Origin of the sequence: Shewanella sp. SM101, from assembly GCF_025654465.1 — a bacterium.
Lineage (GTDB): Bacteria > Pseudomonadota > Gammaproteobacteria > Enterobacterales > Shewanellaceae > Shewanella > Shewanella oncorhynchi.
Window position 1 is genome coordinate 1 of sequence record NZ_JAKKRH010000040.1, and the last position, 40,691, is coordinate 40,691.

The 40,691-nt window shown below is 47.6% G+C and carries 29 protein-coding genes; 13 read left to right on the forward strand and 16 right to left on the reverse strand.

What is annotated here, in order from left to right; all coding sequences use genetic code 11:
• The 7 genes from L5M38_RS18605 to L5M38_RS18635 all read right to left on the reverse strand — a co-directional run.
• Positions 1 to 186: helix-turn-helix domain-containing protein (locus L5M38_RS18605; RefSeq protein WP_263177942.1), on the reverse strand; the 186-nt coding region annotated here is incomplete at its 3' end.
• 49 nt (positions 187 to 235) lie between these two features.
• Positions 236 to 1,021, reverse strand: a complete 786-nt coding sequence (locus L5M38_RS18610) for a KAP family NTPase (protein WP_263179955.1) — start codon at positions 1,019 to 1,021, stop codon at positions 236 to 238.
• Positions 1,022 to 1,399: 378 nt separating this feature from the next.
• Positions 1,400 to 3,046, reverse strand: a complete 1,647-nt coding sequence (pfaD, locus tag L5M38_RS18615; RefSeq protein WP_263179975.1) for an eicosapentaenoate synthase subunit PfaD — start codon at positions 3,044 to 3,046, stop codon at positions 1,400 to 1,402.
• Between the two features lie 110 nt (positions 3,047 to 3,156).
• Complete coding sequence (locus tag L5M38_RS18620) at positions 3,157 to 9,090, reverse strand: beta-ketoacyl synthase N-terminal-like domain-containing protein (RefSeq protein ID WP_411569313.1); 5,934 nt, start codon at positions 9,088 to 9,090, stop codon at positions 3,157 to 3,159.
• Positions 9,087 to 11,381, reverse strand: coding sequence for a PfaB family protein (locus tag L5M38_RS18625; RefSeq protein WP_263179956.1), 2,295 nt, complete (start codon positions 11,379 to 11,381; stop codon positions 9,087 to 9,089). Before L5M38_RS18625 ends, L5M38_RS18620 begins: the two co-directional genes overlap by 4 nt.
• Entirely contained in the window at positions 11,378 to 19,468 is an 8,091-nt protein-coding gene (locus L5M38_RS18630) for a type I polyketide synthase (RefSeq protein WP_263179958.1), read from the reverse strand. Before L5M38_RS18630 ends, L5M38_RS18625 begins: the two co-directional genes overlap by 4 nt.
• A complete protein-coding gene (locus L5M38_RS18635) occupies positions 19,465 to 20,334 on the reverse strand; it encodes a transcriptional regulator (RefSeq protein ID WP_263179959.1) in 870 nt (289 codons plus the stop codon). The genes L5M38_RS18630 and L5M38_RS18635 overlap by 4 nt, the downstream gene beginning before the upstream one ends.
• 647 nt (positions 20,335 to 20,981) lie before the next feature.
• Between L5M38_RS18635 and L5M38_RS18640 the strand changes: the two genes are divergently transcribed.
• Both L5M38_RS18640 and L5M38_RS18645 read left to right on the forward strand, forming a co-directional pair.
• Entirely contained in the window at positions 20,982 to 21,851 is an 870-nt protein-coding gene (locus L5M38_RS18640; RefSeq protein WP_317630253.1) for a 4'-phosphopantetheinyl transferase family protein, read from the forward strand.
• A gap of 88 nt (positions 21,852 to 21,939) precedes the next feature.
• Positions 21,940 to 22,485, forward strand: coding sequence for a hypothetical protein (locus L5M38_RS18645; protein WP_263179961.1), 546 nt, complete (start codon positions 21,940 to 21,942; stop codon positions 22,483 to 22,485).
• Between the two features lie 173 nt (positions 22,486 to 22,658).
• Here L5M38_RS18645 and L5M38_RS18650 read toward each other — a convergent pair whose 3' ends face one another.
• Positions 22,659 to 24,647 (reverse strand): alkyl/aryl-sulfatase, encoded by a 1,989-nt coding sequence (locus L5M38_RS18650; protein WP_263179962.1) that lies wholly within the window; start codon positions 24,645 to 24,647, stop codon positions 22,659 to 22,661.
• 123 nt (positions 24,648 to 24,770) lie between these two features.
• Between L5M38_RS18650 and L5M38_RS18655 the strand changes: the two genes are divergently transcribed.
• Positions 24,771 to 25,712: a LysR family transcriptional regulator gene (locus L5M38_RS18655; RefSeq protein ID WP_263179963.1), complete on the forward strand. Its 942-nt coding sequence runs from the start codon at positions 24,771 to 24,773 to the stop codon at positions 25,710 to 25,712.
• 82 nt (positions 25,713 to 25,794) lie between these two features.
• Here L5M38_RS18655 and queF read toward each other — a convergent pair whose 3' ends face one another.
• A complete protein-coding gene (gene queF / locus L5M38_RS18660) occupies positions 25,795 to 26,652 on the reverse strand; it encodes an NADPH-dependent 7-cyano-7-deazaguanine reductase QueF (RefSeq protein WP_105249734.1) in 858 nt (285 codons plus the stop codon).
• Between the two features lie 59 nt (positions 26,653 to 26,711).
• Between queF and syd the strand changes: the two genes are divergently transcribed.
• Positions 26,712 to 27,362, forward strand: coding sequence for a SecY-interacting protein (gene syd, locus L5M38_RS18665; RefSeq protein ID WP_028760624.1), 651 nt, complete (start codon positions 26,712 to 26,714; stop codon positions 27,360 to 27,362).
• Between the two features lie 95 nt (positions 27,363 to 27,457).
• Here the strand turns inward: syd and L5M38_RS18670 are convergent, their stop codons facing one another.
• Positions 27,458 to 28,231 (reverse strand): Zn-ribbon-containing protein, encoded by a 774-nt coding sequence (locus L5M38_RS18670; RefSeq protein WP_263179966.1) that lies wholly within the window; start codon positions 28,229 to 28,231, stop codon positions 27,458 to 27,460.
• Entirely contained in the window at positions 28,231 to 28,614 is a 384-nt protein-coding gene (locus L5M38_RS18675; RefSeq protein ID WP_263179968.1) for a hypothetical protein, read from the reverse strand. The genes L5M38_RS18670 and L5M38_RS18675 overlap by 1 nt, the downstream gene beginning before the upstream one ends.
• A gap of 164 nt (positions 28,615 to 28,778) precedes the next feature.
• Here L5M38_RS18675 and L5M38_RS18680 point away from each other — a divergent pair, with 164 nt between their 5' ends.
• Complete coding sequence (locus L5M38_RS18680; RefSeq protein WP_028760621.1) at positions 28,779 to 29,186, forward strand: DUF3192 domain-containing protein; 408 nt, start codon at positions 28,779 to 28,781, stop codon at positions 29,184 to 29,186.
• An 11-nt stretch (positions 29,187 to 29,197) separates the two neighbouring features.
• Here L5M38_RS18680 and L5M38_RS18685 read toward each other — a convergent pair whose 3' ends face one another.
• A complete protein-coding gene (locus L5M38_RS18685; RefSeq protein WP_028760620.1) occupies positions 29,198 to 29,431 on the reverse strand; it encodes a DUF2789 domain-containing protein in 234 nt (77 codons plus the stop codon).
• Positions 29,432 to 29,581: 150 nt separating this feature from the next.
• On the opposite strand from L5M38_RS18685, the gene L5M38_RS18690 reads away from it, so the two are divergent.
• Both L5M38_RS18690 and L5M38_RS18695 read left to right on the forward strand, forming a co-directional pair.
• A complete protein-coding gene (locus tag L5M38_RS18690; protein ID WP_263179969.1) occupies positions 29,582 to 30,220 on the forward strand; it encodes a GNAT family N-acetyltransferase in 639 nt (212 codons plus the stop codon).
• Positions 30,213 to 30,518 (forward strand): DUF962 domain-containing protein, encoded by a 306-nt coding sequence (locus L5M38_RS18695; protein WP_105249730.1) that lies wholly within the window; start codon positions 30,213 to 30,215, stop codon positions 30,516 to 30,518. Before L5M38_RS18690 ends, L5M38_RS18695 begins: the two co-directional genes overlap by 8 nt.
• Before the next feature lie 1,743 nt (positions 30,519 to 32,261).
• Here L5M38_RS18695 and L5M38_RS18700 read toward each other — a convergent pair.
• Together L5M38_RS18700 and L5M38_RS18705 are read right to left on the reverse strand one after the other, a co-directional pair.
• Positions 32,262 to 32,648, reverse strand: coding sequence for a DUF3301 domain-containing protein (locus L5M38_RS18700; protein WP_006080967.1), 387 nt, complete (start codon positions 32,646 to 32,648; stop codon positions 32,262 to 32,264).
• A complete protein-coding gene (locus L5M38_RS18705; RefSeq protein WP_263179970.1) occupies positions 32,645 to 33,658 on the reverse strand; it encodes a DUF3549 family protein in 1,014 nt (337 codons plus the stop codon). Before L5M38_RS18705 ends, L5M38_RS18700 begins: the two co-directional genes overlap by 4 nt.
• Positions 33,659 to 33,821: 163 nt before the next feature.
• Here L5M38_RS18705 and L5M38_RS18710 point away from each other — a divergent pair, with 163 nt between their 5' ends.
• Together L5M38_RS18710 and truC are read left to right on the forward strand one after the other, a co-directional pair.
• Positions 33,822 to 34,142, forward strand: a complete 321-nt coding sequence (locus tag L5M38_RS18710; RefSeq protein WP_173245855.1) for a YqcC family protein — start codon at positions 33,822 to 33,824, stop codon at positions 34,140 to 34,142.
• Positions 34,129 to 34,974, forward strand: a complete 846-nt coding sequence (gene truC / locus L5M38_RS18715; protein WP_263179971.1) for a tRNA pseudouridine(65) synthase TruC — start codon at positions 34,129 to 34,131, stop codon at positions 34,972 to 34,974. The genes L5M38_RS18710 and truC overlap by 14 nt, the downstream gene beginning before the upstream one ends.
• A gap of 121 nt (positions 34,975 to 35,095) precedes the next feature.
• On the opposite strand, the gene L5M38_RS18720 is transcribed toward truC, so the two are convergent.
• Positions 35,096 to 35,290, reverse strand: coding sequence for a hypothetical protein (locus tag L5M38_RS18720; protein ID WP_105249725.1), 195 nt, complete (start codon positions 35,288 to 35,290; stop codon positions 35,096 to 35,098).
• A 121-nt stretch (positions 35,291 to 35,411) separates the two neighbouring features.
• Here L5M38_RS18720 and L5M38_RS18725 point away from each other — a divergent pair, with 121 nt between their 5' ends.
• The 4 genes from L5M38_RS18725 to L5M38_RS18740 all read left to right on the forward strand — a co-directional run bounded on the left by L5M38_RS18725 (position 35,412) and on the right by L5M38_RS18740 (position 40,460).
• A complete protein-coding gene (locus L5M38_RS18725; protein WP_212600026.1) occupies positions 35,412 to 35,876 on the forward strand; it encodes a flavodoxin in 465 nt (154 codons plus the stop codon).
• Positions 35,828 to 37,309, forward strand: coding sequence for a PTS transporter subunit EIIC (locus tag L5M38_RS18730; RefSeq protein ID WP_263179972.1), 1,482 nt, complete (start codon positions 35,828 to 35,830; stop codon positions 37,307 to 37,309). The genes L5M38_RS18725 and L5M38_RS18730 overlap by 49 nt, the downstream gene beginning before the upstream one ends.
• Positions 37,310 to 37,474: 165 nt before the next feature.
• Complete coding sequence (purU, locus tag L5M38_RS18735) at positions 37,475 to 38,341, forward strand: formyltetrahydrofolate deformylase (protein WP_113938988.1); 867 nt, start codon at positions 37,475 to 37,477, stop codon at positions 38,339 to 38,341.
• Positions 38,342 to 38,513: 172 nt separating this feature from the next.
• The gene (locus L5M38_RS18740) at positions 38,514 to 40,460 is read left to right on the forward strand and encodes an HD domain-containing phosphohydrolase (protein WP_263179973.1); all 1,947 of its coding nucleotides are present in this window, start codon (positions 38,514 to 38,516) and stop codon (positions 40,458 to 40,460) included.
• Here the strand turns inward: L5M38_RS18740 and L5M38_RS18745 are convergent.
• The coding region (locus tag L5M38_RS18745; protein ID WP_263179974.1) for a transposase at positions 40,452 to 40,691 on the reverse strand (240 nt) is incomplete at its 5' end. The genes L5M38_RS18740 and L5M38_RS18745 overlap by 9 nt on opposite strands.

Sequence of the window (40,691 nt, forward strand, 5' to 3'; positions counted from 1 at the left end):
GTAATCGGCAAGGTGATTACGTACAGTGCTTTCATGAATGCGTAATGCTTGAGAAATCATTGCCGGGGTCCAGCCTTCGGATGCAAGCAGTACTGCTTTGATGCGGTCACGAATACGCCCGTCACGCGTTTGAGCATGCTGGGTCTCTAGGACTTGTTTTTGTTCAGGAGTAAGGAGTAGTTTCATAATCGTTAGCTTGATCCTCATTTCACTGAAAATCAAGCATCTTCATTGATCACGGGTATATATTGCCCGTATTTCGTAGTTGCGCGTGTTCGAGCTTAAAGCTGGCTTCCAACTGTGCAGGGTCGATGGCAATAATGAAAATACAGTTTTCTAAGTTGAGATGAACCTTAATTCCCTCCAACAGTTTTTTGGCTGTTGCCGCATCACAGCGATCAAGATCATCGATAAAAATAATACATTTTCTATCTGTGTCACCTATCTCAACTTTGTCTGTCAGTAAGTGGTCTATGGCGGTGCGGAGGGCATTGTTGATCTGATCGGTCGAGAGTTGGCTGAGTAAATTGTCTCTTTCGTACTTTTCGCCGATGGATGGGATCTTATCTAGTCCAGAAACCATTCCTACACTGAGAGTCTTGATCACGCCATCAAACACGCTAAGGCCTGCGACCATGCTGACGTTTGCAATTTTTCCAACCTTGTCAAATAGTTGCCTTTTTTGGCTAAAGGACTGACGCATAGTATGCATAAGGGCGATAATGGGCTGGGGCTCATGTTGATAGCGCCATGCTTCGAACCATACGCCATGGTAATGCGGGGTAGCATCGTTAGAGGTAGGAACCGCTTCACCCTTTATCGAAGGTGGGTTCTCACCGAATAACTGTGCGTATAACTGCGCTAAAACGCTGGTCTTGCCGCTGCCCCAATACCCTGTGATAGCGATGGTTTTAGGTGCCTTACTCTGACGTATCTCTTCAGCGATACCTTCTACAAAAGTAGTGTAAAGGCCGAAGTCGTCGGTTAAGACGGGCAAGTCGTTTAAGCTTTGATGAGCCATGCGGTATCCATATCCTAGCAGTACATACAATTCGATTAACGAATCGGTATCTTACGGTGTTTTCCCTTTAGATTCTATTGGCTTGTTAGTCAGGCTTGACCGTATGCGGATGGTCACAGTGAATGCCATAAGTTGCAGGCGAGCATTGTCGCGGCAGTGGCCATCGGAAAAAGGGACTTTTCCGTTGAGCCCCCAGGGATGGGTTTACGGCGTGCCACTAGAGCGACAGTGCTTAGCGGCATTGGCACAAACAAAGCCTATAACTCAAGGGATTAGATTGGCAATAACGTAGGCGCTTCGATTTAACGAGGTAGAGAAGAAAACTGCATCAAGCAGGGAGTTGAGTCCCTACTTGATGTATCTATTGTCCAGTAGGGGCTAAAAACGATTTAATGGTTTCCAGCGTTGCAGGCTAACTGGAATGCTCGCGCCTTGGGATAACAGCAGGTTAATGCGGGATTGATATGCTGCGCCCACCATTAAATGTTTGGCTAAATCCACCGCATTACGGGCCTTATAGTCATCTAAATAACTGCCTTTGGCCCAAGCATTAAATGCACCCAGTGCTGGGCCTGCCCAGATTTGGTAATCCATTTCGCGGCCGACTTCACCTGTGTTTGACCAGCGGCTAGACAGACCCAAATACCAGCGGAAAATCAGCGCCATCTTACGTTTGGGGTTATCCAGTGCGCGCTCGATTTGTTTAGGATCGCGCTCGTTAAAGTGGGCGACTGTGCCAGCCCAAATGTCATCGAGTGATGAGCGGAACACTTGCTCTTCGAGTTTTTTACGCTCGTCCGCAGGGATGGCATCAATCGAATCGTAACGGGTGTAGATTTCATACAGCTTATTGGCGCGCATCGGGAATAGAGTACCGCGCTTAACCACTTGTAATTTCACGCCCATTTCGAACATATCGGCGGCAGGCGCCATAGTCACATCGGCCATTTCTGTGGTGGCGAGTAACTTACGTGTGTGTTCACTCGCGCCCGCTTCGACACACGCTTGGTTGATTGAACCTGTGACGATAAAGGCCGCGCCCATGTTGAAGGTGGCTAATGCTGCATCGGGTGTACCGACGCCGCCGCCAGCACCCACGCGGATAGGCGTTTTGTATTGATACTTAGCTTGGATTTCATCTTTAAGCGCCAAAATCGTCGGCAATAGCGTGACGAGTGGACGATTGTCGGTATGGCCGCCGGAGTCGGCTTCGGCTGTGATGTCGTCTGCCATGGGCACCAGTAATGCCATCGCCATTTGGTCTTGGCTGATAAGGCCGTCACTCACTAATTGCTGGAGGATTTTGGCCGGCGCCGGCTCCATAAACTTAGTCGCGACTTCGGTGCGGCTGATTTTGGCTATGACTTTGTTGCCAATGACTATCTCGCCATGTTCGTCGCGGCTCAAACCCGCTGCGCGGTAATAGACGATTTGCGGCGTTAAGCCTAAAAATGCCGAGGCTTCGACCGTGCGCACTTTATGTTTTAAAAACAGCTCAACGCTGCCGCGCTCTAATGCGGGCTCACTTGGGCTGTGAATTAAGTTAAAAGCGTAAGGACCATTAGGCAGCGCCGCTTGAATGCGGGTAATGGCCGCTTCAACGCGGGATGGAATTAACCCCGCCGCGCCAAATGAGCACAAAATGCCCGCTTGGCCCAGCGCGATAACCAGTTCTTCTGAGGCAATACCGTTAGCCATAGCGCCAGCGTAGTAAGCGTATTTAACCCCGTGTACGCGGCGAAAATTACTGTCGCCTAAACTTTGGGTGCCAAGGGCAGGGGCAAAGGCGCTGACAGGGTGTGAGCCCAATGGCGCTTGGCTGTCACTGGTGGTCACTTCTGCCGTTTGCGCTATGCCTAAGCCTTTTTCACTGTGATTCACTAAGTAACAGGCTTGGCTTAAATCTTTGAGTTTTTTGCCTAATGCGTCGATATCAAAGCACAGCTCTGCATCGTTGACTTGCCACGGCCAAGGGCTGAGTTTTTCGTTATTGCTATTGAATTGATCTAGAGTATGGCTAGTCATAGGTGTTCTCATGTTATCAGTGCCGCCCTGTGCGATGTGGATAGCCAAGGCGGCGCAACTATTTGTTATTTGTTATTCGAGATTAGCGTCTTTCTAATAGCGTAAACTCATTAGGCTTCTTCAATACAGATGGCGATATCTTTAACTTCATAAATCCGCAGGCCATCTTTACTCAAGTTGGCATCGCCCATAATGATGCGTTTGCCATTGTCGTCTGTCACGCTGGTAATGTGTACATCTAGCGACATCTGCTTGTTTAATGGGTTAATTTGACCGCGATATTTCCATTTGATATCCGATAAAATCTGCCCAAATTTAGGACTCTTAAAACCCGCACCAAGGTCTTGGTTAATCGCATAGGTTTGCATCAGCTCGATAATGGCTTCAACCCCTAATGAGCCTGGCATCACAGGATCTTGATGGAAATGGAATTGGAAGAACCAATCACTCGGGTCAATCGTGCGCTCGGCGTATAAATAGCCAAGGCCCGCCTTACCGCCGGCTTTCACGATTTCAGCCTTGTCGATAAAGTTAAGTTGACCGCCCGCTAAACGGTAATGTGGTTGACCTTTTGGTGCATTAAAGCTGCGATGTTGTTTATCTAACAGATTGATTTGGCTATCGGCTACTATGCCATTTTGCACATGCCAAGGCTGAGTGATCTTGCCGTTGTCTATGCCAAGTTGGTTTTTCAGCGCATCGCCCTTGAAGTAACCAAATACCGCTTTACCTTGGTAGAAAGGCTCGCCATCGCAGCTTAACTCGAAGCTGAAATTCTGAATGATGTTGCTGCCGGCAATCACAGTCGATAACAGACGTGAGTCGTTCACTATGGTTTTGCCGCGTAAATCCACATGGCGCAGCAGCTTACCGCTACCGTCTAAGTTGCGGAAAAACAGCTCTTGGCCGGGGAAGCCCAAGGTAGTGCCCATATAGCCTGAGATAAAGCCGTTTGGCTGCAGTGATATTTCCATTAGCACTGAATAGGGCATCACGGCGTGATGGCTGTTTTTGTCATAATACCAAGCGTTTGCGGGCACTTCGTATTCAGCGATACACGAAGAGGGCTTTTTCAGCTCGCCGCGTTTGCCGTCAATCGCAATGACGCGAGTCGTGAGCTGCAAATCACCGCAAGGCGTGCGCGGTGGAATTAGGCCGCGATAGATACTGAAATCGGGGCCGAAGCAGTTTTCGATGTCGCCAGTGGCAAATTCGAACATGTGGTACGGCGTGAACGGCAGGGTATCGGGCACGCGGTTAGCATACTTTGAATCCGCTGGCGCAATCGGTGCAGGTACATGTTGCAGAGGCACTACGCCTTTATTGGTTGGTGCAGTTAAATCAGCCAACTGCGCCATCAACGGCGCGGCGAACGATACGGGTGCTGTTGAAACCAGCGGCGCAGCCGAAGCAGCATTTTTAGCTACATGGTTAACTGTGCTGTTGGCATTATCCGCGAGGTAACGGGTGCATTCGGCTTCTTCTTTGATCATCACCCCAAGGTTTTGGAAGTCCACGACCACTTTGCCATTGAGCAAAATATCGATATTCGCCTTAGCATACGGGCGCGGGCTCATACCGATTTCGGTGATTTCCATGCGATAGGTGAGCAGGCCAGATTGCGGCAAGACTTGACCGCGACAGCGTACTTTTTGTGACGCATTTTCGAGCGGTTGGAAACGACCATCTTTAACACCGAGGTGCATTCCAATGTGCAGCATAAAGAATTGCAGTAATTGACCACAGCCTTCGGCCATTAACGAGCCCGCCATCACTTGGTCGCCCTTGAAATGACATGGGAAATACCAATGATCGGCTTCGAGCTGCTTATGGCCTTGAACTGAACCTAAGCCCCACGCGCCGCCATGCACCTCAAGATTGCTGACCTGTTCAATCATCAGGAATTTTTCAGATGCAAAACATAAAGAGGGCTGCAAACCATATTGGGCTTGATGCGCCGCATGGGCACCGCCAAAACAGCCACCGATATCCGCGCCGAGCAGTTTATGGATTTGGCTGTAATCAAATTGGTTTTGCGCGCAGTTCAGTAACGGATTAAAGCGCGGCTTATTCGGATTGTTCAAGGCAAGGTTGCGCGCTTTGATTTCGGCTTCGGTGTGAATAACGCCTTTGCCGTCGGCCAGTTCTTTATCGGTGAAGAAGCCGGCACAGCCGCCATCCATTTTCAGGATCAGCTTGTCGCCCACGAAACATTCGTAGGAGAAGAAGAACAACAAGGTATCGCCATTGCGGGCAAAGTGATTGATGGAAATGTCGTAGCGCAGGGTGTCGCCACCGCGCGGTAAGTCGCCAAGGAAGGTCAGGGTGCAATCGAGCAGGCGATACACGCGCTCGCCTTTATTTTCAAAATCGATACCTAAGTAGCTGATCAGCATCAAGTCGCATTGACCCGATTCGACCGCCACGGCCCAAGGGATTTGGCCATCGACCAAATACGGCGCGTCCACAGGAATGTCGTATTCCGTGGTCATAGTGCAAGGCTGATATTGGTTCATCTGGGCGTTTAATTTCGTTACCCGAGATACCAGCAAATAGTCAGTCGTTGGCAGGCGTACACGACGCGAATAGCTGTCGATAATGGCGTAATCTGGGCCAAATACTTTAGCAATATCACCTTCGGCGTACTCGACTAAATCCGCATAATCCCAAATGCAAGGCTTGCTTATCGGTGTTGGCGGCGTGTACTCAGGCACTTTTGCATGATTGGGATAATGCACTGGATGTGGAAGAACCGCTGTCGCAGATGCCTGAACAATGGCTTGCTGTTGTACTGGCGCAGCTTGGCCATTGATGGCTAACTCGCTGGCAAGCTGGGCTTTCATCAAGGCATCGGCTAGTTTCAAGCCTTCAGCACGGCTTTGTAAAAAGGCTAAATGGGCTTCACGGGCGAGTTGCTGATTGCTTAAAAATGCCGCGTCTTTTAGCTCTGCTTGAGTGGCGTTTTTATTGGTGCTTAGGGCATTAATTGGCATGCTGCTTAATGTCTCTTTTTGTTGAGCCGTGGTTGGGCTGCTTGTTGCAAAGCTATTCGTGTCTTTGCTCGCTATTTGGGCCAAATGTTTGCGTTGGCTGCGCGCTGGCAGTGCTGTCATGGCTTGGGCTTTTTGTTGTATAGCATCAAGGCCTGCGAGCGGGGTATCTAGGATATGCTGATAGATATCGCGGCCACCGAGCGTTACTTGTTTTATTAAGTGTTTTTGCTCAGAAAGCGTTAAATCTTGTTCAAGCCTTTGCTGCAAATTGTATGCTTGCGTGGCACTTTGGCTGAGCAGTAACTGCGAGCATTTACCTTGGCTAAACGTGGCAACGAGCGCGTGCTGCTGAGCTTGAGAAGAATGCTTGTTAAGTTGCACTTGATTTTTAAGCTGCAACAGCGCGCTCAAAATACTCGCCATACCCGCAGCGGCAAAGTTGTGGCCTAGGGTATCAGCGGCTTGGCTGCGCTGGTTCACACTCTGCAGCAGCGTATTGAGTACCAGCTCTGAATCGGCAAGTTGCTCAACCGCAATACTGGTTTCAATCAAGTTAATCTGGCTGCTATTCACCTTGGCTTGGGTTAGCAAGTCATCGCAAATACGCGCAGTGTTGCTATTACCTTGTATGTCACAAATCGCGCCAAATACTTGGCCGCTGATGTGACCATAACTGTCGCCATAGCTGCTATTGGCATTAGCATTGTCAGCGGCATTACTTGGCTGGGCTGCACTTGATTGCGCTGTTGTGAGCACTAACGCGCCAGCACCTTCACCGACTTTCCAGCCTGTGTCAGTGGCAGTAAATGCCACTGGCGATACGGCGTTTTTAAGGATCACTTGCTCTAAACTGCCACTTAAATCGACTGCGGCGATCACTACGGCATCTAAGGATTCTTGGGACAACAGATTTTCGGCCACATCGATACAGCGGGCGACCGATTGCTCCGCCGCCGAAATGGTAAAGGCAGGGCCGTTAAAGTCCCAAAGGGATGCGATACGTGACGCCATGATGTTGCCAATAAAACTGGTGTATTGGTTCAGTTTGGCGGCATCGAGCACACTGTCCATGGCGATCTTTTCAAGGGCGAGATACTCGGCTTGTGTGAGTGTTATCCCTTGTTTTTTAAGACTGTCTGCCAGTTGAGTGTGCAGATTTACGCGGCCACGGAACTGGTGTAATTCCAGTTCGGTTTCCATCGCTACTAATACAGCAACCTTGCCACCGGGTTTTAAGTTGGCATCACGGATCGCTTCATCGGCCACTTTGATCAGCAGCAGTTGCTGGGAGATCAGGCGATCATCCTCATTGGGCGGCACTTTAAAGCGCAGGAAGTCAAAATCGAACTGGTCGATATACGCGCCTTGCGGTACAGCAGGCAAACCAAAGTTAGCTAAGATCTCAGGGTGTTTATCTAAGCCTTTCCAGCGTTTAGCGGGCAGCGGGATAAAGGCATGTTGCCGAGCATGAATCGTGTTATCCAGTGCATTAATGGAGGTTAAAGGCCCAAAGTGCGATGCTAAGCCAATGATATTTAATGGCGTGTGCTGGTAACTTACTGCGGCTGCGGCTTGTTCATTCTTCTTGTTTGTATTGGCAACATAGGATTCCAGCAATAAATGCGCGTTACAGCCGCCAAAACCGAACACGGAAACACCCGCGTGGCGGCGGTCATTGCCGGCTTTATCTGGCCAAGCATGCAATTCTGTTGGCAGATTTTTAGCGCTAAATAAGCCCTTAGGCGAGGATATCGGCGCTGATAAGTTAATACTTGGCGGCAGTCGACCCGAGCGCATGGCAAAAATCATCTTCATGATCCCCGGCATGCCCGCGGCTGTGAGTAAATGGCCTAAGTTGGATTTTGCCGAACCGATCAGCGGCACCGCAGAGCCCGCGAGTTTGTCCTCGAAGAAGCGCTCCATCGAGGCGAGTTCGACCTTATCACCGAGCGGCGTGCCGGTGGCGTGGCATTCAATCACTTCGATATTGGCAGGCTGAGTGTTTGCCGCGCTATAGGCGCGCTCGAAAGCTTGCACTTGGCCCTTGCTGTTGGGGCTTAATACAAACTGGCCTTTACCGTCGTTCGACAAACCAATGCCGCTGACGACGGCGTAGATGTTATCGCCATCGCGCTCGGCATCTTCTAAGCGTTTTAAGACTAAAACCCCAGCGCCTTCTCCGGCGAATAAGCCCTTGCTGTTGCTATCAAAGGGCGCCGAAATACCGTGATCTGGGTAGGCGTGGAAAATCGAGAATCCCATGTTGATAAAGAAGGGATCGGCGCCCGATACTGCGCCCGCAAGCATCATATCGGCCTTGCCAGTTGTTAGGTAATCGCAGGCGAGTTTGAGTGCATAAACCGAGCTGGCGCAGGCGGCGTCCAGACTCAACTGAGTGCCACCCAAACCGAGCGCATCGCTGACCAGCTTTGAGGCTGTGTGGGCAACCGCGCCATTGGCGACGTTTAATGCTTGGTTATTGGCATTGAGAGCGTTAACTGAGTTGCCAAAATCAGCCAACTGAAATGCGCTTTGGTTAAGTTTGTTTTGTAGCGCCTTTTCAACGGTTTGATGATACAGAGGCAAAAATAATTCGTTGGAGCGGGCCGTGGGGAACGACAAGGTTCCCATTACGATACCTGTGCGCGCCAGTACGGCATCGCTTGGTGCAATCCCTGCGTCTTGAAGGGCTTTACGACTGCAATCGAGTGCCCATAAAAAGCTTTCATCTAAACCGTCAAAGGCAGACTCAGGCAGTTGATAGCCCTTGGCATCAAACTCAAAGTGCTGGATGTAGCCGCCCTTATCACAGTAAAAACGGTCAGACTGACCCTGCACACCTTGGTAATCGGCGGGATTGGCATTGAGCTTTTCGCGACTGATTTGGGTGCGAGAGTCTTTTTTATCCAACAGATTTTGCCAGAAGGTTTGGGGATTATCGGCGTCAGGATACTGAGTCGCAAGACCGACAATCGCAATTTTTGACGCGCTTTTTGACAAAATCATAGGAACGGTAGTTTTATCAATAGTAGGGGAATGCTGAGAACTCACTGGGGTTCTCCTTGTGGTGATACTGCTGATGATAAAGGGGCTGCGTTAGTACTTAATGGCTTAATGAGCGGCACGAGCGACAGCGGCACTCTGTGGCTTATCAGCTGAGCTAAGCACTTGAGTAAGCTGGTAATCGCATCGGCACCCTTGGCATTGCAAGCAATGGCGACTGTTGCCTCGTGCACCGTGCTTTGGCCTGCATGGGCATGGCTGATTTTATCGATAAGTGTGCTGGTTTGCCTATCGGCGCCCACTTCGACAAACAGTCTTGCACCTTGCTCAGTGGCATTTTGAATGAGCGCACTAAAGTCGAGTGGCGAACAAAAGGTATCGGCAATCGCGCGGCCAATGCTGTGGCTATCCACGGTGACTGGCGCAGTTTGCGCAGCACTGATAAAGCGAATAGACGAGCCATGTGCTGCCGCTTCCAGCGCCTTAGGTTTCAGTGCCTCAGGTTTCACTGCTTGAGTATAGAAATCTTGTACTTGCCCATGGACTAACATGGCTGGCGCGGTATGCATTGCCGTGACGCGATTGGCGGCAATCCCACGCTTACCTAACTTTGCAAGTAGGGCTTTACAGCTTGTTTCGCAGCCGGCAATAACGCAAGTATCACCTTGAATGATGGCTAAATAAGCGCGAGGAAACTCTGGCAGTAATGCTTTGATTTCGTTGCTATCGGCGCGCACCACAAAGCTGTTCCACACTATGGATTCATTATCCTTAAGCTGCCATGCTCGGCGTACTGCGGTTAGCTCGCCAGAAATGGCATGGTTGAAAATATCGCTATTTTCGGTGGCCTTGATCATAGCATGGGGCGTTTGCCACACATCAAGGCTGGCCCACATGGCCGCTTCGCCCATAGAGTAACCGAGCGCCATTTTAGGCTTAATATTAAAGACTTGGGTCAACAGTTTAGTGAATAGGTAGCTGGCGCCCACGCCACTAATCGCTTGCTGACTTAAGCTCATGCCCGCTGCGGTTTTTACATCTGCCGCATAAATCTGCGGTGATTGCAGCATGGCGCTTAAGTCGCCTTCACGTTCTAGCTGGTGATATAGCGCGGGGAAATACTCATGCAAGTTATTGAACATATTAGCATAAACTGTGCCAACACCGGGATATACAAAGGTCAGCCCCGCATCCCCTAGCGGCTTAGCGGTAAAGCAGCTACCCGCTGGCGTCTTAAAGTGTTGACCGTGATGACGCACCGCATCATTTTCAAGCGCCGTAAGCATGGCCTTAGCTTCAAGTTTGAGATCATCAATCGATGCCGCCATCAAGACTAATGCCAGAGGTGCGTTGGCATCATAGCGTTCAAACCAAGGTTTGAGTTGCTCAGCGCGAAAGTCTGCGTGAAAGCCTACGCCATTTTCCAGAGTGTTAACTAGTTGCAATACTTGCGCGATGAGTGAATCAATATTGTCAGCACTTATCGGCACAAACAGCCGGTTTTCATCAACAAGAGCTTTGGGCGCGATAACTTGTGTGCCTTGGGTCAGTACTAGGCTTTGGCAAATATCTTGGCCTGAATCCAGCAAGGTATCTGCTGGGTTTGATCTTGTTGCCGCTAGATTCTTTGCTACAAGATTTAGACATAAAACCCGCGCTTGATGTTGGTCGCTAAACCAATAGCCAGTTTGATGATTGGTGTCGTTTGTCTGTTTTATATCAGTAGTGCCTTTAAGCGGCGCTTGTGTTCGCGCAGCGAGGGCGGTTACGCCTTGGCGCAGCGCAACAAAGGCCTCGTTGAGAGTGTTGGCGACAGTCTGATGTTGAACGGTTTGAGCTGGATTACGCTTTGCCGCCGCTAATGCAGCATTAGCAACCGCCGCTGCATTAGCAACACCTGCATTTACAACACCAGTAGTTTCATTACCAGCGGCAAAGCCAGCAATAAACGCGTGGGCGTGAAGACGCAGTTTGGCGGCGCGTAAACCATCAAGCAAATACAGGGACTGAGTCAAAGCCTGGGGCAGATTGCCATCATTGAATTTAAGTTCAACGAGCTTGCCTTGCTCAATGGCTGTTGTTGCTTGGCCTAACAACGCAGTGAGCGACTTTTGCTCATGCACTGACGGTTCATGAGCTGTCGATTGGTTGGCATCGGCAGCGCAAATCTGAACTCTTTCACGTTCAGTAAACGTCCCTAATACTTGGGCTGAGTGAGAGTCAAGGTTGACGGCATCGCCAAGCAACACTGCAATACGCAGTGGCTTAGCGCTTTTGTCAGCTATCGACGTTTCAGCTTGGCCGTTATGGGTCGTTGCTAAAGGGGGGGCTAAGTTCACTCGACTTTTGCCTCCACGCTTTCAATGCTTTTATTAACAACTTTATTGGCAACTTTATTTGCTAAAAACGCACCGTTAAGGTTTTTGCTGATGGTGACTTTGGCGTTGTTCATCTCGCAGCTTAAGCGGCCATCTTGATGATACAGTGCAATATTGGCTTCAAGGGCACGGCCAGAGTGTTTTACCACCTCGAGCACTAGATACCCTTTATCGCCAAAGGCAAACGGCGCATGGGAAATAAACTCACCAATGCTTGATGGCAAACTCGCCGCGCCATATTTGAGTCTCGCCCATACCAGCATCGCCTGCAGCAACAAATCTTCCGCAAAGGCTTGTGAGCCTTTAGGGGCCAGATTGGGCACAAAACTCCCGCAGTCCGCTAACGCAACATGGGGAAGGCTTACCTTGGCGACTAAGCTCGCATCGTCAAACTTCACCACAGACTCAATACCTTGCAGTCTTGGGCCGTGGAAAAGCGTGCCGTCGCTGTAAAGGCTGCTCGCGGTTGTGATGGCAGAAAGCCCTGCCAAGCTATGCGCGTCAAAGGCAGTTGCTTTGCTGTTAGTGGCTAAGTAATCACTCGCCGCGTCATCAATCACTAAGATGGCTTGATATTGCGGACGACCTTCAAAGCTGATTAAGGCACTGAATTGTTCACTCAAGCACTCGTCAGTATCTTTCGCGGCTTTATCCGTTAACGCAATCGGTGCAAGTTCAAGTTCCAGCGTGATGGGGGCTGCACTTTCTAACACTCCATTTTGTAACACGGCAGTGTCGAAAATAATGCCCTTCAACAGCTTGTAGCTTTGCACTTTGACAGGCTGCTTGAGCACATCAAAGGCGGCTTCACGCATCCACTGAATCGCGCACACAGTCGGTAATACGGGATTACCATTAATGCAGTGATCTTCAATAAAGATCATTGCCTTAGGGTCCAGTGTGCGCTTTAGTTTTACAGCTTTAGGCAAAGCATGCGGATCCGACGCGTCAGTGGTCAGATCCGCTTCAGGCTTTTTTAGATTGCTACCTTGAGTTGATTGCTCGTCACTTGGAACTGTGCCTTGCATATCAGTACCGACCAGCAATTGTGCGCCTGTGTTGCTCAGTAATTGGCTCGCAAATAACTCAGCGCCTGCCTTTAGCGGGATCACATAAACACCGCGATCGATAAACATCTTTTTCAGCGCAGGATTCACCATGCCGCCGTCCCACGGACCCCAATCGAAGCTCATCACTTTGGCATTTGGCAGTTGCTGCGCCAGTTGCAGTGCGGCTTTGTTGAGTATGTCGTTGGACATAGCGTAATCGCTTTGGCCAGTATTGCCGTAAAAACCCGCCGCCGAAGAGAATAGGGCAATCAGTTTTAATTTATCTAAATCCAGTGCAGCAAGTAGATTGCTTATACCTGTGACCTTAGTGCCATACACCCGTGCTAACTCATCTAAGGTTTTGTCTTGGATGTGTTTATCGGCGAGTACGCCCGCACCATGGATGATGCCAGTAATAGGCGACAACTCGGTGATCGGCACTATCGTGCTGGCGATCGCATCGGGATTGTTAACATCGAGACTTAAGTACTCGGCGCTCGCGCCCACAGCGGTAAAGGCTTGCAGTGCGGCTGCAATTTCTAGGCTGCTTTGAACTGGCCATACTAAGGCATCCACTTGTTTTGGCGTGGGTTTCTCGCCCAAGCTTTGAATGTGGGCAATAGCTGCGGCTTTAAGTTCACTGTTATTCTTACCCTGTGCCCAAGCGGGAATGGCTTGTTGGCTGCTTCTGCCAGCAAGGATAAAGTGCGCCTTGCTGCGTTTTGCCAGACTCAAGGCACATTCAAAGGTCACGCCTTTTGCGCCGCCGGTCACCAGTATTTTATCTGCACTCGTCAAGTTTGCCGCGCTGTGGCGGGTATCAGCCTTGCCAGCAACTAAGGTTACACGCTCAAGTGCTTGGGCTGCGCCTTGGCTAACACCGACTTCCAATACGTTATCGGTTGCAAAGAGCTCAGCGATCACTGCATTGGCCAGTTGCTTGGCATCAAGTGCTGGCGCGATATCTAAGGCGCGGCAATGCACGCTTGGCCACTCGTGACTCAAGGTTTTCGTTAGACCTGCCAATGCTGCTTGGTTTAACTCGCTGCGGGCAATTTGGCTGTGGTTAAGATAACCAAAACCACCGTCGATACGACTGACGCTGATAAAACTACTACCAGTATTGGCGGTCGCTGCTGTTGTTAAAAACGGTTGTAAGTGCTTGGCGAACAAGAATGCTTGCTCGACCGACGCTTTGGCGGCACTGGACAACACTAAACCTTTAGTATCTGCTGAGGTTTTATGTTGTGGTTGCAGATGAATAAAGCCTGCAACTGTACCTAAGCTTTTGATCTCATTAATCACTGCGCTGATGCTGGCATCGTCAATCGCCGCCAATGTGAAGCTGGCAATGTGGCTATTGAGCGGTGATGCACTGGCTACAAGGCTTTCTGGCGAGCGCACAACCGCAACCGTTAGACCTTGAGCATGCAATTTCTCGGCAAGTACGCCAGCATTGTGACCATCATCGCTAATGATAATGCAGGCATCTTTAGCAAAAACGCGTGGCAGAGCTTTTTGCGCTGATTGCTTTGACGATTGCTGTGGCGATAGTTGCGTTAGCTCAGCCGCCGCTGGCAACTTTTTTAGCACTACCTCACTGTGTGGCGGTAAATCGATAGTAGGTTCAGGCTGAACGACTGCGCTAACTGGCGCGGCATTCTGGCTTACCGCGTTTTGGCCTAGCTTGCTTTGCATATAGCTAACGATTTCACCTAAGGTGCGACACTCGGCCAGATCTTCAGGATTGAGTTCAGGCAAACCCGGTAGTTCGTCTTGTACTGTGCCTAAGATTTCAACGCGCTTGATGGAATCTATGCCTAAATCGGCTTCCATATCCATGCTCAGTTCTAGCATTTCAGTGGGGTAGCCTGTCTTGTCGGCCACCACTGACATCATGGTTTGTTGGACTTTTTCAGCGCTTAAACCGTTATTCGCTGGAACTTGTGCTGGCGTTGCTTCAACGTTTGCCGCTGGTGCAACTGCTACCGCGCTAACTACTGGCAATTTGCTGTTCATGTAGTCAACGATTTCGCCTAAGGTGCGACACTCGGCCAGATCTTCAGGATTCAGCTCAGGTAAGCCCGGTAGCTCATCTTGCACTGTGCCTAAGATTTCAACGCGCTTGATAGAATCGATACCTAGATCGGCTTCCATATCCATGCTGAGTTCCAGCATTTCAGTGGGGTAGCCTGTCTTGTCGGCCACCACTGCCATCATAGTTTGTTGCACTAACGCAGCGCTTAAACCGCTGGCGGCAGGCGCGGCAGTTGTCACATGAGTTGCTACGATAACTGATCCTACAGCTGGCAGTTTGCTGTTCATGTAGTTAACGATTTCACCCAAGGTGCGACACTCGGCCAAATCTTCTGGGCTGAGCTCAGGTAAACCCGGCAGCTCGTCTTGCACTGTACCTAAGATTTCAACGCGCTTAATTGAATCGATACCGAGATCGGCTTCCATATCCATGCTGAGCTCCAGCATTTCAGTGGGGTAGCCTGTCTTGTCGGCAACCACAGCCATCATGGTTTGTTGAACAAGTGCAGCGCTTAAACCATTAGCGGTAGGAGCTGTTGGCGCTGTTGTAGAAACTACAACTTGGCCAGCCGCTGGCAGTTTGCTGTTCATGTAGTCAACGATTTCACCTAAGGTACGGCACTCAGCCAAATCTTCTGGGCTGAGCTCTGGTAAACCCGGCAGTTCGTCTTGTACTGTACCTAAAATTTCAACGCGCTTAATGGAATCGATACCTAGATCGGCTTCCATATCCATGCTGAGCTCCAGCATTTCAGTCGGATAGCCTGTCTTGTCAGCCACCACAGCCATCATGGTTTGTTGTACTAACGCAGCGCTTAAACCGTTGGCGGCAGGAGCTGTTGGCGCTGTTGTAGAAACTACAACTTGGCCAGCCGCAGGCAGTTTGCTGTTCATGTAGTCAACGATTTCACCTAAGGTACGGCACTCGGCCAGATCTTCTGGGCTGAGTTCAGGTAAGCCCGGCAGTTCGTCTTGTACTGTGCCTAAAATTTCAACGCGCTTAATCGAATCGATACCTAGATCGGCTTCCATATCCATGCCAAGTTCCAGCATTTCAGTGGGGTAGCCTGTCTTGTCGGCCACCACAGCCATCATGGTTTGTTGTACTAACGCAGTGCTTAAACCGCTCGTTGCTGGTGCCACAGGTGTCACTTCTGGCATCACTACAGCAGGCATGACTAATGCAGGACCTGCTGGCGCAACTTGTACTGTCGCAGCAGGCGCATGAGCAACAGGCGCGGTTTGCACAACAGGTGCAACAGGTGTGTTAATTGCTGGTCTCGTCGCAACAGCCTGAGCCGCTACTGGTGCGGCATTGTGCGCAACTGTCGATGCAGCAAAAGGTGCTGGAGCCGGCGCAGTTGCTCGTGGCTGACTTGCAACTGCTGGAGTAAAGTTAATCGGTGCATTGTTTAACATGGCCAAGGCCGCTTGGCTGCTACTGCTTTGCAGTTGCATAAATTCGGCGTGGCTTTGCAGGGTTTGCGCTTGATGCTGGTGGAACATTTCCATCGAGCGTTGCAGGCTTTCTGGGATTGCAATGCCAAGGCTTGCCATCTTGGCTTGTTCAGTCATCAGTGTCGTGAAGGTATCGCCGTATTGCTGCGGGATAGCTAAAAACTGTTGATGCAACTGCGCCGCTTGAGATTGTGCGCTGAAAAATGCCGTTAATGCATCGCTGCTGACGTTAGGTGTGCTTGGGTTTAACTGCGCCGTCGCTTGCTGCTGATTGCTTAAGCCTTGCGTCACGCTTGGGGATCTTTGTTTCATTTCAACAGTTGCCACTTGATTCGCTTCCACTTCTATTATTTTTTCAACAACTTTTTCGACGATGACTTCTTTCTCAACGATTTTTTCGACTTCTCTTTCGACAACCGTTTCAACGATGCGATCCACATATTGCACTTGGCTAGTCACGCTGCCTGTGGCGAGGGATTTAGCCATCTTAGCTTTGGTTGCAGCACTAATATGGTTAGTGGCAGTGAGTTTGATGTTCATCGCTGATGGCGCTTCACGTTCGGCAATTTCTTGTGACGTGACGGCTTGATAGGGGTCAACCTCAGTTAACGCCACGCCGGCTACGGCTAATTGCACTGCGGCTAAGCGTAATTGACTGTCACTGTCGCCCTTAGGATTCGGGTTCATGCTGACAAGGCAAAGCTCATTTAAGTGTTCACCTAAGGTATTTTCAACTAACTTTTGCAGTATGTTCTTAGGGCCAAACTCAACAAACACACGGGCGCCAGCGTCATACATGGCCTGCAGTTGTTCGCTAAAGCGAACCGATTGCAGCATGTGTTGTTTGAATTCTGCTTTAATGGCTTTGCCATCGCTTGGGTGCAATTGACCCGTACCGTTGGCATAAAGTGCGACTGAAGGCGCGCTGAATTTAGCTTTATCAATGGCTTTGGCAAATGGCTTTTGTGCGTGTCCAACCAATGGGGTATGGAACGCGCCTGAGACAGGCAGGGCAATCGCTTTAAAGCCCAGTTCACTAATGGCTTTCGCGGCCAGCTGAGTTTGCTCTGTGCCACCTGCGATGACTAATTGCGTCGGCGCGTTGTAGTTGGCAATTTTAACGTCATCAAACTGGGCTAAACAGCTATTGATCGCATCGATATCATTCTTTTGTTTAAGAATGATGGCGAACATTGTCCCTAAGTCAGTTTGAGTTCCAGTGTCTGCGGCTTTACTCGCGGTATCGCTCGGCACTTGCGCCATGGCGTGCCCACGGGCGAAGGCCAGTTCGACGTAATCTTCATTGGAAATCACGCCTGCCGCGCAAAGGGCTGACAGTTCACCAAAGCTGTGACCTGCCACCATATCGGGTGCAAAACCCGCTTGCGTTAATAGCGAATATTGCGCCATTGAAACCGCGCCTATGGCGCTTTGAGCGAACAGGGTATTGGTCAGCGCCGCTTCTTGGGCTTTCACCGCATCGGCATCGAATGCTGGAATAGGGTAGAGGATGTTCGATAACGGTGTTTGACCGTGGTGAGCAAATACTTTATCGCTGGCCGTCACTTGTTGGCGCATTTCCGGGAAATGGCAGGCAAGTTCGCGGCCCATGTTCAGGTACTGTGAACCTTGACCGGCAAACAGGGCGGCCACTTTATTGGAGTCATTCTTGGCCACTAAGGCATGAGAGCGGTAGCTGATACCGGAAGGTAATTGCCACACTTCAATTGCATTGGTTTCTAGGTGCCCGCTTTCTAAATGCGCACTGCTTTCTAGATGAGAGATGGCTTGATTTAACTGAGCTTGCAGCTGAGCGATATCCTTAGCCACAAAACCTAAACGGGCATCTGTGTCTGCCAGCGGGCGCAGCGGATATTGCTGAGCGATAGCGTTCAGGCTCGCAGCGCTGCTCTTATTCGCGTTTGCGCTTGTGTTCACGCTTTGGCTCAGCGCAGCTTTTAACTCGCTAAGCAGCGCGGCTTTATTGGCTGCGGCAAACAATAGTGTCTGCGGCACACTGCGCTGACGATATTGCTCATCGCGGCTGTGCTCAGGTTTGTATTCTTCTAATACGAGATGGAAGTTCGTGCCGCCAAAACCAAAGGAGCTTACACCTGCACGGCGCGGCGTTGCATCGGCGCGCTGGAACCATGGGCGAGTTTCGGTATTTAAATAGAATGGTGAGCTTTCGATATTCAGTTTTGGATTAGGCTTGCTAACGTTAATGGTCGCAGGCAATACCTTGTGGTGCAGCGCTAGCGCGGCTTTGATCACCCCAGCAGTGCCTGCTGTGGATTTAGTGTGGCCCACTTGGGATTTCACTGAACCTAACGCGATATGTTGATTTGTGTCGTTACCTTGGGCAAATACTGATTTTAAGCCATTAAATTCAGCCACATCACCTGCGGCAGTACCCGTGCCATGGGCTTCAACTAAGCCAATGCTGTGCGGGGCAAAACCTGCATCGTCGTAAGCGCGTTCGAGAGCTTTAGCTTGGCCCTCAGGGCGCGGCGCATAAATACTCTTAAACTTACCGTCCGATGAGGCACCAACACCTTTGATGACGGCATAAATTCGGTCGCCATCGCGCTCGGCATCTTCAAGGCGTTTAAGCGCGACCATGCCGATACCTTCGCCGATCATCATGCCTTTTGAATCGATATCAAAGGGTTGAATGGTTTCATTGGTGGTGAAGGCAGGCGTTTTTGAGAAGCTCATGTACATGGACGGCGAGTTGTCGGTACAGACACCGCCGGTTAACATCATGTCGCTGCGACCTTCGGTCAGTTCAGTCAACGCCATACGCATAGCGGCAAGCGAGCCCGCACAGGCTGCATCGACTACGCAGTTCATGCCGCCAAAATCAAACCGGTTGGCGATACGGCCTGCAATCACGTTGCCTAAGGACCCTGGGAAAGAGTTTTCTTCCCAGTGGATATATTGGTCTTGGAACTTTTTGATCAGCATTTCGCTGTCTTCATCGCTCAGGCCGCTGCTTTTGAATACTTTTTTAAGCACTGGATATTGCAGGCGCGAGTTCAAGCTCTGACTGATTTTTTGACCACCGCCCACGCCTAGCGTGATGCCAATACGATCGCGATCATAATCGGTGGGCAGATTGGCGTCGGCAAGCACTTCTTTGGCGACAATCAGCGACAGCAGTTGCGAGGTATCTGTCAGCTCAAGAATATTGGGCGGCAGACCGAATTCCATAGGATTGAAGTCGACTTCTGGTAAAAAACCACCGCGTTTACAGTAGCTTTTATCGGCTTTGCTTTTGTCGGCATCGTAGTAATCTTCGGCGCGCCAATGGGTGTCTGGGATGTCAGTAATGGCATCGATTTTTTCGCTGATCAAATCCCAAAATTTATTTAAATAACGCGAGTTAGCGAAGATGCTGGCCATGCCGACGATGGCAACGGGCATATCTTTTAAACGTTTGTTGAGTCGTTTATCTTTTTTTGACTCAGTCGCAGAATTAGGTACAGAAGGGGTATGGCTCATAAAGAGTCTCCACGGGTCGACCTGGATACGGTGACCTTGTTTTGGGATCCAGCCGCGCTTGTCTTTGGCGTGCCATGGGCACCGGGAAAACGGGCTAAGAAGGTGTGATAGTTGCGAACGAGCAACTTTCGTAAATGAAACGGCCCATGTCTGAGGACATAGGCGATATATCTATTGGTCGCTTGGGTATTGCTGTCTTGATAAATATCGAGGTAAATCCAATCACTTGCTGTGTCTACGCCTAATAGTACTGAGCTTGGCGCTTGCTCAGTGAGCTGCGGCGGTATGGTGAGTGACACTACTTGCACCACAGTATTGCCGTCGGTACTCGGCAATGCGAGGGCTTTGGCCAAGGTTTCTGGATTGACCGTATAGGTTTGGATATCGCTGCCTTGCGTCACAGGCAATTGATTAAAATAGCGTTCGGGGACTTGCGGTGCTTCAAATTCATCGAGCCGCGATATGCCGTAGCGCTTTAAGCAACGGGCAAGGCCGGAGCGCGACACATTGGGATTAATAAAGGTTTGGGTAACCTGAAGTAATCTATCTAAGGTGAGTTTGAGTTGATAGCGTAATCCCACCACCACATATTCTTCCATCGGGGTGAGCGTGGTATTGAGGTGATGGGGCGTGTTCGAACTGTTACTAATGGACTCACGCTTCCGCCATTTACGCACCGTTGCCTCGGTGATATTTAAAATTTTTGCCAGCTGGCTGACGCTCAGATCCGATTGCTGGATAAAGAGTCGCATTTCAGGCGTGGTGGTGGCGTTGCGATGCCGAGGTGCGCTGTCTTTTTTCGCCGCTTGAGTCGTGCTCTTGGGGGCGTAAGACGGCGCTTTAGATTGAGAGTCGCGAGCTGCCATTAATAATAATTATCATCCGACATAATCTATTGGGACTGAGAAGCCATTTTGGCTGAGTCAGCTGTGGCACTCTTGAAGAACATAGTGACACTCATCGTAAAACCTGTGCTTATCATCTGTGTCACTTAATGGGGATGCAGATTACCTGAGGTTTCGGGTCGATACAATCATCTGGGACTGGAATTTATTGGCTTTCGTTGAGTAATGGTATTTTCTGTGCGTTATGTTGGGTTTTCGCTGACCGCTTGGGCTTTTTAATACTTTGATAGTGGAAGAATTAAATTTTTAGGGGCGATAAAGACCGCTTTTTTGAGTTCGCGGGGTAAAATAGCCCAATATTGGCTTAAGCCTCCTCTGCAAGGAATCAGACTGTGCGGCTAAACCTGTTAATTTGGGCGCAAAACCTTGGCGCAATTGCAGCAAAAATTTGCGCTTAGGATGGCGTTCAGAGTCGTTCTAAGAATTGCTCTAATTAGAGTGCTGCTAAGAATTGAAATAGGGCTTAGTTGAAACTATTTAAGATGCATAATGAACTCAGATAACGATGAACCTAGACAATACCGAGATAAGAATGTTGCTAAGTGCTCTCCAAAAAGCCAGACAATGATAACCATCAGCCGCAAGGCTTTGTCCTGCAAGGCCCTCAAATGACCGACTCCAGAACATCTAGCAAAAACGGCGTGAATGTGGATCTATTTTTTATTCCACTGAGTGATATTTCATTGCCGCAAACATCACTCGCTCAGTCTTGGTTAAGTGATGATGAACTCGCTAAGGTCGCGCGTTATCGCGATCCCAAGGCGCAAATGAAGGGATTACAGGTCAGGGCTGCGTTGCGTGCCGTGTTATCTCGCTATGCGGATTTATCGCCACACGAGTGGTGTTTTGAATATGGCGCTAAGGGTAAGCCGAGTTTAACGGCAAAATTGCAACAGCAAACGGGGCTTGAGTTTAACCTAAGCCATAGCGGCGATTGGTTATTGATTGGTGTGACTCAGTTTCATGGTGTTGAGTCTGGTTTATTTGGGGTCGATATTGAAAGATCGCGGCCGAAGACGGATATCTATCCAATCCTAAATCATTATTTTTCCGCCCAAGAAACTGCGGCTTTGTTGACCCTTGTCGATGAAGCGAGTCAGCGGCAGCGCTTTTTCGATTTATGGGCGTTAAAGGAATCCTATATTAAGGCGACTGGCCTAGGTTTAGCGCAGTCGCTTAAATCCTTCGGCTTTGATCTAAAGCCATTAGAGCAATTGGTGGCCGGATCGGTTGAGCTTAGATGCCAAGATGCAGCGTTGATGCCGTTCTATGGTGTGGCGCCTTTGCTGAGTGTCTATCCTAATATCCCGCTGCAAACCATTGATGCAAGTTCATTGTATTGGCAAACCTATTTTGGGCGTTTGACCGAGGAGTACCGTTTTGCCGTGAGCTTAGGGCATGCTGGTAACACCGAGATTTCCATAATGCTAACGTCGCAACTGAGCAACATAGAAGCCTTACTTGCCGATTATGGTTAACTTGTCTTATTCATCTTCGGTTAAACATTGCTGGGTATAGTCACGCCCATAATATTTTGAATTTGAATGAAATAAATGAGGTTTAACAATGAAACGGATTAAGTGCCTAATACCTACCACTATGATGGTGTTGCTATCTGGTTGTGGTTATTTTGGTGGCGATGAAAAGCAGCAATTGGAGCAGGCTTGGTTAGCCCAAGATCCACAGTTGCAGCAAGTGGTTGAGCAAATTCGTGCCAATGGCTTAGATGTTGTGGCTCAAAGCGCGGCAGCAGGCACAGTTTCGGCCTGTGTGGCTGGAAAACTCAGCCAAGATCCGTTGGGTAAGTTAGTCAATGTTGAAGGTTCGCTGGTGGAGTCGGCTAAAGTGGCAGAACTGCTGGGTGACTTACAGAAAGTAATGGAGCAAGACATCAGTTTTGATCAGGTCGCGAGCTTGCTACAAAAGGGCGCCGATGCGGCGGCTTATGCTAAAAGTCTTATCGAGCAACAAGGTTTAGATCAAGCCTTACAAAGCCTTAAGCAAATGGTGACCGCGAGTGAGCAATTTGCCCAGCAAGACTTAGGCGCGCATTTTCAGCAGTTATTGCTTGAGTGCAAAACTTCAGTCCCAACGCCAGAGTCTGCGAATTAATTATCTTACTTTAATCTGGCCTTTAAGGAGTGCGCGAGAGAGAACATGTCGTGAAAATGGCTATCCGTACTTCACTCTTTTGCTTACAGAACTCGACTCGCCAAGTGTCAGAATGGTTAGTGCTAGTGTAATTTTTCCATAAAACGCCCTGAAGATTCAGGGCGTTGATTTGGTTATTTCGCGCTTGGTAGTGGGACGATTTCAAAGCTTTCATCGAACTTTACTAAGGTCGACGCTATCTTACCGAAGGCATCTTTATCACCCTCTAACTTGGCAGTACCCTTAGCCAGTAACTCTTTAAGTGTGACTTTTCCGAGTAAAATCCCCGTAATATAGCGTTTATCAATATAAAGATTGGCATCGGCCTCCATCGGTTTATCAACCTTAATATTGCTTAAATTACCGTTACTTAGTTCAACATAGAGCGTTTCTTGGGTGTCGGGGTTAATCACATTAAGCCTGATTAGCCCAAGTTCAGCTGCTTTGAGGCTATCGACTTTTACGGCAAGGAAGTCAAACAGGGTCGATATGTCCATTTCTCCTAAAATATCTGCTGAGGCCGATTTAGGCGCGCCGGGTTGAATGCCTACGCGTAACTCTTGGGCGCCAGTGAGGTAAATGTTGCGCCAGCCAGCCCCTTCGGCCTGATAACCCAGTTGCTCATAGGTATCGGCAAGTAATTGTCTTGCCTCTTTATTATTAGGTTCTGCCATCACGACCTTATTGAGTGCGGTGGCCACAAAACGGTACTCGCCTTGGGCATAGTCGGCTTTGGCGTGTTTCACTACGGCTTTGGCACCGCCCATATACTCCACAAATTTCGTCGCTTCATCTTTTGTCGGTAGTGGGTTTAAGTTGGCGGGATTCATATCGAAATAGCCAAGGTACATGTTGTACACGGCTTTGGCATTATGGCTGTAGGTACCGTGGTAACCATTGGTGTACCAAGTATCGCGCACAGCCTTAGGGATAGTGGTTTGAATCGCATCGCCAATATCTTGAATACCCACGCCATTATTAGCTAAACGCAGGGTTTGATTATGCACTAGGCCATAGTTATCCCTTTGCATTCTTAAGTATTGGTTTACATCAGTATTGCCAAATACGGGGGCTGAGTGGGCAGTGAATATAACCTGTGCATCATTACCAAAATGGGCCAGTAATTCGTTGATATCCTTAGACCATTTTATCGCATCTCGAACTTTTGCCCCGCGTAAGGTATAAATGTTGTGCATGCCGTGGTAGGTGAGCTCTGCGGTCCACAATGCTTTCATTGAGGGAATATAGGTGGCCATTTCCGAGGCGGCTTCTGTGCCTGATGCATCCATAAACACCATGTCGATGCCATCAATGGTGAGTGTTTCCCACTTGTCTTTTGCATTTAAGGTGACATCGGGTTTAACGTAGGTCACTTCGCCTTTGGATAATCCCTTAGCAAGTGCGGCATCGACAATGCCTTGATCGTTTCGCTCTAATGTTGCGCCGTATTGATAGGCGGCGCGGCGGCTCATGGCATTACCGGCAAGCACGTTTTCGTCGACAATTTCTTTGGTGATGTTATTGGAACCATAGACTTTGACATTCGGATACATCTCTTTGATGGCGCGGGAGCCGCCAAAATGATCTCCATGACTGTGGGAATAAATCATCGCGACTACGGGTAAGTTATTGCCCTCGGGCAAGTGTTTAAGCGCAAACTCGAGGGATAATTTTGCCGCTTCTTTGGTGAGCAGCACGTCATAAAGGATCCAACCCGTTTTACCGCGGATAAGGGTTAAGTTCGATAAGTCTGTGCCACGCACTTGATAAATGCCATCTGTGACCTTGTATAAGCCGTTAGACACCATATTCAATTGAGCTTGGCGATAAAGTGAAGGGTTGACTGTGTCTGGGGTTTTGTCGCCAATAAAGCTGAAATCGGCACGTAAAATGGCTGCTGTTGGTTCATCGAGTTCAGCAATAAGATTTTTAGAAAACTCTTCAAAGGCTTTTTTGTCAGCAAAATTAAGGCTTGCTGCTGAGGCTTTATTTACCGCAATGGTTTGCTCGGTGGCAGGCTTTCCCTGATAGTGCAGGCTAATATGTTCATGCTCGTGTTCAGCGGCCACGGCGCTTAAAGAGAAGCTGGCGATAATACTCATTGTCATCAAAGATTTTTGCATTATTTTACCTACCGAAAAGTGGGATAGTGTCGTCGATGGTTTGAGTATAGCCAGCTTGTGTATTTAGATAACTCGAGTTAGCTTGGGTTGTAATATTCATATAGTGAATGAGTGCACTCTTTTATGCCGACACGAAAGCCATTAGATTTAAATTTATTACGCGTGTTTATGGTGGTTTACCGTACTCGTTCATTCACCCAAGCGGCACAGGAGTTAGATTTAACTCAGTCTTCCGTGAGTAATGCGATAAGCCGGTTCAGGGCTTGGGTCGGGGAGTCGCTGTTTAATCGGGTTGGACGGGGAATTGAGCCTACATCGGTGGCACGGGAGATGTACCGTAAATTTGAGCAGCCCATGGCGGATATTGAAACCGTATTACTGGGGTTTGAGCATTTTGATCCCAACTCGAGCCAGCGGCGCTTTTATGTATATGCTAATGAGTCGGTTATCGAAGCGCTGCAATCAGGCGTGCAGGCTTTGTTACAGAATGCGGATATTGAAGTCATTTTCCGCGAGTCGCCGCCGCAGGAGGATGAGCTATATCGCGATATTTTGCTTGAGCGGGTCGCCGTTGCCATAGACATTAAGCCCGCGCAGCAAAGTTTGCTCTCGAGCAAATTACTCTTCACCGAAACCCTCGTTTGTATCGTCAGTTTGCAGCATCCTCGTATTCAAGATGCTATCACCCATGGGCAGTATTTTGAGGAGAAACACGTCTTTTTAAATATGCGGCGTTTTAATTTGACTGCAGGGGATTTGTTTACCGAAGGCGTGTTACCAAGGCGCAAAATGTACAGTGAGCAATCATCTTTATTGAGTATGTTTGCAACTGTCGGCAAAAGTGAGGCGATAGGCATAGCGCCTTTGCGGTACGCCAGTCAGTACGCTGAGATGTTCGGCTTACAGATTTTACCTATGCCCCTGAAAACAAGGCCAATTGATTTGTATATGGTGTGGAGCAGTAAATATACCCAAAACCCGAGCCACCAATGGCTACGGCGTTTATTGCTCAATGCGAGTGCAAACACTGTGAATAAAAAAGCTCTGAATCTAGCGAGCAGCTAGGGCTAGCGATTCAGAGCTTTGTTGCAGTTTTTAAACCTTATTTTCTATCTCAGATTGTTAATCTAATAGCCTAAGAAGGTCATTACTGTCTTGCGAGTCTGTGGCTTTCACCAGGTTGCTCGAAGTCACTGCGATAAGGGTTGATATCTAAACCACCGCGACGCGTGTAGCGGGCGTAAACCGTCAATTTAGTGCAATGACAGAAACGTTTTAAATCGACGAAAATTCGCTCGACACATTGCTCGTGGAATTCGTTATGTTGGCGGAAAGAAATCAAATAGCGCAGCAGTTTCTCGCGATCGATTTTAGGGCCTTGATAACGGATCATCACGCTGCCCCAATCGGGTTGCGAAGTGATCAAACAGTTGGATTTCAGCAGGTTTGAATTAAGCGTTTCCGCGACCGTTTGCTTATCGTCTGTACTGTTAACTAAGTAATCAGGATTAAAACTATAATCGCTGACTTCAATATCGAGATCGTCAATACAAGTGCCTGGTAACTCAATAATACGCTGAATACCAAAGCTTTTTGGCTCGATAATCTTAACGCTAACATCACCTTGAGCACACTGACTTAAGTCTTGCACTAAGGTTTTTTGCAGTGAATCTAGGCTATCAAACTTGGTTTGATTAAAGCTATTGAGATACAGTTTGAACGATTTCGACTCAATCAGATTCAGGCTTTCATAGCTTAAATGAAATTCAGCTATGGCCACCATAGGCTTACCTTTGGCATTTAACCAAGACAGCTCATAACCCGTCCAGATATCGGCACCATGAAACGGTAACGTCCCAGTGAGTGCAATAGCATTACGGTTTAGTGAGCGTGGAACCCCTTGCAGCAGCGACGCATCATACTCGGCTTGGTAGTCGGTGGCTTTACCTAAAGTCAGGCCAACAAGCGCTTGCGCATCACTATAGGGATCGTGATTCTGTGTCATCAATACTGTTTCCATGTCAAAATAGGCGCACATTATACCTGAAATTGGATTGTGCTTAAGTGTCTTGTCTGCCCGCACTCGATAAATTTTTGCAAAACTATCATCAAGCTTACTTAACGAGTTTAGGTGAACTACCGCGTTATTACCCACAGGGTGAGCCTTCTGTGTGTATTCAAGGCGAATTTCAACCGGATCTTGAACAGGCCGTTTCTTGGCAGCCAGTGAAACGCAAAGTTGAAGGCAGTTTCGCCAATGTAGAGCATGCACTGGAGTTAACTTTATGGCCAGAGATCAATGATTTTTACGGTCATTATTTCTCCGCCCCAGTATTATTTGACTCTAAGTGGGGCACAGGGGAGTTACTGCAAGTCTGGAATGATGACGATTTTAACTGCCTGCAACAAAACTTGATTGGTCATCTGATGATGAAGAAAAAACTGAAGCAGTCACCGACTTGGTTTATCGGTCTGTTAGATGAGGGAGATAAAATGCTCACCATCAATAACAGTGATGGTAGCGTATGGATTGAAATCCCTGGTGAAGTGCAATCTGAGCAATTGTCCTCGAGTTTGACTGCGTTTATCGAAGCATTATCGCCACGGATAGCACCACCCGTTAAACATGAAGAATTACCTATGCCCGCATTAGAACATCCTGGTATTTTCGCCAGTTTTAAACGTATGTGGCAAAACCTTTTCGGTAAACGTTAACTTCTGTGAGCGACATTTTTATTATCAACCTAAGTATTAACTCAACCTAAGCGTGGCTTATCTTAGGTTGAGTTCTGCAAGGGGATAAACAGGTGTTATTGATGATCCCAAGACAGATTCGACACTATGCGGCAAGGCTCGCAGCGAAAATGGAACATATCCAATAAAGGTTCATCGAGTTTCCAATCATGACTGCCACAACGTGGGCAAGGTCGCGTTTTTTCTGTGGCTAAATCTTGGCCGCCAACGCGATATAAGTAGTAATAGGTCGGGATCTGAGTGAGATATTCGATACGACCGCGCAAATCCCAACCTCTGCGAAATAAATCACTGTCAGGACTCGATAATTCCTCTAGCGCGGCAAATTCTGCCTTAGTGGCCGCCGCCATTTGCAGCTCGTCGCAGGCTTGCCATTCGCTCTGCCAACGGATAATACGTTTATGATCGCCATTAAAGGTTGCGGGTATACGGTACAGGGGAATGGGCAATAAATTGTCGCCGCTGCGTAGGGGCGAGCACATATGCACAAAACTGGTGTATAGCAGTTGCCAGCTGGGTGTTTCGGTATTACTTACTTCAGAATTGATATCCTGACCAATAAACTTTTCCCGCGGCGCGAGTAGTTTAGCGTCGGTTAATTCTACTAAGGCTTTTTTGACCCAAGGGCTGTGATATTTGTGCGTTAAACTGCTTTTCTCTGGCATCAATAAACGCACTCTAAACTCACCGTCATTAAAGGCGACCGCAAATTCTCGTCCTAAGATTTGGCCATTAGCTCGATAGGCTTCAAGGAGCTGATTAATGGCCTTCTCGGCGGCAGATATCGTGGTGTCGGCGAAGCATTCGAAGCGCAGTTCAGTGACAAACATTAAGCTGTTTTTCCTTGGGTTTCTAATAAGTTTATGCGTTGTTTAAGTTCAAGCAGTTCGTTTTTTAATTGCATTATTTCTGTTTTTTGCTGCTCAGCATGACGTTCAAAATACGCCTGTTGCATCTGCATGCGCTCGGCGAGCACAGCAAGGGTTAAGGTATCGTTAGTTGCGGGAACGTCAGTTGTAGGGCTGATAGTTTGCAACTCAGCTAAACGCTCGCGATCTGCCTTAGGCATAGATTTAAATTGCTGTAAGCCTTGGATCAATATAGGTAAAGGTAGGCTACTACCTAAACGGGTTTTAATTAAGGCAAGGCTCGGTACTTTACCGCAGGCTTCGAGCGAACGTGCGGCCGCTAATACTTGGTCAAGGGGACTCATAATTAGCAAAATTCCTTAATTTGTTGAATTGTTTAAACCAATTTTAAAAAAATAATTAATTTTTTCATTTAAAAACAGTGTGTTGTCTTGTGGCATTTATTTTGCTTATTGTCCAGCCGAAATACCATTTTTTAAGCTTCAATAATAATTACACAGGATGTCACATGATGAACCATAAATTGAATAACAAACTTATCGCCATCACTTTTTTAGGGCTCGCAAGCTTAGGTCTTAGTGGCTGCGTGGTCAATGTCGGTGATGGAGAATCGGGCTGGGATAGCAGCGAATCTTGGGAGAAAGTGCAGGATAAAAATCGCACTAACTTAACCAAACTGAGCTTAGGCATGCCTAAAGACCAAGTGATGATCTTAATGGGCACCGCTGATTTTAGTGAAGCCTATATTCAACAAAGTGCTCAACAAGGTGAAGCCAATAAAGAAGTCTTAGTGTTGTTTTATCGTACCCAGCGTAATAATGGCGATGGAAAAACCACTAAGGATGAATGTACGCCTATCGTGCTGAGCAACAATGCCTTAGTGGGTTGGGGTGAAACGGCTTACGGTAAAATCTGAACCAACGAGTCTTATCGTTTACGTAGCTGAGTGTCTAATTGCTCAATGGGCTCAGTCCAGAGGGCATCGGCTTCTAAACCTTCAATGATAAAGCTCTTTTGGGCAGGGGTCCAAAAGGGCGCTTGGCTTAAATGGATGTGATGGTCGATATCATGGGTTGCAATAAACTGCGCTATGGCCTCGTCGCTACTGTCTAAACCGAGTTGCTCAAACAAGTGGCTTAAGTCTACTGGAGTTGTATCCATCATTATTTCCTTTTCAGTATAGTGCCTTCGTTTAGAGTAAGCGCCTGATTGAAAAATGCAATCTATGATTAAAATTTGCACTTTTTAGTTTCCTTGGTAGATTAACAGTTACGCATAAAAAAGTGTGAGCTAAGTCAAGGAATGCTAACGATGGACAATGAAATTCTAGAGGACTGCCGCGCAGTCTATTTGACCGCGGAAGACTTACGCATTGCCGCTTCTATTCTCTATAACGCTTACCATGATGATCCTTTTTTTGTCGATTCACTCTTTACCTCAGACAAAGCCGCTTATGAGCAAAAATTGCGCGCCGCAATCAGGGAAGAACTCAATACGTTATGGCAACAAAAACAAGCTCTCATTGGTTTATTCGACCATGAAAGACTCTTTGGGTTAGCCTGTGTAGTTACTCAAGAAGTGCCTTTAGGGGAAGGGCGTTATTGGCATTGGCGCTTAAAGATGTTGTTAGGTACTGGCTGGCAATCGACCCAAGCTTTGATGAAAAAAGAGTCCAGTATTGTCGAACTTTTACCCAGTAAGCACTGCGGTATTTTGCAGTTTATTGCTCTTGCACCAAATGAACAGCACAAAGGACTTGGACATAAGTTAGTGCAAGCTGTGGTGAGTTGGTGTGATGAGCAGCCTGATTTGGATGGCATTGGTGTGTTTATCGCTCAGGAGAACCACTTGCAACTGTTTACTCAGCATGACTTTGTATCCATAGGCGAGCTGAGTATCGGCAGTGTCCATGGCCAGCTTTTATTCTATTCGGTTCAACAAGATGACTAACTCTTATAAACGTTTCGCCGATTTTTATCCTTTCTATTTATCCCAACACCAGCACCCGACTTGTCGGCAATTACACTTTGTTGGCAGTTGTTTAGTTCTGCTGCTGATTGGCATTGCCTTGGTTTCACAAGCCTGGTGGCTATGCTGGTTTATTCCTATTGTTGGTTATGGTTTTGCATGGGTGGGACACTTCGTATTTGAGAAGAATCGACCCGCGACATTTCAGTATCCTTTTTACAGTTTGATGGCAGATTGGGTGATGTTTGCGCAGATGATTCGCCGCTTTTTTAAACGTTAAAAAAACTGCCCGAGTGAGATGCCCATGCCCGTGTGAGAGATCGCTTACAAACGTTGTAGGACATAATGTTTTCTTTTTGATTGTTTTTTGTCCTACAATATTTAATTTTAAATAGAATCATTGGTTTGTATTTATTTTTCTTTGGTTGGTCCGTAATTAATTTTGTAGTCCGTTCTTTGAGCCGAACAAAAAAGTTAGGGTTAACGTAGAATTCACTCATGGCCAAAGCAAATGGATAGCAAGGAAAGCGAATCAGGCCAAAGGGACGCAAGAAGCAACGAATTAAGATTTCAAGGTTGAAATCGCTGACGGTAGGAAAACTGTCATTCGCCTCGGATAGGCTAAGGAAAAGCAGGATTGCTTTTCAAGGATGATTAGGGACAGTGAGTTGTATCGTCAGGATGATGAATTTCAGGAAGAATACAGGGCACGCTTAAGGATTAAGCATGAACTCGAAACAGGATGTGTCGAGATAAGGATAAAGTATAAGGGTGAACAGCTTGTACTAATCTATGGAAAATAAATTTTGCAGGATGCAATAGGAATACGTCATAGGAAGTGACAGGCTCTGTAAAAAGGATTTACAGGTCAAGGGACTGAGTGTTATCTCACGTAAGTTTGATACACAGGGACGAAAAAGGATTACAGGGACGACGCAGGACGCAAGCAGACGCATGGATGGTGCAGGGAGCACAAATCGAGCAGGACGGCTTACAAAGGATAAATGGGGCGCACTTTAGTTGCGCCCTTTTCTTTGGTTCATTTTCAGCATTAATCTGGCTTTGCCAAGCTATAACGCTATTCACGCTATAACGCTATTCACACAGACTTTATCTTAACGCTGCTTAAAGACATCTTGCCGTAAAACATGTTTACCAGTCTTACTTCTCTTATTGCCCAATGATTTACTCTGTGTTGACTGTGTTTTGGTCATGCGCCGAATGCTTGTCGAATTTTGAGCGATAGCGGTTTATGCATAAGTCCTTCAGGGGAGAACATCTAGCACTTGCTTACTTTTGATTTGAATTGCCATCCTCCGTGTAAGAGATCTCTCACAAGTATGTAAGTAATTTGTAAGTCTAAAGGGTGGTTATGTCTCTGGGTTAGTTATTATTTTAATTTATATCAGTAGGTTAACCTGTTTGTTATCAGTTGGGTTCACCATTTTTGTTAACATTTTAAATAATCCACAATGAGTACTTTCGTTGGTTGGCGTAGAATTCATCTTGTAGAAGGAATTGCGGGCAACAGGATGTTGGCGATCAGGATGATCGAACAGTGACTAAGGAATATGACTTAAGGAAAGATAGGGATATAGGCCTTTCAGGATGAAAGAGAGCCAATACCAAGGAAGGGAGACTATCAAGGATTGATAGACTTATTGCATAGGATGGCAATGGCACAGGGAGTGCAATTGAATGGATGCAATACCCGTTTCATGGATGATGATGGAACCGCTCAGGAAAGAGCAAGCTTGGGACTGGATGACCAAGAGATAGGGAAGTACATGAGTACAAGGACCTCAAGGATTGAGCAGGGATGAAGCAGGACGCAGATTGACGCATGGATGGTGCAGGGAGCACAAAAATAGCGGGATAGCTTAACAGAGAATAGGAGGGCGTGGCTTTAGGGCCGCGCCCTTTCTTTTTTATTTTTACAGTGAGTTATTTTGCAGCACCAGAGAATAACTGATTATTCTCAATTCTGGCGAACAGCTTATTTGGGCATCATAGTCGATAATACTTAATGACACTTGCCTGAGCTACAGCCGCTTTGCGTACCACAACCGCCAAATTTCCCCTGCGCTGTCGGCGCCTCTTGCCATTCGGGCTCCGGGAAGATAGGCCATTCGATTTTTTGAATTTTCTTGCCTTGCATCCAAATATGGCCACTGTACTGGTTAATGCCGTCGGTGCTGAATTCAAATAAATATTTCGCTTTCCAACAAATCCCCGTGGTGCCGCCAATGCTAGGGCGGGCGGTTTCCATTGCTATGGCTAATAGTTGCACTTTTTGTCGCCAACATTCTTTTTCGGCAAAAATACGGCTCAACTCTGCCATTTGGCGTAACTGCCAAAAAAATGCGGCAATCACGACGAGGCCAATAATTAACAGTAAATCTGACATCATTTGCTTGCTGCCTTAAACAAACCACCTATGGCTTGTGATAGTTGAATGCTTCGATTGGGATTTCTTAACTCGCCTAGTAGTTGATTGCGCAAACTAGGAATAGCCACAATATCAGCAAAGACCTGATTAAAAAAGGCTTGGGGCTGCAGTGCTAGGGCTTCTAAGTAAAGACTGCGACTTGAATCTTGTTTTAATACCGACCAGTTACGTCCGGCAATACTGATTAGGGCATTGGTATCTAAAGAGGCTTGGCCGTGTAGATGCTCAAACGCTTGTTGGCTGTGTTTGGCGCTAGAAGCCAAAGCTCGTAGGAAATAGGCTTGGTGCTCTGGGGCTGCATCTTGAAGTTTCGTGAGAATCTTATCGGCGAGTGTGTCGCTAATCAGCAAGTGTTCAAGGCATTGGCATAGGGCGATTTGCACTTCGATGGCGGCTGTATCAAAACTCAATACCAAGTGCTGCTCATGATCAAATTCTTTTGTGCGTACACACACATCGGCTATGCCTTGCATTCCAATATGTTGCCATTGTGATGGGGCAATTTGGCCTGACAGATATTGCACGGCAAACTCGTATTGTGATGAAGCGCGCTGGCCAAGTTGTTTACGAACGAGTGCGTTAAATACGGCAAGTTTTTCCTGGCTTGGCTTGAAATTAAACGGATTATTCGCGAGTCGTTCTTGCTGCTCATCACTGAGTGGCTGAGTGGGATCTTGCCCTAATGCCGCTAATATCATTTCGATAAATTGTGAGCGCGGTGCAGGCGACAGTAATCCTTGCTCATCTAACGCCAGTTTTAGAAACCAAATAAAGTGTTGCTGGCTCGCATCCCAAAAGACAATAGCAAATTGTGCATGCCCTTGAATGGGATAAGGATAAGGGGCTGACAGAGATTCGATTTGGTGAAATGCGAGCATATCAATATGTTGCACCCTACGGCCAAGATCATACACTTGGAACTGGGTTTTGGCTGTGGTTAAAAACTGGCTTAAAGTTGTAATTTCAGTCATTTGGCTGCCATATCAATCAAAGAGGCTCAATAAATTGGCGCCATTATAGGGGGAAGTGCGTCTGGATGGTATTATTGCGGCACTTTAATCGACCTATTCGGCCAGTGAATTGTGGGGAGTTCTTGAATCACAAAGGGCTAATATGAGAATGGATCTGAAAGCTATGTTATACAGTCAAACCCAAGCTAAATTGGCTCAGATTACCCACGCGCTGCAAGCGGCCGAGTTGTGGTCTGAGCAAGCGCCTTCTGCCGCTGCAATGGCAAGCACAGCACCTTTTGCCTGTGATCTTATGCCCCTTGAGCAGTGGCTGCAGTTTATTTTGTTGCCTAGAATGCAGACTTTAATCGAAACGGGGGCGCCATTGCCGACGCAAATTGCGATTGCCCCTATGGCTGAACATGTTTGGCAGGATATGCTCCCGCGCCAAACTTTAATTAGCGTATTGAATGAATTGGATATGTTGTTAAATGAATCAAGATGATATCTGGCTTGAAACGCCTGAAAATGCAGTGAATGTATCCCAAGAGGATGATTCAGAAGAGCAGGCGCCTGAGATTGAAATTCTTTATGAAGATGAGCACTTAGTGGCAATTCATAAACCCGCAGGCTTATTGGTCCATCGCAGTTATTTAGCGCGTCGGGAGCGATTTTTTGCCATGCAGCTGACCCGTGACTTAGTGGGCTGCCATGTGTTTCCTGTACATCGTCTCGACAGGCCGACATCCGGCGTGCTCTTGTTTGCCAAGAGTAGTGAAGTGGCCAATGCTCTGTGTGAGCAATTTGCCTCCCATACGATTGAAAAACAATATCTGGCTTTAGTGCGCGGTAATATGCATGAGAGCGGTATTTTAGACTATGCGCTTAAGGTTGAGTTGGATGAATTAGGCGATAAGAATGCCGATCCTAATAAAGCGGCGCAGGAGGCTGTGACGGCGTATGAGCCGTTACTCAATACTGAAATTCCGTATCCGTCAGGTCGATATCCCACTAGCCGATTCGCACTGGTACGCTTGAGTCCTAAAACGGGGCGTAAGCATCAGCTCAGAAGACACATGGCGCATTTACGCCACCCCATCGTCGGTGATACCACCCATGGCGATGGTAAGCAAAATGCATTTTTTCGTGAGCATTTCGGTATTAATCGCCTGTGGCTTATCGCAAAAAAACTCACCTTTACACACCCTATAACTCAAACTCGGCTCAGCATAGAAACCGAGCTCGAGCCTGAGTGGGAAACCGTGTTTGCCGAGCTAGGTTGGGATGAGGCGACCTTGAGTCAGCAAGCAGAGTTATTCATCGCCCAAGAGGCGTGAACAGCAAGCGGCCAATGCTTGATATGGTGATATCAACTTAGCCGCGTGAATAAAATTAAGTGCATTCACTTTGCTTTGTTATTGAAACTAAAGTCATCGAATTTAAAACGAGGTGGATTGCTTAATCGAGGAGTTGTGGCGTTTGTGCTGTTTGTGGCCGCAGCTCTTGCATCATGACGGCTAAGGTTGAGAATCCAGACGTGAGTGCAAGTGGCGATATGAGATTTTGCTGGGCGGAGTGGAAATAGTTTTTACGCCGAATATGGGTTGTTTTGTGGTGCTGCTTGAGGTGTTTTTGGCGGGTGGACTGTCGCATTAGATATTTTCTCACGCTCAATGGCTTGATTTATAAAAAATTTGCGCCTTAGCTTGCTCATACGCTGAACAATAAAGTAAGGTCAGCCTAATAAGGTTTGTAACGCGATGTGGAGTGTATCATGAAAAAGGTGAATCTGGTGTTTGGCACTGTATATGGTAGTGCACAATTTGCCGCTGAAACCCTAGAGAAAGAAATGCAAGTTTTAGGTTATGATGTCACATTGTGGCAACCTAATGAGGTAGCAAGCTTTATTCCTCCTCAGGATGAATTGTTAGTGGTGGTGACTTCGACGACCGGACAAGGGGACTTACCCGATGATATTCAGTCTTGGTACCATAATCTTAAACATCTAGCACCCTATTTACCTGAGCTTAGATACAGTGTGATAGCTCTAGGTGATTCAAGTTATGAGACTTTCTGCGGTGCAGGTAAGTCTGTAAATGCACTCTTGAGTGAACTTGGCGCTAAGCCGCTGGTGGAATTACTTGAAATTGATGCCTGTGAAACCATGGAACCTGAGGTTGAAGCGATAAAATGGCTAAAACGCTGGAATCAAGTCGTCAAAACCGAGCTCGTCGCTTAGGTAGTTTCGTCAATCTACAGTGGTTTAAATTTGCCCAGCGCTTAAGCCAAGCGCTGCTTATTCCTATTGCCATTTTACCCGCCGCTGGGGTTATGCTCGGCTTAACCGTTAGTCCAATTCCTTTTATGCCCGAAGAGCTGACAGTGCTGATGCTGGCGGTAGGCAAACTCATTTTCGCCATTATGCCGATGTTATTTGCCGTTGCTGTCGCTATTGGCTTTTGCCGCGATCAAGGCATTGCCGCCTTTTCGGCAGTGTTTGGTTATGGGGTGATGACGGCGACGTTAGCCGCACTGGCCGATTTGTATCGACTTCCAACCCAACCTTTATTAGGAATGGATACCTTAGATACTGGAATTGCAGGTGGCATGATGCTCGGTGGTATCACTTGCCTCGCAGTCCGTTGGAGTCAATATATTCGCTTGCCTGCGATTTTCTCTTTCTTCGAGGGACGTCGCAGTGCATCTTTACTTATTATTCCCCTAGCGATGAGCCTAGGTTATGTACTCGCCCATGTGTGGCCACCCTTAGCTTTATTGATTGAGCTCGTATCCGACTGGGCGGTTTATCAAAAACCCGCCATCGCCTTTGGCGTTTATGGCGCATTAGAGCGGTTACTTATTCCCCTTGGCTTACATCATATTTGGAATGCGCCTTTTTACTTAGAGGTGGGCCAATATCAGTTATTGGGGCATGAAGTCGTTCGTGGTGAGGTGGCGCGCTATTTAGCGGGCGATCCGCAGGCAGGAAACCTTGCCGGTGGTTATCTGATTAAAATGTGGGGATTACCGGCGGCTGCACTGGCAATGTGGCGCTGCGCAGATCCCTCTGAGCGCAATCGCGTGGCGGGTATTATGCTCTCGGCGGGGGCGGCAAGTTGGTTAACTGGGGTGACTGAACCTATCGAATTTGCTTTTATGTTTGTGGCGCCGATTCTATTTATTATTCACGCCTTACTCACTGGGCTCGCTTATTTTGTCTGTATTATGCTGGATATTCACCACAGCATAGTATTCTCCCAAGGGCTGGTGGACTTTACGCTGCTATTTCCATTGTCCCGTAATGCCAGCTGGTTTATTTTCCTTGGGCCTTTAACCGCCATAATATATTACCTGTTGTTTAGACTGAGTATTTTAGCCTTTAATTTGAAAACTCCCGGTAGGCTTGAGCATAACGACAGCAAAGGACCCAAAGAAAGTTTACGGGCGATTATTGCGGCGCTCGGCGGGCGTGAAAATATCGTTGAACTTAATGCTTGTTTGACACGGTTACGCTTGAGCGTGCACAAGCCTGAGTTAGTCAATAAGGTGCGTTTGAGTCAGTTGGGTGCTAAGGGCGTGATCGTTATGGGCAAAGGTGTGCAGGTGGTTTACGGCACTAAGGCCGAAACTTTGCGTAAAGTATTGCAGCGTTACTTAGATACTCGCCGCTAGGATTGTGTTTTTACAAAATTAACTGCTTAATTTTTACATTTTATTGATTCAAGCCTCTGAAATATCATTTTTATTTTCGCATTATAGGGTTTTCATACTGTTCAGCATGATTTGCTATGGCAAACTCGATGTAGGGACAATATAGGAGAGCCAACTTTGCAACAAATGACTGAAACTCGCGGTAATACTTCGCCATCCATAGAGCGTAAAATCTTACTGACGGATTGCGCTGATGCCCAAGGCCTCATCGCTAAAATCACCAGTGTTTGTTTTACTCATAAACTGAATATCATCAAAAACAGTGAGTTTGTGGATAATGCCCAAGGGCGTTTCTTTATGCGAACTGAGTTAGAGGGCATTTTTAACAGCGAACAGTTATTGCAGGATCTGCGTGACGTACTGCCTACGCAAAATCATATGACGTTAGTTAGCGCAGGTAAAAAACGTATTGTGGTGTTAGTCACAAAGGAAGCGCACTGTTTAGGCGATTTGTTAATGAAAGCCTATTACGGTGGTTTAAGTGTCGAGATTGCCGCTGTGGTGGGTAACCATGATGCACTACGTGAATTGGCAGAGAAGTTTAACATCCCCTTTCATCTGGTGAGCCACGAAGGCTTGGACCGAATTCAACACGAGCAAGTACTGTTGGCCGCGGTATCGCAATATGAGCCAGATTATCTGGTGTTGGCTAAGTACATGCGGGTGCTAACTCCAGATTTTGTGGCGCAATATCCTAATCGCATCATCAACATTCACCATTCTTTTTTACCTGCCTTTATCGGCGCAGCACCCTATCGTCAGGCTTGGGAGCGCGGGGTGAAAATTATCGGTGCGACGGCGCATTTTGTGAATAATTGCCTCGATGAAGGGCCGATCATCAAGCAAGACGTGATTCCCGTCGACCACAGTTATAGCGCCTTAGAAATGGCACGTGCTGGGCGCGATGTTGAAAAGAGTGTATTGAGTAAAGCGCTGCAATTAGTGCTCAACGAACAAGTGGTCGTGTACGGCAATAAAACGATCGTTTTCTAAGATGTAGGTGAGTTGTGGCAATGGCATGACATTCAGCGGCGTTTATTTTAACCCGCGTCTGTCATGAAATCAGCTATCATTATGTTTATTGGAGATTTTATAGTGCTCACATTGGGGTGAACATAGCGGTATAGTGTATTGCCCATGCTCGAATTACAGGTCGGAGTGCTGGATGTCAACTCGTCAAAGCCTTATCGTTGGAATGAAAGACTTGCCCGATAGTTTGAATTTATCTTGGGCACAGCTAGATGAGCAGTTTTGTGTGCTACGGATGAGCCAAGCCTTTTACTGCCGTTGTAAACGCTCTGCGGCGCAAATCATTAATCAACCCATTAGCCAATTGTTTAGTGCTTTTAATGCTGAACTATGCGCCGATATTGTGAGGCGACGCGGCCAAGAAATAGGTTTTCAATTACAAGATCATCGCGGCATACGTGTGCATCTCGCGCTGCATTCTTTGCCTGAAATGGGATGGTATTTGATTCTATCCGACATCAATTTTGAAGATCCGCAGATGAAGGAGTTGCACTCGGATTATCGTCGAGCGATTCAAGCCAGCGATGCTTGGCTGCAACACATTGAAGATGTGATTAAATCCTCCCAAGAAGAAGTATTTAAAGTCGCAGTTTCTAAGGCGATGTCACTCACTGGCAGTCGATATGGCTTTATTCTGTTGCATAACGAAAAGTTAAAAACACTCACACTCGCCGCGCGTTCTGAGTATCCCCACGCAGAGGCTAATCAAGCCGATTTTGTTGAAGATAATACCCAAGTGTCAGAACTTGAAAGCCGCGTATGGCTCGAATGTGTGCGAGATTATAAGCCGATCATCCAAAATCAAACCGACTCCCAAAGGCGCTTAGGGGATTTGCCCTTAGATAAACTGCTACTTGGAGGGCGTTACTTGGCGGTGCCGATTTTATTTCGCAGTCGCTTAGTGGGCATGCTGTGCGTGGTCGACCGTAACGAGCCTTATAGTCGTAATGATGCGAGATCATTACTGACTTTTGCCAGCATTTTATGGCACAGCATTGAACTACCACGCACATTGCGCGCGGTATCCCGCCAGTCCAAAATCATTAAAGCGCAAAAAGAGCAATTATCTCAATCGTTAACACAGCTTATTAGTGCTATTTCTGAGGCATTAGAACTGAAAGATGCCTATACCGCAGGGCATCAAAAGTCGGTGGCGCAATTAAGTTATTTGATTGGTGAGAAATTAGGTTTAGACCCGCTGCGTTTAGAAGGGCTGAAGATTGGTGCCTTAGTCCATGATATCGGCAAGTTAGCGATTCCATCGCAGATCTTGACAAAACCGTCAAAACTTTCAAAAGAAGAATACGCATTAATTCAGACTCACCCATTACATGGTGCTGAAATTATTGAGGATGTGGAGTTTCCTTGGCCCATTAAAGAGATGATTTTACAGCATCATGAGCGGCTCGATGGCTCAGGTTATCCCGCGGGCTTAAAGGATAAGGCGATTTTATATGAGGCGAAAATTATTGCTGTCGCCGATGTTGCCGATTCGATATTGTCCCACAGGCCTTATCGCCCATCGTTAGGGCTGGAGAAAATGACTGAAGTGCTGCGTGCGGGTAAAGGGACACTTTTTGACCCTGAGATAGTCGAAACTTGTTTAGCGATTTTGATTAATCGAGAGTTGAGTATTAGCGATCATATCGGTGCTGCGCCGCTTGAACCTTTAGTCACTATTTCACTCGACCATGAGTTAGTTGATATTAAGCGTTTACTTACGACTGCCCATGCTAAGGTGGCCGTGGTATTGGATGAGCAACATAAGATACTAGGGGTGATCACGAGTCGCTTACTGGAACATTGGTTTAGCCCATTACTTGGCACTGCGGCTGAGCGTGAACTGGATAGGGCATCTTTACATAAAAAAGCCCATCAGATCATGGAGCATTCAGTGCCTATTATCAGTGAGGTGGCCACATCGGAAGATGCATTACTGCAGTTGAATTTACTAGACTCAGAATATCTTGTGGTGGTGAACAAAGCGCAGCAGCCATTGGGGATTATCGGCTGGCGGGCTATTGCCATGACGAGAAATGCATTCCGTGAAGTAGAGCGTTTGATTTATACCCAATCAACCTGAAGATGCGTGGGTAAAGAGCTGAAAATTATCATTGATCCGCGACGCTAAACTTTCACCAATATCGGGTAATGTTTCTTTGAAAAATTTATCCAGTGCGGACCTGAAATCTCGCTTATTTTTGAAGTACACGCTGTTCCTCGCGTGCTCATTCATGACCTTCCACAGTCTTTCTATCGGATTGAGGTTCGGGCTGTAAGGCGGTAAATAATGCAACTCAATATTGTGCGAAAT

What these genes read in the sequence shown, in the direction of transcription:
- pfaD (WP_263179975.1), bottom strand. Translation starts at nt 3,046, where the DNA reads ATGACTAGCCATACTCTAGATCAATTCAATAGCAATAACGAAAAACTC.
- L5M38_RS18685 (WP_028760620.1), bottom strand. Translation starts at nt 29,431, where the DNA reads ATGGATACAACTCCAGTAGACTTAAGCCACTTGTTTGAGCAACTCGGT.
- L5M38_RS18655 (WP_263179963.1), top strand. Translation starts at nt 24,771, where the DNA reads ATGCCGACACGAAAGCCATTAGATTTAAATTTATTACGCGTGTTTATG.
- L5M38_RS18705 (WP_263179970.1), bottom strand. Translation starts at nt 33,658, where the DNA reads ATGACTGAAATTACAACTTTAAGCCAGTTTTTAACCACAGCCAAAACC.
- L5M38_RS18700 (WP_006080967.1), bottom strand. Translation starts at nt 32,648, where the DNA reads ATGATGTCAGATTTACTGTTAATTATTGGCCTCGTCGTGATTGCCGCA.
- queF (WP_105249734.1), bottom strand. Translation starts at nt 26,652, where the DNA reads ATGACACAGAATCACGATCCCTATAGTGATGCGCAAGCGCTTGTTGGC.
- L5M38_RS18610 (WP_263179955.1), bottom strand. Translation starts at nt 1,021, where the DNA reads ATGGCTCATCAAAGCTTAAACGACTTGCCCGTCTTAACCGACGACTTC.
- L5M38_RS18630 (WP_263179958.1), bottom strand. Translation starts at nt 19,468, where the DNA reads ATGAGCCATACCCCTTCTGTACCTAATTCTGCGACTGAGTCAAAAAAA.
- L5M38_RS18680 (WP_028760621.1), top strand. Translation starts at nt 28,779, where the DNA reads ATGATGAACCATAAATTGAATAACAAACTTATCGCCATCACTTTTTTA.
- L5M38_RS18740 (WP_263179973.1), top strand. Translation starts at nt 38,514, where the DNA reads ATGTCAACTCGTCAAAGCCTTATCGTTGGAATGAAAGACTTGCCCGAT.
- L5M38_RS18640 (WP_317630253.1), top strand. Translation starts at nt 20,982, where the DNA reads ATGACCGACTCCAGAACATCTAGCAAAAACGGCGTGAATGTGGATCTA.
- L5M38_RS18690 (WP_263179969.1), top strand. Translation starts at nt 29,582, where the DNA reads ATGGACAATGAAATTCTAGAGGACTGCCGCGCAGTCTATTTGACCGCG.
- truC (WP_263179971.1), top strand. Translation starts at nt 34,129, where the DNA reads ATGAATCAAGATGATATCTGGCTTGAAACGCCTGAAAATGCAGTGAAT.
- L5M38_RS18695 (WP_105249730.1), top strand. Translation starts at nt 30,213, where the DNA reads ATGACTAACTCTTATAAACGTTTCGCCGATTTTTATCCTTTCTATTTA.
- L5M38_RS18725 (WP_212600026.1), top strand. Translation starts at nt 35,412, where the DNA reads ATGAAAAAGGTGAATCTGGTGTTTGGCACTGTATATGGTAGTGCACAA.
- L5M38_RS18710 (WP_173245855.1), top strand. Translation starts at nt 33,822, where the DNA reads ATGTTATACAGTCAAACCCAAGCTAAATTGGCTCAGATTACCCACGCG.
- L5M38_RS18675 (WP_263179968.1), bottom strand. Translation starts at nt 28,614, where the DNA reads ATGAGTCCCCTTGACCAAGTATTAGCGGCCGCACGTTCGCTCGAAGCC.
- L5M38_RS18650 (WP_263179962.1), bottom strand. Translation starts at nt 24,647, where the DNA reads ATGCAAAAATCTTTGATGACAATGAGTATTATCGCCAGCTTCTCTTTA.
- L5M38_RS18730 (WP_263179972.1), top strand. Translation starts at nt 35,828, where the DNA reads ATGGCTAAAACGCTGGAATCAAGTCGTCAAAACCGAGCTCGTCGCTTA.
- L5M38_RS18720 (WP_105249725.1), bottom strand. Translation starts at nt 35,290, where the DNA reads ATGCGACAGTCCACCCGCCAAAAACACCTCAAGCAGCACCACAAAACA.
- purU (WP_113938988.1), top strand. Translation starts at nt 37,475, where the DNA reads ATGACTGAAACTCGCGGTAATACTTCGCCATCCATAGAGCGTAAAATC.
- L5M38_RS18645 (WP_263179961.1), top strand. Translation starts at nt 21,940, where the DNA reads ATGAAACGGATTAAGTGCCTAATACCTACCACTATGATGGTGTTGCTA.
- L5M38_RS18670 (WP_263179966.1), bottom strand. Translation starts at nt 28,231, where the DNA reads ATGTTTGTCACTGAACTGCGCTTCGAATGCTTCGCCGACACCACGATA.
- L5M38_RS18635 (WP_263179959.1), bottom strand. Translation starts at nt 20,334, where the DNA reads ATGGCAGCTCGCGACTCTCAATCTAAAGCGCCGTCTTACGCCCCCAAG.